Origin of the sequence: Methylacidiphilum sp. Yel (assembly GCF_004421185.1) — a bacterium.
Lineage (GTDB): Bacteria > Verrucomicrobiota > Verrucomicrobiia > Methylacidiphilales > Methylacidiphilaceae > Methylacidiphilum.
This window is the reverse complement of sequence record NZ_LXQB01000029.1, coordinates 1-57,671: the sequence shown is the minus strand read 5'-3', so window position 1 is coordinate 57,671 and position 57,671 is coordinate 1. Positions and strand designations below refer to the sequence as shown.

The 57,671-nt window shown below is 41.9% G+C and carries 47 protein-coding genes and 1 tRNA gene (1 of these 48 running past the window's edge); 13 read left to right on the top strand and 35 right to left on the bottom strand.

Annotated elements, in window-relative coordinates; genetic code table 11:
• The 14 genes from htpX to A7Q09_RS05360 all read right to left on the bottom strand — a co-directional run.
• Positions 1 to 882 carry the 5' portion of a protease HtpX gene (gene htpX, locus A7Q09_RS05425; protein WP_134390270.1) on the bottom strand. It extends 24 nt beyond the left edge of the window, so only the first 882 of its 906 coding nucleotides appear in the window; the start codon lies at positions 880 to 882; its stop codon lies beyond the left edge, outside the window.
• A gap of 85 nt (positions 883 to 967) precedes the next feature.
• Positions 968 to 2,269, bottom strand: a complete 1,302-nt coding sequence (purD, locus tag A7Q09_RS05420; protein ID WP_134390269.1) for a phosphoribosylamine--glycine ligase — start codon at positions 2,267 to 2,269, stop codon at positions 968 to 970.
• A 336-nt stretch (positions 2,270 to 2,605) separates the two neighbouring features.
• Positions 2,606 to 3,400, bottom strand: a complete 795-nt coding sequence (locus A7Q09_RS05415; RefSeq protein WP_166791931.1) for an MBL fold metallo-hydrolase — start codon at positions 3,398 to 3,400, stop codon at positions 2,606 to 2,608.
• Positions 3,401 to 3,425: 25 nt separating this feature from the next.
• A tRNA-Asp gene (locus A7Q09_RS05410) sits at positions 3,426 to 3,499 on the bottom strand.
• A gap of 219 nt (positions 3,500 to 3,718) precedes the next feature.
• Positions 3,719 to 4,582, bottom strand: coding sequence for an MBL fold metallo-hydrolase (locus A7Q09_RS05405; protein ID WP_244228549.1), 864 nt, complete (start codon positions 4,580 to 4,582; stop codon positions 3,719 to 3,721).
• Between the two features lie 69 nt (positions 4,583 to 4,651).
• A complete protein-coding gene (infA, locus tag A7Q09_RS05400) occupies positions 4,652 to 4,927 on the bottom strand; it encodes a translation initiation factor IF-1 (RefSeq protein WP_134390268.1) in 276 nt (91 codons plus the stop codon).
• A gap of 203 nt (positions 4,928 to 5,130) precedes the next feature.
• Positions 5,131 to 7,308: a carboxy terminal-processing peptidase gene (locus A7Q09_RS05395; RefSeq protein ID WP_134390267.1), complete on the bottom strand. Its 2,178-nt coding sequence runs from the start codon at positions 7,306 to 7,308 to the stop codon at positions 5,131 to 5,133.
• On the bottom strand, positions 7,305 to 8,570 hold the full coding sequence (gene serS, locus A7Q09_RS05390; RefSeq protein WP_134390266.1) for a serine--tRNA ligase: 1,266 nt from the start codon (positions 8,568 to 8,570) through the stop codon (positions 7,305 to 7,307). The genes A7Q09_RS05395 and serS overlap by 4 nt, the downstream gene beginning before the upstream one ends.
• An 820-nt stretch (positions 8,571 to 9,390) precedes the next feature.
• Positions 9,391 to 10,962 carry an Rne/Rng family ribonuclease gene (locus A7Q09_RS05385; protein WP_134390265.1) on the bottom strand — a complete coding sequence of 524 codons (1,572 nt, stop codon included), beginning with the start codon at positions 10,960 to 10,962 and terminating at the stop codon, positions 9,391 to 9,393.
• A gap of 123 nt (positions 10,963 to 11,085) precedes the next feature.
• Positions 11,086 to 12,267 (bottom strand): rod shape-determining protein RodA, encoded by a 1,182-nt coding sequence (gene rodA / locus A7Q09_RS05380; RefSeq protein ID WP_134390264.1) that lies wholly within the window; start codon positions 12,265 to 12,267, stop codon positions 11,086 to 11,088.
• Positions 12,268 to 12,269: 2 nt separating this feature from the next.
• Positions 12,270 to 14,297 carry a penicillin-binding protein 2 gene (mrdA, locus tag A7Q09_RS05375; RefSeq protein ID WP_134390263.1) on the bottom strand — a complete coding sequence of 676 codons (2,028 nt, stop codon included), beginning with the start codon at positions 14,295 to 14,297 and terminating at the stop codon, positions 12,270 to 12,272.
• A 34-nt stretch (positions 14,298 to 14,331) separates the two neighbouring features.
• The gene (locus A7Q09_RS05370) at positions 14,332 to 14,880 is read right to left on the bottom strand and encodes a hypothetical protein (protein ID WP_134390262.1); all 549 of its coding nucleotides are present in this window, start codon (positions 14,878 to 14,880) and stop codon (positions 14,332 to 14,334) included.
• 30 nt (positions 14,881 to 14,910) lie between these two features.
• Complete coding sequence (mreC, locus tag A7Q09_RS05365; protein WP_134390261.1) at positions 14,911 to 15,822, bottom strand: rod shape-determining protein MreC; 912 nt, start codon at positions 15,820 to 15,822, stop codon at positions 14,911 to 14,913.
• Between the two features lie 35 nt (positions 15,823 to 15,857).
• Positions 15,858 to 16,994: a rod shape-determining protein gene (locus A7Q09_RS05360; protein WP_279636288.1), complete on the bottom strand. Its 1,137-nt coding sequence runs from the start codon at positions 16,992 to 16,994 to the stop codon at positions 15,858 to 15,860.
• 157 nt (positions 16,995 to 17,151) lie between these two features.
• Between A7Q09_RS05360 and A7Q09_RS05355 the strand changes: the two genes are divergently transcribed.
• Entirely contained in the window at positions 17,152 to 17,892 is a 741-nt protein-coding gene (locus A7Q09_RS05355) for a type I 3-dehydroquinate dehydratase (protein WP_134390260.1), read from the top strand.
• A 42-nt stretch (positions 17,893 to 17,934) separates the two neighbouring features.
• On the opposite strand, the gene A7Q09_RS05350 is transcribed toward A7Q09_RS05355, so the two are convergent.
• From A7Q09_RS05350 to A7Q09_RS05335, 4 genes are all read right to left on the bottom strand, one after another.
• Positions 17,935 to 19,503, bottom strand: a complete 1,569-nt coding sequence (locus tag A7Q09_RS05350; RefSeq protein ID WP_134390259.1) for a hypothetical protein — start codon at positions 19,501 to 19,503, stop codon at positions 17,935 to 17,937.
• A 26-nt stretch (positions 19,504 to 19,529) separates the two neighbouring features.
• Complete coding sequence (locus A7Q09_RS05345; protein ID WP_134390258.1) at positions 19,530 to 20,345, bottom strand: chorismate mutase; 816 nt, start codon at positions 20,343 to 20,345, stop codon at positions 19,530 to 19,532.
• A 13-nt stretch (positions 20,346 to 20,358) separates the two neighbouring features.
• On the bottom strand, positions 20,359 to 21,330 hold the full coding sequence (trpS, locus tag A7Q09_RS05340; protein ID WP_134390257.1) for a tryptophan--tRNA ligase: 972 nt from the start codon (positions 21,328 to 21,330) through the stop codon (positions 20,359 to 20,361).
• Between the two features lie 83 nt (positions 21,331 to 21,413).
• Complete coding sequence (locus tag A7Q09_RS05335; RefSeq protein WP_134390256.1) at positions 21,414 to 21,881, bottom strand: NYN domain-containing protein; 468 nt, start codon at positions 21,879 to 21,881, stop codon at positions 21,414 to 21,416.
• A 364-nt stretch (positions 21,882 to 22,245) separates the two neighbouring features.
• Between A7Q09_RS05335 and A7Q09_RS05330 the strand changes: the two genes are divergently transcribed.
• The 4 genes from A7Q09_RS05330 (at position 22,246) to A7Q09_RS05320 (ending at position 26,169) form a co-directional block, all read left to right on the top strand.
• Positions 22,246 to 23,793, top strand: coding sequence for a DegQ family serine endoprotease (locus A7Q09_RS05330; protein ID WP_134390255.1), 1,548 nt, complete (start codon positions 22,246 to 22,248; stop codon positions 23,791 to 23,793).
• A 38-nt stretch (positions 23,794 to 23,831) separates the two neighbouring features.
• The gene (locus A7Q09_RS05325) at positions 23,832 to 24,587 is read left to right on the top strand and encodes a type III pantothenate kinase (RefSeq protein WP_134390254.1); all 756 of its coding nucleotides are present in this window, start codon (positions 23,832 to 23,834) and stop codon (positions 24,585 to 24,587) included.
• Between the two features lie 71 nt (positions 24,588 to 24,658).
• On the top strand, positions 24,659 to 24,991 hold the full coding sequence (locus A7Q09_RS10950; protein ID WP_244228548.1) for an FGGY family carbohydrate kinase: 333 nt from the start codon (positions 24,659 to 24,661) through the stop codon (positions 24,989 to 24,991).
• Positions 24,988 to 26,169: an FGGY-family carbohydrate kinase gene (locus A7Q09_RS05320; protein ID WP_347877499.1), complete on the top strand. Its 1,182-nt coding sequence runs from the start codon at positions 24,988 to 24,990 to the stop codon at positions 26,167 to 26,169. The genes A7Q09_RS10950 and A7Q09_RS05320 overlap by 4 nt, the downstream gene beginning before the upstream one ends.
• A gap of 81 nt (positions 26,170 to 26,250) precedes the next feature.
• Here A7Q09_RS05320 and A7Q09_RS05315 read toward each other — a convergent pair whose 3' ends face one another.
• Both A7Q09_RS05315 and ligA read right to left on the bottom strand, forming a co-directional pair.
• Positions 26,251 to 26,922 (bottom strand): LysM peptidoglycan-binding domain-containing protein, encoded by a 672-nt coding sequence (locus tag A7Q09_RS05315; protein ID WP_134390253.1) that lies wholly within the window; start codon positions 26,920 to 26,922, stop codon positions 26,251 to 26,253.
• 22 nt (positions 26,923 to 26,944) lie between these two features.
• Positions 26,945 to 29,017 (bottom strand): NAD-dependent DNA ligase LigA, encoded by a 2,073-nt coding sequence (gene ligA / locus A7Q09_RS05310; protein ID WP_134390252.1) that lies wholly within the window; start codon positions 29,015 to 29,017, stop codon positions 26,945 to 26,947.
• A 128-nt stretch (positions 29,018 to 29,145) separates the two neighbouring features.
• Between ligA and A7Q09_RS05305 the strand changes: the two genes are divergently transcribed.
• Complete coding sequence (locus tag A7Q09_RS05305) at positions 29,146 to 30,894, top strand: N-acetylmuramic acid 6-phosphate etherase (protein WP_244228546.1); 1,749 nt, start codon at positions 29,146 to 29,148, stop codon at positions 30,892 to 30,894.
• Positions 30,895 to 30,974: 80 nt separating this feature from the next.
• Here A7Q09_RS05305 and gatB read toward each other — a convergent pair whose 3' ends face one another.
• The 3 genes from gatB to gatC form a co-directional block, all read right to left on the bottom strand.
• The gene (gene gatB / locus A7Q09_RS05300; RefSeq protein WP_134390251.1) at positions 30,975 to 32,432 is read right to left on the bottom strand and encodes an Asp-tRNA(Asn)/Glu-tRNA(Gln) amidotransferase subunit GatB; all 1,458 of its coding nucleotides are present in this window, start codon (positions 32,430 to 32,432) and stop codon (positions 30,975 to 30,977) included.
• Positions 32,433 to 32,493: 61 nt separating this feature from the next.
• Complete coding sequence (gene gatA, locus A7Q09_RS05295) at positions 32,494 to 33,945, bottom strand: Asp-tRNA(Asn)/Glu-tRNA(Gln) amidotransferase subunit GatA (protein WP_134390250.1); 1,452 nt, start codon at positions 33,943 to 33,945, stop codon at positions 32,494 to 32,496.
• The gene (gene gatC, locus A7Q09_RS05290) at positions 33,942 to 34,229 is read right to left on the bottom strand and encodes an Asp-tRNA(Asn)/Glu-tRNA(Gln) amidotransferase subunit GatC (RefSeq protein ID WP_134390249.1); all 288 of its coding nucleotides are present in this window, start codon (positions 34,227 to 34,229) and stop codon (positions 33,942 to 33,944) included. The genes gatA and gatC overlap by 4 nt, the downstream gene beginning before the upstream one ends.
• 182 nt (positions 34,230 to 34,411) lie before the next feature.
• Between gatC and proS the strand changes: the two genes are divergently transcribed.
• On the top strand, positions 34,412 to 35,935 hold the full coding sequence (gene proS, locus A7Q09_RS05285; protein ID WP_134390248.1) for a proline--tRNA ligase: 1,524 nt from the start codon (positions 34,412 to 34,414) through the stop codon (positions 35,933 to 35,935).
• A 176-nt stretch (positions 35,936 to 36,111) separates the two neighbouring features.
• On the opposite strand, the gene A7Q09_RS05280 is transcribed toward proS, so the two are convergent.
• The 3 genes from A7Q09_RS05280 to A7Q09_RS05270 form a co-directional block, all read right to left on the bottom strand.
• Complete coding sequence (locus A7Q09_RS05280) at positions 36,112 to 36,327, bottom strand: DUF2892 domain-containing protein (RefSeq protein WP_039721025.1); 216 nt, start codon at positions 36,325 to 36,327, stop codon at positions 36,112 to 36,114.
• 97 nt (positions 36,328 to 36,424) lie between these two features.
• Positions 36,425 to 39,676: an efflux RND transporter permease subunit gene (locus A7Q09_RS05275; protein WP_134390247.1), complete on the bottom strand. Its 3,252-nt coding sequence runs from the start codon at positions 39,674 to 39,676 to the stop codon at positions 36,425 to 36,427.
• A 1-nt stretch (position 39,677) separates the two neighbouring features.
• Positions 39,678 to 41,285, bottom strand: a complete 1,608-nt coding sequence (locus A7Q09_RS05270; protein WP_134390246.1) for a TolC family protein — start codon at positions 41,283 to 41,285, stop codon at positions 39,678 to 39,680.
• A gap of 327 nt (positions 41,286 to 41,612) precedes the next feature.
• On the opposite strand from A7Q09_RS05270, the gene A7Q09_RS05265 reads away from it, so the two are divergent.
• Together A7Q09_RS05265 and A7Q09_RS05260 are read left to right on the top strand one after the other, a co-directional pair.
• Positions 41,613 to 42,683 (top strand): class 1 fructose-bisphosphatase, encoded by a 1,071-nt coding sequence (locus A7Q09_RS05265; protein WP_134390245.1) that lies wholly within the window; start codon positions 41,613 to 41,615, stop codon positions 42,681 to 42,683.
• Positions 42,684 to 42,707: 24 nt separating this feature from the next.
• Positions 42,708 to 43,583, top strand: a complete 876-nt coding sequence (locus tag A7Q09_RS05260; RefSeq protein WP_134390244.1) for a phosphoribulokinase — start codon at positions 42,708 to 42,710, stop codon at positions 43,581 to 43,583.
• 234 nt (positions 43,584 to 43,817) lie between these two features.
• On the opposite strand, the gene A7Q09_RS05255 is transcribed toward A7Q09_RS05260, so the two are convergent.
• Entirely contained in the window at positions 43,818 to 44,564 is a 747-nt protein-coding gene (locus A7Q09_RS05255) for a sulfite exporter TauE/SafE family protein (protein WP_134390243.1), read from the bottom strand.
• Positions 44,565 to 44,975: 411 nt separating this feature from the next.
• Between A7Q09_RS05255 and A7Q09_RS05250 the strand changes: the two genes are divergently transcribed.
• Positions 44,976 to 45,950 carry a CapA family protein gene (locus A7Q09_RS05250; RefSeq protein ID WP_134390242.1) on the top strand — a complete coding sequence of 325 codons (975 nt, stop codon included), beginning with the start codon at positions 44,976 to 44,978 and terminating at the stop codon, positions 45,948 to 45,950.
• Between the two features lie 77 nt (positions 45,951 to 46,027).
• On the opposite strand, the gene A7Q09_RS05245 is transcribed toward A7Q09_RS05250, so the two are convergent.
• A complete protein-coding gene (locus tag A7Q09_RS05245) occupies positions 46,028 to 46,240 on the bottom strand; it encodes a S9 family peptidase (protein ID WP_279636289.1) in 213 nt (70 codons plus the stop codon).
• Positions 46,241 to 46,372: 132 nt separating this feature from the next.
• Here A7Q09_RS05245 and A7Q09_RS05240 point away from each other — a divergent pair, with 132 nt between their 5' ends.
• Positions 46,373 to 47,089, top strand: a complete 717-nt coding sequence (locus A7Q09_RS05240; RefSeq protein WP_244228544.1) for an energy transducer TonB — start codon at positions 46,373 to 46,375, stop codon at positions 47,087 to 47,089.
• 33 nt (positions 47,090 to 47,122) lie between these two features.
• Here A7Q09_RS05240 and A7Q09_RS05235 read toward each other — a convergent pair whose 3' ends face one another.
• From A7Q09_RS05235 to A7Q09_RS05215, 5 genes are all read right to left on the bottom strand, one after another.
• Positions 47,123 to 48,367, bottom strand: coding sequence for a Zn-dependent hydrolase (locus A7Q09_RS05235; protein ID WP_134390241.1), 1,245 nt, complete (start codon positions 48,365 to 48,367; stop codon positions 47,123 to 47,125).
• Entirely contained in the window at positions 48,351 to 49,763 is a 1,413-nt protein-coding gene (hydA, locus tag A7Q09_RS05230; RefSeq protein ID WP_134390240.1) for a dihydropyrimidinase, read from the bottom strand. The genes A7Q09_RS05235 and hydA overlap by 17 nt, the downstream gene beginning before the upstream one ends.
• Positions 49,747 to 51,087 (bottom strand): NAD-dependent dihydropyrimidine dehydrogenase subunit PreA, encoded by a 1,341-nt coding sequence (gene preA, locus A7Q09_RS05225; RefSeq protein ID WP_134390239.1) that lies wholly within the window; start codon positions 51,085 to 51,087, stop codon positions 49,747 to 49,749. The genes hydA and preA overlap by 17 nt, the downstream gene beginning before the upstream one ends.
• Positions 51,088 to 51,110: 23 nt before the next feature.
• The gene (locus A7Q09_RS05220) at positions 51,111 to 52,400 is read right to left on the bottom strand and encodes an FAD-dependent oxidoreductase (protein ID WP_134390238.1); all 1,290 of its coding nucleotides are present in this window, start codon (positions 52,398 to 52,400) and stop codon (positions 51,111 to 51,113) included.
• Positions 52,401 to 52,523: 123 nt separating this feature from the next.
• Entirely contained in the window at positions 52,524 to 53,153 is a 630-nt protein-coding gene (locus tag A7Q09_RS05215; RefSeq protein WP_134390283.1) for an IS607 family transposase, read from the bottom strand.
• A 487-nt stretch (positions 53,154 to 53,640) separates the two neighbouring features.
• On the opposite strand from A7Q09_RS05215, the gene A7Q09_RS05210 reads away from it, so the two are divergent.
• Both A7Q09_RS05210 and A7Q09_RS05205 read left to right on the top strand, forming a co-directional pair.
• Positions 53,641 to 54,123 (top strand): DUF488 family protein, encoded by a 483-nt coding sequence (locus A7Q09_RS05210; RefSeq protein ID WP_244228543.1) that lies wholly within the window; start codon positions 53,641 to 53,643, stop codon positions 54,121 to 54,123.
• 307 nt (positions 54,124 to 54,430) lie between these two features.
• Complete coding sequence (locus A7Q09_RS05205) at positions 54,431 to 54,691, top strand: hypothetical protein (protein WP_134390237.1); 261 nt, start codon at positions 54,431 to 54,433, stop codon at positions 54,689 to 54,691.
• Positions 54,692 to 54,743: 52 nt separating this feature from the next.
• Here the strand turns inward: A7Q09_RS05205 and A7Q09_RS05200 are convergent, their stop codons facing one another.
• Positions 54,744 to 55,571, bottom strand: coding sequence for a tetratricopeptide repeat protein (locus A7Q09_RS05200; protein WP_208526688.1), 828 nt, complete (start codon positions 55,569 to 55,571; stop codon positions 54,744 to 54,746).
• 37 nt (positions 55,572 to 55,608) lie between these two features.
• Complete coding sequence (locus tag A7Q09_RS05195) at positions 55,609 to 57,381, bottom strand: GNA1162 family protein (protein ID WP_244228542.1); 1,773 nt, start codon at positions 57,379 to 57,381, stop codon at positions 55,609 to 55,611.
• Positions 57,382 to 57,671 lie beyond the last annotated feature (290 nt).

Below are 57,671 nucleotides of genomic sequence, written 5' to 3'. Positions count from 1 at the left end.
AGCTTTGATTCTTTCCTCCAACGGTGGATGGGTGGCCAGAAGAGCAAGGATTCCTCCAGGCCGACCATTGATTTTGAAAGCGTTTAAGGCGGGCGATCGTTCATCAATAAAAGCCGATTCTCCCTCCATAATCTGTTTTAGTTTTTTGAGAGCTGAAAGCATAGCCTCTTTACCTGCCAGATGCGCACCACCCGCATCGGCACGAAATTCCCTCATTCGAGAATACCAGGCAACAATAAAAGAAGCTAAAAGACCTAGTACAATTTCAGAGATAAACATTCCCATATAAAAACCGATGCCGATCGATTCTCTTTCATCATTCCGGCTGAAAAGACGGTCTATAAAGAAGCCTATAATCCTAGAAAGAAACACTACAAAAGTGTTCACCACCCCTTGTAATAAGGTCATCGTGACCATGTCTCCATTACTAATATGAGTAATCTCATGGCCAAGCACCCCAGCAATCTGCTTTTTATTCATTTGCGCTAGGATTCCCGTGCTGACGGCTACCAGTGCATTAGACCGAGAGGGCCCAGTCGCGAAGGCGTTGACTTCAGGACTTTCATAGATGCCAACCTCGGGCATAGGTATATTGGCCCTGTTGGCTAGTTCACTGACTGTTTCCAACAACCATCTTTCAGCTTCATTGGATGGCTGTTGAATAACCTGAATGTTGTAGGCCATTTTAGCCATCCATTTCGAGATGGCCAGTGAAATAAAACTGCCTGTAAAACCTACCACTAAGGAAAAAAGGAATAACGCCCTATAATCTATTCCATAGGCGTTTAACCAACGATCCAGATGGAAAATTGATATAAAGAATGTCAACAAAACAATGACGGCAATGTTGGTCAGAATGAGCAGAAATACACGTTTGAACATGCTATATATATAATGAGAGTATTAAAAAGATGCAAGTGGATCCCAAATGTCCGAGAAAAACTAATTAGAATTTTTTCATCCTTTGCTAAAGCTGCTTTAAAAGGAATGAAGGAATACGCAGTTGGCCAATATCCTTCCTGTAGAACATACCCTCAAAATGGATTGTATCGATTCGACGATACGCCATTTTTTTCGCTTCTTCCAGGGATTGAGCATAGCCTACCGAACACAACACCCTTCCACTTGAGGAGACAAGTCTGCCGTCTATTTTTTTTGTTCCCGAATGAAACAACAAGCTTTGCTTCCGTTCCTCCTCCATAAGATCCTTTTCGTTGAGGATAATTTCTTTGCCTATTTCATATTTTTCAGGATATCCTTTGGAGGCTATGACAACGCCAACAAAATGAAGATCTTCTTTGAACTGGATATTGAGTTTTTCAAGTTTTGTGTCTATGAGAGCCTGAGCGATTTCCATAAAAGAGGTTTGTAATGCTGGCATCAAAACCTGAGCCTCTGGATCTCCGAGTCGGATATTAAACTCCAAAACAGCTGGACCAAAGCGAGTAATCATTAAACCAGCATAGAGAATGCCTTTGTAAATAATCTGCTCTTTTTGAAACGCTTCCAGAAGAGGCAAAATGATTTTTTTCTCTACAGAACTTTGTAGGGAGGCATCAAAGATTGGGCTTGGGAAAAAGGCACCCATTCCTCCTGTATTCAAACCTTTATCAAAGTCAAAAGCCTTTTTATAGTCATGAATTGCTGCTAAAACCCGATAGTTTCGACCATCCAGAAGGACAAAAAGAGAAAGCTCTATCCCTTCGAGAAATTCTTCAATAAGAATCTTTTTGCAAGCGGCTCCGAAGATTTTTTGATCCATTAACTTGCGAATAGAGTTCTCAGCCTCAGTAGGATCATGAACAATCAAAACTCCTTTCCCTGAAGCAAGCCCATCGGCTTTTATAACTTGGGGAAAATGAAAACTTTTGCTAAAATGGATGGCATCGATAGGGTTTTCAAAGATTCTAGCTTCAGCAGTTGGGATTTTGTAATGGACCATAAGTTCTTTGGTCCATGCTTTACTTCCTTCTAGTCTAGCTGCCCTTTTCTTTGGGCCAATGATTTTCAGCCCGATCGATTCAAATTTATCGGCAATCCCATCGCAAAGAGGCATTTCTGGACCTACCACTGTGAGATCTGGTCGATTTTCCCTGGCCCAATGAAAAAGATTATCCATGTCATAGATCCCAATAGGGAGATTAGTACAGAATTCTTCAGTTCCAGCATTGCCGGGTGCAACAAAAATCTTTTTTACAGACGTATCTTTTTTTAATGACCAACAGAGCGCATGCTCTCTGCCTCCGCCACCAACTACAAGAACCTTCACAATACCCTCTCTCCTTTCTTTTTACATTACTGACTATTGTTTTAGGAATATTCAGTTGTTATCTTCAACTATAGCCCTTAAAAAATGATATCGGTTCCATATCATTAGGCCCTTCTGAACCTTATGGACCACAATACCCCATGGACATTGCTTCTAGCTGCTTGCTGCTTCTTCCACTGGCAGTATCTCTACAAGAAACAAGGCTTACGACCTCCTAGGGCTACGGTGATCAGTTCCTACTATCCTTTTTATTTTGTCTGTCTTTTTTAAGAAAGTAAAATTTCAACTTTTGCTTACATAATAGTTTAACAAAAATACGATTGGCATGTAGCAGAATTATGGCTCTTTGAGTACATAAATCCAAGGTTCTGAAGGAAGGTCTGATTGGCTGACCATTATTTCAGAACTATCGATAAAACGCACATTTTTTTTCCCCTCCAAGTAATTGGCTAGCGGACGGAGGTCAAGATCGCCACTGAGAGTTGTTTTAAAAGCAATGGGTATGATGATACGGGCTCCAAGATCCAAGGCTATTTTGTCTAATTCTTCGTTAGAGAGCGTTTCGTTACCAATTGGGAGAAAGAGAACATCAACTCTGCCAAATTCGGCTAACTGGTCTTGGTTGAGGGGGTGGGCTAAATCGCCTAGATGAGCAAAATTGACTCTGTCAAGCTTGAAGACGAAGGCTGTATTTTTGCCATGTAAGGATCCTTGAGATTTATCACGAAAGGTTTGTATGCCTTTGAAAATATGACCTCTTGCATTGTTGGGACCTACGGCCGTGATACTCCGAAAAATTTGTGGGGTGCCGAATAGTTTTTCTCCAGCCGATCTATCTTCAGATTCAGAACTAATTAAAACAACATCAGCTTGCAATCGATCGGGAAACTTATATTTAACAGTATCTTCTCCGTAAGGATCAATGGCGACTCGAACACCTGTCGAAGAAATCAAATAGACAAAAGCATGACCGTACCAACGAACAAGTACTTGCCCTTCATTTTGAGCGAAGCATTCTATAGAGAAATAAATTGGAGAAAGAAGGCAAAAGGATCCAATTAAAAATTCAATATAACAAGTTATGGATCTGGAAAAAAGGAGATAATAAGCGCTTTGTAGGCTTCCTTTCACTATGTGCCAAATGCCAAAAATTTCTCGGAGCCAACGGGGCTCGAACCCGCAACCCCTGCCGTGACAGGGCAGTGCTCTAACCAATTGAGCTATGGCTCCACTTTCAAAATTTAAATTATTCGTAGTTCTCTTAATAACCATTTGCCTTTTGGAAACGGCACCAATTGTCCAAAGGCGATTATGTGCGTGTTTAAGTTCAAATACTAGCTCCATGAGCGATAGCTTGCAAGCCAAAAAACCGGAGGAAGGCATAAAGCTTTACTTGCATTCCATTACTTGAGAGAAACGAGGATTTCGGTCCGCTTCCCTCTAGAAAAATTACAATATGATAGGAATTCCCTCATTAAGAAAACAAACTTGTGAGAGGATACCTTTTTTTTTCGCAGCCATGATCAGCCGATAGGCTGGTTCGTGGAGGGGTTCATAACTCATTCGATAAGTTCCAAAATGCATCGGGATCATTATCTTGCCTCTTAGTTCTTGAAAGGCTTGAAGAGCTTTTTCTGGATTAATATGCACGTCACGTCCTGAAGGTGGATCATAGGAACCAATAGGCATCAAAACAACTTCTGGGTGAAGTCGCTCACCAATTTCTGAAAATTTTTCAAAGTAAGCAGTATCTCCACAATGATAGACGGATCTTCCATCAAATTTGAGGCAATAGCCTCCATAGCCACGGTGGAAATCGGCCAAAACTCTTGCTCCCCAATGCTTTGCAGGGGTAAAAGTAATTTCGGTTCCATCTATTACTGTTTTTTCCCACCAATTCATTTCTAAAATTTTTTCAAATCCAATGCCTCTTACTAAGTTCTTTACTCCCTTGGGAACAATGATAGGCTGATTTTTAGCGATCATTTTCAAAGTCTTTTTATTTAAATGGTCAAAGTGCGCATGAGTAATAAGGACAAGGTCGATTGATGGAAGAGCATCCAAAGCAATTCCTGCCCTTTTGAGTCGCCTAATGATAAGCATCCAATTCGACCAATTTGGATCAATTAAAATGTTATGTTTATGGGTTTGCAAAAGAAAAGAGGCGTGTCCAACCCATGTCAAACAGATTTGTCCGGAATTTACTTTTGGGAATTGGGGTCTATGTTCGATTCCTTCTCGCTTTTTAAAAAAAGAAGACATGAGAACATTTAAAAAGAATCTTCTTTTTGTTTTACTAGGAATCGGTTCCATATTTTTCCCCATGACCCGCTTTACCAAAAACAGAAAAACGAGCCTTTAAATAATCAAAAAACCTTTTCTCTATACTTGTTTCTGACGAGGCTTTTTCTGTGAGGCAGGAGGGGGTGGGAGATGAATCCTATCAATGCGATATAAAATTCTTGCTTTTGTCAAATCATGAGGAGACATTTCTAACTTCACTCTATCCCCATAGGTGAGCCGGACAAAATTTTTCCTCATTTTTCCAGAAATGTGGGCTAAAACTTGATGTTTGTTGTCGAGTTCGACACGAAACATCGTCCCAGGGAGGATAGCGACAATCGTTCCTTCTAGCTCAATAGAATTTGTCGATGACATAGAGATAAGCTATCTACCATTTGCCTTTTTTTTTCCTGTAAGACTATTTTGTAAGAATAAATAAGATCTAGGCATCATGCCACTAAGCTTCTTAAGTATATCATTTTATTGGTTTTTTTGACATCGGCTAAACGTAGGCCTTGTCTTGAAACCAAATTACTAAAACAAGAAAATACTGTCAAGGAAATTACAAGGCAAAGCTATTAAGAGTTCTCATTTTTTAGCACAAGAATGTTCTTTGGTTCTTGTAAAGCAAAAATGTAATCTTTCAGAACATTAAGGGTTTCAAGCATCACAAAATCATTCTTGGGGGAGGTATTCAAACTATCATCGAATTTTTCATCCAAAATTTTTGTGTCCTCAAGAGAATTATCCGTGGCAGGATTTGTCTTCTCTATGGTATTTGTGATGATTTTTGGTTCTTTATGATTCTTTACTGACTCAATATCAAATTCGTATATTTTATCGTAGGAAGACTTCTGTTCAGCTCTTGCAGTTTCATAATTCTTTTTGAGCAAAGCAAATTCTTCTTTTTCTTTTCTCCTTTGAGCTTCGTTTAAGGAAACAAGCTTTTCAGACATTTTCTTCTTTAATACTTCAATTTCTGAATTCAAATGGATGAAATCAATACTAGAAGCAATTCGTTGTGCCGATCGGCGTTGAAGGACAGGTACAATGGTGGACAGACCGGTGTTTACTTTTTGAAAATTCATCGGATTGATCTGATCGGCTGGTAAGTAGTTTGGCAAAGAAGATTCACCGATTTCTAAATAATCTTCGAGGGAGGGGAAGACAATGTCTGAGGCCACACCATGCTGTTGAGTTGTCAATCCAGTGATTCGATAAAACTTTTGAACAGTCACTTTCAGTCTACCTGGATCCCCATGAAAATCCCATGGCATGAAATCAGACAACGAAATTAAAGTTTGAACGGTTCCTTTCCCATGAGATACTTGATCCCCAACGATGATCGCTCTCCCGTAGTCTTGTAAGGCAGCAGCAACAATCTCTGAAGCCGAAGCGCTAAACCGGCTAATAAGAACCACAAGTGGCCCTCCATAGCAATACCTATTTGAAGAAATAAGGAAAGGTTGGACTCGACCCCGGAAGTCTTTGACTTGCACAACAGGACCATCTTTGATAAACAGTGCCGTCATATTGACAGCTTCTTCCAGCATTCCTCCTCCATTTTTTCTAAGATCGAGCACAAGGCCAGAAATTTTCTCTTTCTCTAGTCTTTTTATTAAAAGGGCAACGTCATCGCTTGCATGTTCATAAAAACCGGGAAGCTGTATCACTCCCAGTCGCTCCATTTTACCATCCTTTTCGGTTTTTTCATACACAAATGCTTTGGCTCGCTGTTCATTCAGCTTCACTTCGTCTCGAACGAGGGTCACCGATTTTCTGACGGAATCATCTGGGCTATCTGCAGGGATCACGATCAGCGTAACCTTGGTCCCCTTTTCTCCTCTAATCATTTCAACAACTTTGTTAAGCTTCATGTCTACTACATCGACAGGCTCTCCTTTTTCCTGCTGCACGGCTACGATTCGATCGTTTGGTTTGAGTCTTTTATCCAGGTCTGCAGGACCTCCAGGAACGAGGCTAACGATTTTAGGATAACCCTCTTCGGATTTTAAAACGGCGCCAATTCCTGTTAAAGAAAGTTTGATGCTATTGATTTCAAAATTTTTTGCTTCGCTTGGGGATTGGTAATCTGAATGCGGGTCATAGGCATGGGTTAGGGCATTAAGATAGTAATCAAGAATTTCTTCGGAGTCGGCTTCACGCATTTCTTTGAGAAGCCTGGCGTATCTTTTTGATATGGTCTTTTTTGTTTGTTCGGGTTTTTCATTGGCCAGTTTGCCTTGTAGAAGCTCAAATTTTATTCTTTTTCTCCATAAATCCTTGGCTTCCTCTTCTGTTTTTGGCCAGGGCATTTTAGATCTATCTGTTTGATAATATTCATCTTTAGTAAAGTCATGAGGCATAGCCAAGAGCCCTTCGATTAAACTTTCTCTTTCAGTCAGTCTATGAATGTATTTAGAATAAATATCAAAGGCAGGGGTAAGATCCTCTTGGTAAAGGTAGTCGAAAAGTTTTTTCCCATATTTTTCATTGAATTCATCGATGTCAGATTGCAGAAAAACCATATGACTAAAATCGAGTGCATCCAAATAGTCTTTTAAAAAGACTTGTGATAATTTCTCATCAGCTGGCTTTTGCGAGAAATGCGCTTGTTGGAGAAGAGAAGCTACCGTTTTTGCCACCTTAGCACATTGGGACTCTGTAAGATCCCCATAGGCAGGAAGCTTATCGAATAGTCCCCAGAAAAGACAGGTTCCAAGAAAAAGAACTAAAAATTTAACTTTTGACTTCATAAATACTCTTCTCCAAAATAAGCCCTAATTTTTTCTGGAATCAACACCCGGCCGTCTTCTTTTTGATTGTTTTCTAAAATAGCCGCTACAAGCCTTGGAAGCGCTGTTCCAGATCCATTTAAAGTATGGCACAATATATTTTTGCCACTGGAGGATTTGTATCTTAAGTTCATTCTCCTAGCTTGAAAATTTTCCAAATTGCTCACCGAAGATATTTCAAGCCAGCTTTGAATACCAGCAGCCCAAACCTCTATATCATAGCATTTGGCTGCTCCAAAGCCCATGTCTTCAGAAGCCAGTAATACAACCCGATAACAAAGGTTCAAAGCTTGCAGCACCTTTTCAGCATGCTGGACCATTTCTTCTAAAGCACCATAGGAATCCTCCGGTTTGGTAATCTGCACCAGCTCGACTTTGTCGAATTGATGGAGCCGTAGTATCCCTCTTGTGTCTTTGCCTGCACTCCCCGCTTCTAACCGAAAACAAGGGGTATAGGCCACATAGCGTAAAGGCAGAGAGGATTCAGACAAAATTTCTTCTCTATGTAAGTTGGTTAAAGGGACTTCGCCAGTAGGAATTAGGTATAGGCCATCATTATTGATCGAATACATATCATTGGCAAATTTTGGCAGATGGCCTGTTCCCATCATACAGGCTTCTCTTACCAAATAAGGAGGCCACACTTCTTTATACCCGTGGTTTTGAGTATGCATTTCAAGCATGAAATCGATAAGAGCCCTTTGTAACTTGGCCCCTTTGCCTAAAAAAAGAGAAAAACCGCTCCCAGAGAGTTTTGCACTTCTTTCTAAGTCCAGTATTCCAAGTGCCTTGCCTAATTCCCAGTGCGTTTTCAAGGGGAAATTAGGTTGAGGTGGTTCTCCCCAAGTTCTTACGACTTGGTTGGCTTCAGTGCCACCGCATGGGACAGATTCATGGGGAAGGTTAGGTAGAGAAAGAAGCAGGGAATTGAGCTGGATTTCTAGATTGGCAAGCTCTTTTTCCTTCTCTTCAATTGTAGACCCAATTTCTTTTAGGGCTCCAAATTCCTCTTCGACTTTTTCTCCCTGCAGTTTTTTCAAGCCTATTGCTTTGCTTTGTTTGTTTCTTAAAGCGCGCCACTTTTCGATTTCAGTCTGTAAATTTCTTTTCTTAGAGTCGAGGGCATAAACCTCATCTAGGAGTGGCGCCAAGCCCTTGGCACGAGAGGAAAGCTTACGTTTAGTTTCTAATAGATTATGCCTAATGAGATTGATATCCAGCATGGGAATTTCTTACAAATCGTGCTAATGTCCCTATTTTATAAAATAAAACTAAAATATTATAATGGTTTCTTAGGATAAAATCGACTGTGAAAAAACAAATTTTTTAGTGCCTGAATAGTCCTTGCTTTTTAAAAATACTCTCAGAACTGTGGGGAAAAGCCAATTTTTTCCCTAACTCTGCAGATAGTAAATTACCAAATGCGGCCGCCGCCTGCCCCTTGCTTCAGCCATGGGGATAAGGCGGAATAGGATTTTTCCCGTTAGGGGTTACATTATACATCCATGTGTCTCATAACGGCTGAGTGGAGTACCAATCGAACAACAAGGACCAAAAGAATGTCTGAGAAGAATCGGAAAACAGGCGCCGCCGTTCGTCTGCGAGCTGCTGCTGCGGACAACTCTGGCGGACAAGCGCTAGCTTTCTATACGGCTCGAAATGGCAAGACAGATTGCAGGCGCCTTCTTGGAAGAGTCGCTCCGGGTGCTGGCTCTCAGACGCGAGAGTCGGGATAGGCAGCTGGTCAACCCCGAGCCACAAGCGGGGAAGCGCGCCCCGCTCAGCCGCGTGATCATCGACCGATTTGACTTCAAGCAGTCAGCTCTCGAGCGGTTTGCGATCGCCTGCCGACGCGGCTGTGCGACTGGCGATCACATCGGTCCACATGAGGCGCAGACTGTGGACAAGCAAGCCTTTCGCGCCGTCCAGAAGCACGCCGCCGGTCTGCGCCACATTTCCACTACAAGAACTCCATGTCCAAAAGCTGTAGGCTTCTCTCCCTTAAAAAGCCACCATTTGTTTAGGCCTATCTTTTTTGCTGCTTCAGGTAATATCTTCTCCAGTGATAGCGTTTAGAATTTTAAACTCTTCATAATTGATCCGGGGATCTGTTCTAAAATAGAGTTTTCCTTGCATTCTTCTTTCTAAGTCTACAAGCAGTTCTTCATCTTCAGATTTCAATCTATCCAGCACATCACTGTTTAAAATCACCCGTAGCTCTTTTACTTCAGGATGCAGCCTGATAACCCTATTAATGGCCCTTTGGATTTCAATGCTCATCGTTTCAGGTGATTTCACCATTCCTCTGCCATGACAATGCGGGCAGGGAATATAAAGGGAATGCCAAATGCTTTCTTGAACCCTTTGCCTTGTCATTTCCACAAGGCCAAAAGCGGAAATCGGCAGAAGGTTTATTTTTGCTCTATCCTTCCTAATACATTCTTTAAGCTGTTCAAAGACTAGATGCTGTTCTTTTCGAGATTTCATGTCGATGAAATCGATGACAACTAATCCTCCAATATTTCGGAGGCGAAGTTGCCTGGATATTTCTTTTGCAGCTTCGATGTTGGTCTTAAGAATAGTATTATCTTGATCTTTCCCCATTTTTGCTTTCCCTGTGTTCACATCTATGGCCACAAGAGCTTCGGTCTCATCAATGATGATATATCCCCCACTGGGCAGTTCTACCTTGCGCATAAAAGCAGTGTCGATTTGTCTTTCGATGTTTAATTTTTCAAAGAGCGGTATAGGTTCATTGTAATAGATGATTTTCCTTTGGGATCTCTTGGAAATAGCTGCGACAAGGTCTTTTATCCGCTTGACCTCCTGCTCATTGTCGACATAAATCTTTTCCACGTCATCTGTCAGGAAATCCCTAACCGTTCGTTCAATGAGATCTGGTTCCATATAAAGTAAGACGGGGGCAGGATATTCCTTCATTTTTCTTTCTATCTCATGCCATTTTTGGAGAAGAATAGCCAAATCCCTGATAAAATACCGTGTCTTTTGACCTTCTCCGACTGTTCTTATGATTAATCCCATGCCTTCTGGAATACGCAGTTCGTTTAAAATTTTTCTGAGTCGTACTCGCTCCTTGGGGTCTTCGATCTTCCTCGAAATGCCGAACTGTTCATTAAAAGGCATCAACACAAGGTATCTGCCTGCAAGGGTGATGTTCGTTGTGACTCGCGGTCCTTTTGTGCCGATGGGGCCTTTTGTGACTTGTACGACAACTTCAGAGCCTGGTGGATAAATATTGGGAATATCTTCAGCACGGATAGGACGGACTTTTGACTTTGTGCCTTTTCTTTCGAAAAGTTCTATGCCCACATCAAGAGCTGCAGGAATAGCATCCCAAAAATGCAAAAAGGCATTTTTCCCAATCCCAATATCAACAAAAAGGGCTTTAAGCCCTAGATCCACATTGTTTACTCTGCCTTTATAGATATTTGAAGCGATTTCCTTTTGGCTTCCTCTCTCAATGGCGAACTCTTCAAGAAGGCCATCTTCCAGTAAGGCCACACGCCTTTCAAGGGGCTCACAACTTATGGCAATTTCTTTGTTGGATCTTTTGCTTGAATGGCGTACTAGACGGCGAATGCGATCGAAAATCATGTTGAAACTCTCCATTTGTCTGACTCGATAGGCAAGATGAGTCAGGACAAGCTAAAGGTTGATAAAAAAAGGATTTGAGTGAACTAGGACTAAAGAATAGCAAAAAGAGAGAATAAAAAATAATTACTTTAAGTTGCGTCGAATCCATATACTTTCTACAAGACCAAGTCCTATTAAACAAATAATTAAAAAAGTTCCTCCATAACTGATAAAAGGCAAGGGGATTCCTGTAATGGGGACAACTTTTATTGTCATACCAATGTTAACAAAAATATGGGTAAAGAGCATAGCGGCTACCCCTCCGGCTACCAGCGATCCTACTAAATCTTTGGCATAAAAAGCGGCTCGCAAGCATAACAAAAGCATGATGCCTTCTCCTATTATAACAGCACTTCCTCCAACAAATCCCCATTCTTCCCCAATGACTGAAAATATAAAATCAGTATGAGCAATATTTTTAGGAAGGAAACCGAGCATGTTTTGTGTGCCTTTAAGGAACCCTTTGCCCGAAAAACTTCCCGATCCTATGGCAATCAAGGATTGATTGATTGTCCAACCAGAGCCTAGGGGATCTAGATTCGGATCAAAAAAAGTTCTGATCCGGTTCATTTGATACGGTTTTAACCCTGGAATATCCCATCCAAGATGCGAAACACCTATATAGGCGTATAAGAGAACGGCCAGGATCAATATTAAAGGAATGGCAAAATATCTTTTTTTTAGCCCACCTATAAATAGCTGGGCAAAAAGAATGGGAATGAAAACAGCTGCCGAACCAAGGGCAGGTTGTTTTAAAATGAGCACAAAAGGAATAACAACTACAAAACATAAAGTAAGAAAGGAAATTGTAGGCCTATGCTTGAATCTATCGAGCCAGAAGCTTCCAAAAAGGATAAAAGCCAGTTTGCACAATTCGGCAGGTTCTATGCCTATAGGCCCAAATCTAAGCCAGCTTTTGGCTCCATTGACTGTTTGGCCAATCAATAGCACAAGAACCAACAGAGGAATAGTTAACAAAAGAAGAATCCAACTCCATTTGACTAAAAAATGATAATCGGTAAACGCAACGATAAAAAAAATCACCAAACCTAACATAAGCCAGAGAAATTGAGAAAAGGGGGCATTGCGAAATTCAGCGCTAGAACTTGAATAGGTAGCACTATAGATGACGGCTATGCCGAAAAAAGACAGAGCCAGGACAATGAGAAACAAAAACCAATCGAATTTGAAAAACTTGTCAAAAAAGCCAAATTCTTTTTCTTTCTTCTTTGGAGAGTTTTCGTTACTGTAGGCAGCGTTTTCCATTGTCAATCATCATCATCGTTTTGTCCTGACTGATTGTCAGGCGGGGGTTTTGGCTGAGAAGAACCAGATTGCTCTTTGGTAAACTCGGTGAGCCCATTGAAATTGCCAATAGCTGGTTTCAAATAAGTTAACGTAGGATTATGTCCTTTTTCAATTTCAAATATGCCTTCAAGAATTTTTTTTGCAATAGGAGCGGCGGTAGCTCCCCCGCTGACCCCTCCTTCTACAAGAATACAGAAAGCATAACGTGGTGATTCATAAGGAGCAAAGCCTACAAACCAAGCTCGAGTGTCTTTGTAAAGTTTGCCGTTTAATTTTTTAGTCGCTTGGGCAGAACCGGTTTTTCCAGCTACTTTGATGGCTTCAATCTTCGCGTTGGCACCTGTGCCTTCTTCCACCACCCCAAGCATCGCCGATTTAATCGCTTCTAAATCTTGTGGATTGACGTCAAGCTGGGAGTGAACCCGTGAAGGCACTGCAATCTTAATTTCTCCTTTGTTATTAGAAACGCCTTGAACAATTCTTGGATAGAAAAGGGTTCCACCGTTGGCAATAGCGGCCACAAAAAGGGCCATCTGGAGTGGAGTCACTTGCAAGAAGCCTTGGCCAATAGAAACATTGGCGGTATGCGCGGTAGACCATCTTTCCATAGGATATTTCTGTTTCATCCACTCTGGACCAGGAACGATTCCTGGGGATTCCCCTGGCAAAGGAATGCCTGTAAGCTGTCCAAAGCCCGCTACATTAGCCATTTGTTCTATGTTTTGAATCCCTGTTCTTATACCCACTTGATAAAAAAAGGTATTACAGGAATAACGGATACCATCATAAAGAGTGATATTCCCCCGGCCGGTTTTCGTCCAGTCATGAAACAAATGCCCGCCGATATCTATTGCCGCGGGGGAATTGATAACCGTTTTAGGGGTAATAGCTCCAGATTTCAACGCAGCGAGGGCAATGAGAAGTTTGAAAGTAGAACCGGGAGGATAAGAAGAAATAGCTCTATTCACAAGAGGATTGGTAGGGTCGGTTGTTAGCTTTTGCCAGTTTTCTTGGGATATTTTTGGAATGAAGTCATTGGGATCAAAATTTGGGACAGAGCACATCGCTAGAATATCCCCAGTGTTGGGATCCACCACCACCGCAGCCCCTCTGCCGACAGAACGAAGTGCGGTCTCAACGATATACTGGATCCTCGTGTCTAGGCTTAAATACACGCAATCTCCTAATTGGGGGGGGATATAACTTTCTTCATTAACGATATAGCCGCGGTAATTAACTTTGAGGATCCTTCCTCCTGGTTTGCCCTGAAGCTGGCCATCCATATACCGTTCAATGCCCCATTTCCCCACCATATCCAGAGCGATCCCATCAGGGGATACCTTTTCTTTATCATCCGGAGCAGCGACATAGCCAATGACATGCGATGCTAAGGCCCCATAATTATAATACCTAATAGGTTTGACAGCGATATCTATGCCCGGAACTCCTAAGTTTTGTTCTTCAAATCGAGCGACTGTTGCATAATCTAAGTCTGTTCTTAATGAATATGGAACTGAAGGACTAGTAAAATAATGCCTTTGAAGTTCTTTGGGATCCAATTTTACGGCTAGACGCAGAGCTTTGAGAATGGGAGCTAAGTCTGTCATGACGATTTTGTAAATGTCTGGTTCTTTTCTAAGGACAACATTTCCTCCCATCATTCTTTGTACTTCAATCCTTGGCGTTTTCCCCTTGTGTCTTCTGGGAAAATCTCGGACAAGTTCGTCTAGATAAAGATCGATTTCAAACATCGCTCTATTTTCAGCCAGTCCTACGCCATTTTTATCCAAAATAGGTCCTCTGGCTCCTGCAAGACGTAGGGAGATAGTCGTTTGATTCCTTAGTTTAGAAGCATAGGCTTTGCCTTCGTAGATCTGTAAAATCCATAATCTGCTTAGAAGGATTCCCATAGCGACAATGACAACAAGAGCAAGCAAGGAAATCCGCAGTCGAACGGAATGGCGTATACCTGGAGGAGTACTTGTCATGGTAAGAGGCTAGTCAAAATTCTTTTCTAATTTTCTAAGTTAAATTACTATTTTTTTTAAAAAAAGAGGGAAAAAATTCTTCTTCTGGAAGGGGAATTTTAAGGAGAGCAAAGAGAAGGTCCATAAGTAAAAAGAGAGGAATCGATACCAAAGTGCTAAGAAAGGAAATCGAAACACATTTTGTCCAAGGTTCTAAAGACCAGTACCATTGATGGTTTTCCAATTCAAAAAGCAAGTAGCTTACCAGAGAATAAAAAAAGATCCCTACAGAGACATAGAGAGGAAACATCCAATAGTTTCCTATTTTTGCAAAAAGTGGCTTAAGGATACTCATAAATAGAAAAAGCAGAATAAGGCTAAGGGTAGTGGTCCCAAAAATACCAGGTATGAGGAGATCGGATAGCATTCCTGTATAGAGAGAAAAGCCAAAAGCATAAAAAAAGGGCATTCTAAGAGTAAAATAAATGACAAACAGAGCGCTTAGTTCAGCTTTAGCATAAAAGAAAGGGAGATCTGGCATAATCATTTGTCCGAAAATAGAAAGAAAACCGATGAAAAGAAAGAGAAGAAAGATTACAAGCATGCGAGTTTAAAATGACTGATTCAGTTTTTGCTATTCCCTTTTCCCAACGAGTATAACAAACATCTCGTTAAGTTGTGTGAGATCCACCCCGGTATCGAGGATGACCTCCCGGTAGAGTCCAAAATTATGAGAGGCATCGAGGGGTTCCAGCTGAATGACGCTTCCAATGTATAGGCCTGGAGGGAAAACACCGCCTAAGCCACTGGTTAAAACCCTTTCTCCAACTCCTACCTGACTATTCCTTGGGAGATAGATCATCCGAGAATATGGTTTATTTTCTCCGTTTGTCCCAGCCCCTACCACAAGCCCCTGATCTTTTGATACTTCTGTCATCGCCGAAATTTTACAATTCTCATTGGTCAGCAGGATGACTTCGGTGGTGTGCCTTGCCACAATACCAGTTTTCCCAACTACACCACGAGGAGTGACCACTGGCAAATCAGAATAAAGCTCGTTGTCGTCAGCCCAACCGACATCTATCAAAAGATCATTCCACCAATTGGTTGGATCCCGACTGATGACTCGACAGGCAAGAAGTCTATATCTAGAAGCATGGCGAAAGGAAAGCATTTCTTTCAATCTTTCGTTTTCCTGGCGTAAATGGGTCAGGTAGCTGTTTTCCATGGCTAGTTGCGCATTTTTGGCTTTCAGCTCTTTGAGTTCTAACTGGACTTGATCGAGTGTCTTGAGACTGGATGTATAGTCATCGATAGTCTTGACCGTTTTATCCCATATCCAAATCACAGGAGAAAATAGTTCCAATCCATATTTATGGATAGTTTGTTGCCATGGTTTGGGCAGAACCAATCCAATAAATACAAGAAAAAGAGCCCCTAAAAATATGAAGATCCCCGCCCGATGATAGGCTATTTTAGAAAAAGCATTTTGTTCTTTTTCCTCAAACAGGGAGGTGTCGTCTTTTTCTACGGTAGTTTTTCGCATTCGAAAAAAAGGAAGTTTCAAGGAGCCATTAGTAGTTAAATCATTGCCGATTTGGCAATTCTATGAAGATATTGATACTCTTCAAGTATTTTACCAGTCCCTTCTGCAACAGCGCTCAGCGGGTCTTCAGCGATATATACAGGCAGAGCGGTTTCTTCAGCTAAAAGCCTATCAATCCCTCGTAAAAGAGCCCCTCCTCCAGCAAGAACTATGCCGCGCTCCACCAGATCCGCAGATAGCTCAGGAGGACATCTTTCTAGAGTCACCCGTACCGATTCCACAATAACCGATATTGGATCCATCATAGCCTCTCTTACCTCTTGAGAAGTTATCGTTAATGTCTTTGGGAGACCTGCTACTAAATCCCTTCCTCTTACCTCCATTATTGTTTCTTTCTCTAAAGGATAAGCTGAACCGATTTTAATTTTGATTTCTTCAGCAGTTCTTTCTCCAATCATAAGATTGTAAGCTCTTCGCAAATAGTTGACAATGGCCTCATCCATTTCATCTCCGGCTACCCGAACACTTCGGCTATAAACAATTCCAGAAAGGGAGATGATCGCAACTTCTGTGGTTCCCCCTCCAATATCGATGATCATGTTGCCTGAAGCTTCATGTACGGGGAGTCCAACCCCAATGGCGGCAGCCATTGGCTCTTCAACCAAAAACACTTCCCGAGCCCCGGCATGCTTGGCAGACTCTTGAACAGCCCTTCTTTCTACTTCTGTAATACCGCTTGGAACAGCCACTACGACTCTTGGTCTGCGAAGATGAAAATGCGATTGTACTTTATGAATGAAGGCCTTGAGCATCGACTCAGTCAGATGGAAATCAGTAATGACTCCATCTTTTAGTGGCCGTACCGCCGTTATGTTCCCAGGCGTTCTGCCAAGCATTCTTTTGGCTTCTTCTCCAACCGCGAGGACATTTTTTGTCCCTTGATAGACCGCCACGACCGTTGGTTCCCTCATGACGATCCCTTTGCCACGGATATACACAAGGGTATTAGCGGTGCCTAAATCGATGCCAATGTCGTTACTGAAAAGAGAAGAAAAGGATCGAATAATTGAAAAAGTCTTTTGTTGGAAGCGTTTCCCTCCTTCCAATAAAAGAGGAGGATTTTTAGAAACCACTTCGGGAGATGGATGAATAGAATTCTGATTTAGATTCATTCAAAAAAAAGTTAGGTTAGTAAGATTTGCTATTAATAAGTGCGGGAATCCCTCTTAAAAAAAAGATATTTTGCTTACATACTATGTTCTTCATAACACCCTTAAAAAGAAAATTTACATTAATTTTCTCTGCATTTATTCTTACATTATTTTTTAGATGAATCAACCTTTCTTTCCAATTCAAAAACCTCTGATTGTTGTCGGAACCATATCTACCCACTATGGCGTGAAAGCTGCCTATTCGAATCATCTTCCCATTGATCTTATTGAGTACCGACTGGACTCCATTCTTCTAGAATTGGATTTCGCAGAAGGAATCATTGCATTGCAAAGATCCCTCCAAGAGCGTTCCCTACCTGTTTTGCTTACGATTAGATCTAAAAAAGAAGGGGGAATGCTTGAACTCTCTGATTGTGAAAGGAGCGAACTGTTTGAAAAATTTTTTCCTTATGTCGATTGTGTCGATTTGGAGTGGCAAGAATACTCAAAGCTCTCTACCATTTATTCGCTTTATAAAAATGGAGGGAAAAAAATTATCCTCTCCATTCATTCTTTGTCTGAGTTTATAGATTTGAACAAGCTCATTGCTTCTCTTCCAGACATAAAATTACTCGATCCTGATTTTGTAAAGGTTGCTGTAAGAATAGAGAACCTCAGGCAACTCAAGCAGTTGACTGAACTTTTCTTTTCTTTTCCTAAAATTCCGTGGTCTTTAATGGGTATTGGAGAATTTTCCCATCTTTCAAGAATTGTTTTATCAGCCTTAGGATCCCGACTTGTCTACGGCTATATTGATAAGCCTGCTGCCCTTGGGCAACCTTCCGTTTTAGATTTAAAAGAGAATTTTCAAAGATTAGGAATCATTGCTAAAAATCAATCCCTTCCTCAAGCCCTTTAGGCTGGTCTGCTTCGAGCAAGCAGAGCCCCTAGAAAATATCCTTCATTTTAAAAGGGAATCAATAGGAATGAAGCTTTCAGGAAGGACAACAATTTCTGTAAGAGAAAAAGCATTGACTGGAAAAGAAAAGAGAGACCACCATACTTTTCCTTCCTTTTGGATGGCTATCCATAGAAAATAGCGGCCTGGAGGAATTTTTGGATTTTGATCTAATCTTCTCCATTCAAAGTGGCCATCCTTACTGAGCGGAATTTTTTCTCTGATGCTATTGTTTGGTATTTTTTCTAGATCCTTCAAGAAACGCTCTTTTATTTTTCTTTCCGTCTCTTCGGCCTCTAAAAGTTCCCTCTCATTGTTAGCATATTCTTGTTCTAGGGGAGCAATCTCCAACTCGCTGTCCTTAATTCTGGATTGGAGACGGAGTATCTGTTCCCGCAATGCTTGAATCTTTGGTCCCACTTCAGATTGAATTTCTTTGGTCAATCTTTTTAGTTCTTCTCGTTTAGCCTCGTTTTCTTTTTCAAAATTATGCCATTTTTTAAGTTCCTCTTCGGCCCATAGGCGTTCTTTGGCAGGGTCTATTTCAGGGGGAGGATTATATAAGGCAAGGTTATAGGCATTCACCCAAGCTTCCGGAGAGCGTGCCTCCGCAGAGGAAATAGTAAAATTGATTCCCAATTGCTGAGCTCTTTGTTTGAAACGGTCCTCTAATTCGGCCAGTTTTTTATCATATTCTTGGTCGAGCAGTACCCCTTCGTTCTTCCAAAGATGATCGGCTTTTTCTTGGTACTCTTTAGCGACAATTTGAATTTCTGTTTCGGCTACATGCTCCTGCTGCTTTAATAGCCTAAGTCTTTCATTCAGTGCAGTGATGTCCGTTCTTGCTTTTTTTAGATTTTCCTTTTTGTTCTGGATGTCTTCCTGGCATGGGCCAATAGAGGTGAGGTAATTGTCTCGTAATGCTTTGATGTCTGCAGAAAAGTCATAAACAAGATAGATTTCATTGGGTAAGGTGATGTCTTTGACTGCTACCCATCCTTCGATCCGGGTTTCTCTCAAGGAATAATACGCCCCTATGCCAGCAGCCAAAATCCCAATATAGAGAAAGATCCGCAAAAGATAGCCAATCCACTTTCTTCGCGATGAAAAAGTGGATGGGGTGGTTATTTCCTTATTAGATTTGTCTGGGCTTAGAGGTTTTGAAGCGGCATATTTAGGAGGAGGATGAACTTTTCTTGTTTCCCGATCTAAGAGAAAATCAGGGGGGCTTTGTCTTTTATTGTCTGTTTCTTTGGGAAATTTAGGGAACGTCGAAGAAAAGCTAGAATGGTTAGTATGGGAAGGAAAAGAGATTTTTCCTCTTACAGAAGCCATTGAGGAAGCTGTAGTGGAAGCTTCAGTAGGAGGATGATTGCTAGGAGCAAAGCCTAGTTTTCTGGGAGGAGGATGTTTTTTATTTTGGATAGAGAGATGGGGAGGGAAAAGATTTCTCGGACCTACTTTTCTTGGAGAAAGGCCTTTAGATTGACTGCTAGCATCATTGAGTTTCCCCTTAGCTGGAGAACTGAAATAGTACCTATCCGCATTTTTAGGTAACTCTTCAAAATCCATAATATTTTGATGCTTCTTTTGAACAATTACACAGGATAGCTGCCTATCAAAATTATCCAGCCTTTATTGTCTGTAAATTTTTTCCATAAATATTCGATGCTTTCCTTGTCTGGTTCTTTTGCCGTTTTTTCACAAAGATAAAAAGAATTCTTCGGATTTTTAGCATCCACACTGCAGTAAAGAACTTTCCCTTTTTGACTCTCTACCCACAGAAAAGTTTCATGGGCTAACATGCCTCCAAGAAGAAAGACCGTATTTAGCGAATCGGCATTTTCTTTTGGAATCGCATGTTTTTGGAAAAAGAAATATAGGTTATCCACCGACTGAGAAGAGACAATAGGGGAAAGGTCGATTTCTCCCCCTAGCGAAAAAGAGGGAAAGAAGGAAACAAGAAAGGACCGATCTTCTTGGAGCTTTTTTAGTAGGAGATGGATCGAAATGACGATTATGTCTACCTCTGGTTCTTTCCCGTCCCTTGCTTGTGAATGGTGCATCGAAATGGGGACAAAAACACTACTCGAACCAAATCTAAATAGGGAAGCAAGGAGACAAGAAAGAAAATGGCTTTCTGGACAGCCAATTTTTAATCCTCCTTGCTGACTGCGTGAAGAAGAAAAGATTTCTCGGTAGATTCCTTCCAGATTATTATCCCGTAATGGCCCTCGGTTGATGGCTTTCAGATTTTTTAGATACCTATCTTCTCTATAGGTATCAAGAATAGGATATCCGCAGGACTTTTTTTTTTCTCCAATCTCCTGGGCAAGTTTCATCCGTAGATTCAGAAACTTCAGAATCCTATTGTCGATCTTTTCTAATTGAGTTCGGAAAATGTCTATGCCCATTGTATTCAATTAATTAATCGAGCAGTCCGACCGCACGTCTTGCTTTTGTTAATGTTTCTTGAGCAATCATCCTTGCTTTATAGGCCCCATCAGCAAGCACTTCCTCAACATAAGCTGGTTTTTCTTCTAGCTCTTTGTACCTTTCTCGAATCGGTTGAAAATAGGCAAGGAGTTTTTCAAGGAGCAACTTTTTATAATAGGCATATCCATACCCACCTTTTTCCATGCTTGCAATAAACTCCTGGTATTCTGATTCAGTGGCCACAAGCTTATAAAGAGCTACAAGGATGGATCCTTTGGTTGGCTTGGGAGATTCGATGGGGGTGGAATCTGTTTTGATGCTCATGACCCTTCGTTTAAATTCTTCAAGATCTCCAAAAATTTCAAGCGTGTTATTGTAAGACTTGGACATTTTCTGGCCGTCTATCCCAGGGATAGTAGCAACTTCTTCCTGTATGTCTGGCTCAGGGATGCGGAAGACCTCGCCAAAGGTATTGTTGAATTTTTTGGCTATGTCCCGGGCGATTTCGAGGTGCTGTTTTTGATCTTGTCCCACCGGAATGATTTCGGATTGATACAGTAGGATATCCGCTGTCATCAGCACCGGATAAGAAAAAAGAGCCACGGTGGGGGAAAGACCCTTGGCGACTTTATCTTTGAAACTGTGCGATCTTTCCAATAATCCAAAAGGGGTGATGGAAGAAAGGATCCAGGCAAGCTCGTGGACTTCTGGTATGGCGCTTTGCTTAAAAATTATAGACTTTGCCGGATCAATCCCACATGCTAAAAAGGCCATGGCTATTTTTCTAACATATTGGGAGAGGTGTTGGGGATCTTTGATCGACGTTAACGCATGATAGTCAGCTATAAAATAAAGAGTTTCGGCTTTGTCTTGCCATTCTATTGCCCTCTTAATCATTCCAAAATAATTTCCAATATGCAGAAAACCCGAGGGTTGAATTCCAGAAAGTACCCGTCTCATCATTGTTTCTTTGTTCTATTTAATTAGAAAAAAATTTAACTAGAAAATGAGATAAACCCTTTCCAAAAAATAAAAGCCATTTGCTTTTAGAGCCGACTATTATGATGGACCTTTTCTAAGAGCATTTTGAAATCTTCTTGACGATAAGCTAATTCCTGTTGAAGCCATTCTGGACTCATACAGAAAGCTCCCATAGATTCGACTTGCCGTTTTTCTTCAAGATCACTAGTCACGACCGTTACTTGCCTACGAGCCACCGATTCATTCACGTATTTTTCAATAAGCCCATCTGCACTCATGCCTTTGGGAGAAAAAACAACGATAAAATCATCTGAAAGGGGAGGAATAGCTACCGGTTCGGGACTTTTTCCATCAAAAACAAGGACAACTTGATAAATCTCTAAATAATGCAGTATAGAAAGCCTTTCGATCAGGAGCTCTCTAGCTTTTCTTAAGCTTTGCCTTTGAGCAACCTTAAGATCATTCCATGCATGAATCACATTGTACCCATCGATTACCAATAGGGGAAGAGAATTCCGTGAAGTGTTAGCCATTCAAATTTTCCCAGAAAGTTGAGGATTTAATAACCTCATTTTCTCCTTTTTTCGCTTATAATACCGTTTCCTTCTTTTCCTTTTTTCTATCTTATTCCATTGCTTGCTCATAGTGGTAGACAAAAAAAGTTTTTTCTTTTCTTTTTAGTCAATTGTAGACTATTCTATGCTTTCAAGTTTTCTTTGACAAGAAATCTTTAAAATTTGATTTATTAATTATTTTTATAAATATATATTCATAGTAAAAGTATTAGCAATAAAAAGAGAATCACGTCTTCTTTTGCCTCTTTTTTTTGTTAATGCAAAATTGAAAAAAGAACGATATCTAGTAAAAGTGTATTTTCAATAATCATCCTACCGCATTATGAATCAGTCCAAGAAATTTCATCCTTTTTTTATTTTCCTTTTTGGCTTTATGTTTGTTTTCTTTCTGAACGATTCGGCTAAATCCTTGAATTGGTTTTCTCAGAATAAGGAAACAAAACCAATCCCTTTTCAATTCCAGACGGATAACACACCCATTCAAAGGCAAAATACGGGTTTAATTTCAAGCTTTGCTCCCATTGTGAAAAAAGTGGCGCCGAGTGTAGTGGAGATTTTCACCACGCAAAAAGTCAAAGCTCCTGAGGGATGGATATTCCCTTTTTTTAATGACCCTTTTTTTAGAAGGTTTTTTGGTCCTCCTGATGGCGGAGAAGATCAAAATAATCCAAGAATTTTCCCTATGCCAAAGCCTAGGAAACAAACGGGCCTTGGTTCTGGGGTTATTGTTTCCCCTGAGGGCTATATCCTTACTAATAACCATGTGGTGGATGTGGCTGAAGAAATAAAGGTTTTAGTCGGGGAACAGAAAAAAGAATTTGCTGGCAAGATCATTGGGAAGGATCCTTTGACTGATATTGCTCTGGTGAAAATAGAAGCTTCTGGTTTGCCCTCCATTGTGTTTACCGACAGTGATTTAGTGGAAGTGGGGGATATTGTCCTGGCAATTGGCAATCCTTTTGCGCTGACTCAAACGGTTACTATGGGCATTGTGAGCGGTAAAGGCAGGAAAGATATTGGGATTGAAGAATATGAAGATTTTATTCAAACTGATGCTGCCATCAACCCAGGGAATTCTGGCGGAGCTTTGGTAGATATTCAGGGAAGGCTTGTGGGGATCAATACGGCCATTGTTAGTCCAGGTCGCGTTGGGAACTTGGGGATTGGTTTTGCTGTACCCTCGAACATGGCCCGATACGTAATGGATCAGATTGTAAAGAATGGTCGAGTGATTCGAGGATTTCTTGGGGTGACGATATCGGAAGTAACTCCTGATCTTGCACAAGCTTTTAAATTACCAGAAGCAACGGGAGCATTGGTAGAGCAGGTCAGTCCGGGGACTCCTGCGGATCAAGCTGGAATGAAGGCTGGGGACGTGATTCTAGAATATAATGGCCAAAAAGTCACCGACCCAAGATCCTTGAGATTGGCTGTATCCCAAACCCCTCCAGGATCTAAGGCTACCTTGAAAATTTGGCGTGATGGCAAAGAGAAGATTATACAAGCCGTACTCAAAGAAAGAACTCCAGAAGATGTTTCTGCAAATGTTCCCAAACAACAAGAAGAAAATTCAACGTTTTTACCAGGGGTAGAGATCGCTGATTTAAATAGAATGGTTAGACAGCAATTTGAAATTCCGCCTGATGTTCAGGGAGTCGTTATTGTATCGGTAGATCCAGAATCCCCGGCTGCCAAACCTGGGAGAAATTCGCTGCAGCCTGGAGATGTAATCTTAGAAGTACAGCATCGGCCGGTGCGGACAGTGCAAGAAGCATTGCAGGCCGTCAAAGGAACTTCTGGAAATGTGCTCCTGCGAGTTTGGTCAAAGGGAATTACTCATTTTGTAGTAGTCCCTAGGTCAAATAAATAGGCTAAAAGAGGCTATTTTTTATTGAAAAGCTCCTGTTTATGATCCTTGCAGATGTCGGCAATAGTGTCACCAAAATTGCATGGTGCCAAAACACTGAAATTAGCCTGCTGAGAAAAGTTCCCACTGCTCAACTGAGTTATAGTCTCCTTAGAGAAATTATTCAAAATTTCCCAAAGCAAGATTGCATTTTGTGTAGCGTAGTCCCCAAATGCAATGTGTATTTTGAAAATGTCTTTTTGGATAGAATCTATACCATCGATCCATCTCTGCCTTTAGGCATTGCAATCGATTATCCAAATCCCAAAGAAATTGGAGCGGACAGACTGGCTAATGCCATTGCCCTCGCTTCATTCTACGGCTATCCAGCAGTAGCCATCGATTTTGGAACGGCAACGACTTTCGATATTGTCAATCACAATGGGGCTTATTGTGGAGGGGTGATAGCTCCTGGCTTAAATTTGATGCGATCCTATCTTCATGAAAAGACAGCTCTATTGCCGGTTGTAGAATTGAAAGAGCCCTTAAGAGCTATTGCCCAATCGACAGAGGAGGCGATGCGGGTGGGTGCTGTCTTAGGCTATAGAGGCATGGTGCTGTATCTTATTGAAAAAATCAAAGAGGAGCTGGGATGCCCACTAAAAATTCCTGTGATCGCTACCGGTGGACAAGCGCATCTTATTTGTGGTCGGTTGAACATGGTTGATCAGATTGATAATTTCCTGACTCTTAAAGGAATTCGGATAATTGGAGAAAATTTGATAAAAAGACGCATGATCTCCGTAGATTTGGCATAAATATTCCTGCTTAAGGGTAATAAGGATGCTGCTATTTTTTCTCCCTGCTTTTTAAATACCACTGGCACCTCATGAGAAAACTCATCGGAGTGATTGATCAAGGGACCTCAGGGACTAAATTTTTTCTTTTTGATCAGCAAGGCCATGTTGTCCATTCTTCTTTTAAAGAACATCGCTGGTATTGTCCAAAGGAAGGATGGGTCGAACAGGATGCCCTTGAGATCTATCATAATACGCTGAGCTTGGTGGAAGAAGCATTTGCAGCAAAATCGCTTTGCCAGTCTGATCTTGTGGCCCTGGGCATTACCAATCAAAGAGAAACAACGGTTCTTTGGGAAAAAAAACTGGGATTCCCCTTGCCAATGCCATTAGTTGGCAAGACAGCCGGACAGCAGATCTTGTGAATGAATTTTCTAAAACCCCCGCGGGCCTCTACCGCTACCATAGGAAAACGGGCCTTCCACTGGCAACTTATTTTAGTGGAATGAAACTTTTATGGCTTCTTGAGCATGTCCCAGAAGCAAGAAAAAAAGCTTCCTCTGGCGATCTTCTCTTTGGTACCATCGATTCATTTTTACTTTGGAAATTCTCCGGTGGTCCTCATGGCGGTAAGCACCTGACCGATGTTACTAATGCCTCCCGAACCTTGCTTTTTAATATCCATACAATGCAATGGGATCAAGAAATCCTTGAAGAATTAACTATTCCTTCTGTATTGATGCCTGAAGTCGTTCCCAACGATGCTATCTTAGCTGAGGGGAAAATAGGTTGTTTGAAGGGAATTACCCTGGCGGGGCTTATTGGAGATCAGCAAGCAGCCCTGATCGGACAAAATTGTCTTCGGCTTGGAGAGGGAAAGTGCACGTATGGTACAGGAGCATTTTTGCTAGTGAATACAGCTTATCGCCCTATTTTCTCTGATGCTGGGTTAATCACAACCATCGGCTACAAGTTACGCAATGGAATCATAAGCTATGCGTTGGAGGGCAGCAGCGCCTCTGCTGGTTCAGCTGTGCATTGGTTGAAGCAGTTGTTGAAGTTGAAAGATGACCAAGAACTAGAAACTTTGGCTTTGGAAGCCTCTGATAATGGGGGCATTTACTTTGTTCCTGCTTTTTGTGGACTGTTTGCTCCATATTGGGATCCGTTTGCTAGAGCCGCATTCTTCGGTTTGACTTTAAAGACTCAAGCCTGTCATTTAGCCCGTGCAGTCTTAGAGGCAACTGCTTTTCAAGTTAGAGACCTTTTTGAGGGAATACAAAAGGCATGCGGCATGAAGATGCAAGAACTGAAAGTAGATGGGGGTATGGTAAAAAATGAACGGTTTATGCAGTTCCAAGCGGATATATTGAATAGAAAAATTTTGGCTCCTGAAAATAGTGAAACAACGGCAATGGGAGCGGCATTTATCACCGGCTTAGCAGGAGGCCTGTTTAATGATTTTGAGGAACTAGGTCAATGGTGGAAAAAAAAGAAAGAATGGCTACCGACACTATCTTCTTTGGAAAGACAAAAGGAGCTTCGTTATTGGAAAAAAGCCCTTCGTAAAGCCGCTAAATGGATTCAAAAGACTATAGGCTGATCTCTGCCATATATTTTTAAAGTAATAGGTGAAAATATCTTGTCTTCTCTAAGAGATATTTTTTTTGGCTACAGACTGGATTTATTCGATAGTGGTCCCCTCTTTGGGAATGGGGGAAGGGGGAGTGGCGGATTGGAGCGGTTTTGTTTCTTTTTTGGGAATGAACAATTTTTTTCCAACTTCAAGCGGAGAGTGAGAAGAGAGATTATTGGATTTGCGGATATCCTCCACTGTTACATTCACCCCGCTTTTCCGGTAGGCATCGGCAATGCTTTCAAGCGTGTCATTTTTTTTCACCACGTAGTAGTATCCTTTTTCGACCAATTGGGTTGTTGCCTCTTTATGGGCCTTTTCTGATACTGAGGCATTGCCTTTTTTAGGATTTGAAGGGGATAAACGCTCTTTTGATGTGGCAATTTTTATTTTTTCAATATCCCTTTCCAAAGAGTTGACTTGCTCTTTTAATTTCCGTATTTCCTCTTTAATAGCTTGAATATTGAAGGAATTTGCTTCAACATTTTGCTCTAATTGATCTAGGATGTCGACTGCTCTTAGGAGCTTTTTCTTTTCTTCTTCCCCTTCCAGTTTTTTTGCAATCGTTGGAGTTTCTGCATTCTGATCGTCTTGAGAGAAAAGAGGAGCCGAAGAAGAGAAAAAAAGAAAGGAAAAAAATATAAAGAAAAGAAGAGGGGCAATCCTCCCTCTTCGGTCGAATTTTTTGGTCCAATCAAAATAAAAATCAAAGAATATCATTGTCATCCATTCAGTTGGCTATTCAATTTTCTTTTAGGAGATTGAATAGTTCCTGTTCACTTATAATAGGAATGCCTAATTTTTTTGCCTCGTGCAATTTGGACCCAGGATTTGCTCCTACAACCAGATAATTGGTTTTTCTTGAAACCGTATTGTTGACCCTCCCACCTTTTGAGTTTATTTTTTCTATAATTGATTCTCTAGGTTCAGAAAGCGTTCCAGTGATGACAAATGTTTTCCCATTGAGAGGACCAGGTGAAGATCCGGAGTCTAAGGAATGGAAATTGAAGCCTATTTTTCGGAATTTTTCCAAACGCTCTCTATTTTTGGGTTTACGGAAATAGGAGATTATCGATTTAGCCATGATCTCTCCGATAAAAGGAACGGTCAGCAGTTCTTCTTCAGAAGCATTAGCAAGCCGGTCCATGGACCCAAAATACCGCGCAAGTTCTTCAGAAGCTTTTTGGCCAATGTGAGTTATTCCTAGTCCGAATATCAATCTGGAAAGATCCCTTTTCTTGCTTGCTTCTAGTGACCGCAGTAAGTTTTGTGCCGATTTCTTTCCCATTCTCTCCAAACTGACTAAAGTCTTTTCATCGAGATCGTAGAGATCAGCAATGTCTTTGACTAAGCCTTTATCGACCAGTTGATCGACAAGAGATTCTCCAAGTCCCTGAATATCGAGGGCATTGCGCTGGGCAAAATGGAGAATTCTTTCCTTTAGCTGAGCCGGACAATTTTCGTTACCACAACGCAAAAAGATGCCTTCCCAGAAAAGTTTTTCGCCACAACTAGGACAATATTCCGGAGGGACAATCTCCTTTTCTTTGCCAGTCCTTTGAGTCGTGTCTACGCCAACGACTTCTGGTATGACTTCTCCGGCCTTTTCCACAAAAACATAGTCTCCAATCTTTACATCGAGTCTTTTTATCTGGTCGAAATTGTGAAGTGTGGCACGGCTGACTGTTGTTCCTGAAAGAAAAACGGGGTCCATTTCAGCCACTGGGGTAATAATGCCACTTCTGCCCACTTGAAAAATAACCTGATTCAATCGGGTTCTTGCCCTTTCTGCTCCATACTTATAAGCGAAGGCCCATCGAGGGGCTTTTGCTGTGTATCCAAGAATAGGATAGTACTCCCATTCGTTTACTTTAATGGCGGCTCCATCGGTTGGATAAGGAAGATCGCTGCGGATTTCCTGTAGTGTACATGTGGCTTCGTAGACTTCGTTTTGGTCTTTACAGTGCCAAAAGCGAACAGGAATAGGAATGCCAATTTCTTTTAGGAACTGAAGCCATTCGACTTGTGTTTTGCATTCAAAACCCTTTAGTTGACCTGCTCCATAGAAGACCACAGCAAGTGGTCTCTGGGCCACAATCCTTGGATCAAGTTGTTTGAGAGATCCAGCGGTAGCATTTCTAGGATTGGCAAAAAGGGGCTTGCCTTCTTTCTCTCTTTCTGCATTGAGTCTTTCAAAATCCTTTGGAGACATGTAAGCTTCTCCTCGAATTTCTAAAAGTTCTGGAGGATTCTCCATGTCAAGCCTTAAGGGAAGGCTACGGATGGTCTTTAGGTTTTGGGTAATATCATCCCCCACTGTCCCATTCCCGCGGGTCGCTCCAAGGCTAAATAATCCATTTTTATAGATAACGCTAATGGATATACCATCGATTTTAGGTTCTACAGTAAAGCTGATTTTTTTCCCAGGAAGACCTCGGCGTATCCTTTCTAAAAATCCAAAAAGCTCTTCTTTTGAGTAGGTGTTTTCAAGGCTGAGCATAGGAACTTGATGGGAGACTTGGGAGAAGCCACTTAAGGGGCTTTCTCCTATTCTTTGTGTGGGGGAATCAGGGGTTATTAGTTCTGGATGAAGTTTTTCTATGGTTTCTAGTTCGTGATAGAGATTGTCGTACTCTTGATCAGAAATCAGGGGACGTGCTTCCACATAGTAGGCATGATCGTATTTTTGGATGAGCTTGACCAGTTCATCATGCCTTCGCTTGATTTCACTTAACGACAGAGAAGGGTCTAAAGTAGAAGGCTTGTTTTTGTTCACTTCAATCGAAAAATTAAACGGTAAAGTCTGTCCGATCAACTTTTCTCTCTCTTTTTTTATTGAAGATATTTTTTAGAGAGCGGGAATGCTTGTCGAGCCTTTCTTTGGGCTTTTCTATTCTATAAAAGATTGTCAGAAGAGAAGACATTCAATATAAAATAGAAAGAATGGGCAGATTGTTAGGCATAGAGGCTGGAGGCACGCATACTCGATGGATAGTTCTGGAGGAGAAAGGAGGGGTTGTAGCCAAGGGAAACGAGGGAGTGGGCAATGTACATCTATTAACGACAAAAGAGTTAGTTTCTCTATTCCAATCAATAAAAGAAAAAGTCCGAGTCGAGATTAAACAAATTGGCGCTGGATTTGCTGGTTGCCATTCGGAAAAAGAAGTAAAAATCCTCGAAGAAATTATTAGGTCTGTTTGGCCTGAGGCCACAAAAGTCATTATCGCTGAAGATACCCGTACAGCCTATGCGAGAGCTTTTGAACCGAATCAAGAAGGAATATTGGTGATCGCTGGAACGGGCTCCAATGTTATTGGCTATAAGGCTGGTATATGGGAAAAGGCTGGAGGATGGGGACAGCTTGGGGATCCGGGAAGTGGTTATAGAATAGGAAGGGAAGGACTAGAAAGAATATATTTAGACTTTGATCTTACTAAGAACGTTTCCGCTCTGGCGCAGGCTTTTCTTAGGCATAGTTGTCGCAATGATATGGATGATTTCCTTTCCTATGTTTTGCCTTCTTTTGGAAAAAAGGATTTTATTGCCTCTTTTGCTCCCATTGTGTTGAGCATGGCAGAAAAAGGAGAGAAAAGCTCCTTTGAAATAGTAAATAGAGAAGCTTCCATGCTTGGCTTAAGGGTGCAGATAGTTGCCAGAAGATTGGGCTTAACCAATCCACGGATTGCTCTGGTAGGAGGGCTTTTTGAAAATTCTTCTTTTTATACCACGCTTTTCCAAAACCAGCTAAAAAAATTGCTTTCTTTTTCGGAGTGTTTCGTATGCACGACTCCTGGACCTTTAGGAGCCATACGCCTCCTGGGTTATGGTTCTTTTGTTTACCAAAGGAGCATGGAAAATGTGCTTCCAGATAAAACCCAGCGAGAAGCCTTAGATCGGTCTATGACCGAAGAAAGAAATCCTCGGTCTGCTTCTTTGGAGAAAAAAACGGTTCAGGAACTTGTTGATCTGTTTATATCTGAAGAGAGCTTTGTCCAGCAGGCTTTGGAAAAATGCCGCCGTGAGATTGCAGAGGCTGTAGCCGTCACCAGCTCGATACTGGAAAAAGGAGGCCGGCTCTTTTATGTGGGTGCAGGAACAAGCGGAAGACTGGGCGCATTGGATGCTAGCGAAATGCCACCGACATTCAACGTCTCCCCTGAGATGGTCCAAGCAATAATGGCTGGTGGGGCCGATGCCCTTTGGCGCAGTATGGAAGGCATAGAAGATAGCACTGCGGAGGGGTTTAAGAGCATTTTTAACCGTGGGGTTACCAGTAAGGATATGGTTTGTGGAATAACGGCAAGTGGAAGAACTCCTTTTGTCATTTCTGCACTAGAAGCTGCCAAAACAATTGGGGCTAAGACCTTACTGGTAAGCTGCAACCCCTCTCGGCCGCCTTGTCCTTATGCTGACTTGGCGATCGATCTACCAACGGGACCAGAGATTATTGCAGGATCCACCAGACTGAAGGCGGGGACAGCCACGAAAATTCTCTTGAATATGTTGAGCACGATTTCCATGATCCGTACAGGCAAGGTCAAAGATAATTTGATGATCAATCTGCAACCTAAAAGCATGAAATTGCGGTATCGTTCGCTACGGATACTGATGTATCTTTATGGATTGGACGAACCGGCGGCTATTGCCTTATTAGAAAAAAAAAGGATGGTTACTTGCCGCCGTCATCTCTGAATTAGAATCAGAAAAGGGACGGTTAGGCCAAAGGCCTCCTTCTTAATCTTTTTTGAAAAACCAAATCTTGATCAAAGCAATCAGCCTAATTCATGTAATTTCTTTTCCAAAAGTTCATGGACAATTTTCGGATTGGCTTGTCCTTTTGTCTTTTTCATGACGTAGCCTTTGATGGCATTAATGGCTGCGGTTTTCCCTGAGCGGTAATCAGCAACACTTTTAGGATTTGCTTCGATGGCCTCTTTGCAGATCGCATCAAGGGTATCCAGACTGGTAATTTGAGCTAAACCTTTCTCCTGAACGATAAGGGTTGGGCTTTTCTTTTCTGTAACCATTAGTTTAACAATTTCTTTGGCTTGCTTCATGTGAAGCTTGCCTTGATCGACGAGGTTGGATAGCTCCGAAAAATATTCCGGTGGAATGGGAATGGCTGTTTCAGATTCTGAAGCTACAGCAAGATAATCGTTAATTAAAAAATTAGCCACTGATACTTTATTTGCTGATTGAGCCGCTGCTTTTTCGAAAAAATCAGCTAGCTGAGGATCCGAAGCCAACACACTGGCTTGATACTCTGTGAGGCCATAGTGTTGAGAAAGCCTTTGTTTTTTTTCTTCCGGTAATTCAGGGATTCGTTTCTGGGCTTCCTCGATGAGTTCTCCTTCAGTCAGTATGGTCAAAAGGTCAGGATCTGGAAAATATCTATAATCATGGGCGTATTCTTTGGTTCGCATAGGGAATGTTTGCCCTTTAAGATCATCCCAACGCAAAGTTTCTTGTGATATTTCGCCTCCGAGTTCTAAAATATGGATTTGTCTTTGGATTTCATACTTTAAAGCCTTTCGAACCGCGCTGATGCTATTGAGATTTTTTATCTCGCATTTTGTTCCCCATTTTTCCTCACCGATTGGCTTGACGCTGACATTCACATCACAGCGAAGCTGGCCTTTTTCCATATCACAGTCGCTCACGTTGCCGTATCGCAATATTTGGCGAAGGGCTGTCAGATAGGCAAAGGCTTCTTCAGGGCTTCTTATATCCGCTTCTGATACGATTTCCATCAATGGGGTTCCTGCCCGGTTAAAATCAATTCCGCTGTAGTCCCCAAAATGGAAAGATTTTCCAACGTCTTCTTCAAGATGAATCCTCACAAGCCTGATCTTTTTCCGGGACTGAGCTTGTGGATCTTTTTGTGCGTCTTTAGGAAAAGCCAAGGGGTATAACTGGACAGCTCCTCCTTTGCATAAAGGCTGATCATATTGCGATATCTGATAATTTTTAGGCATGTCAGGATAAAAGTAATTTTTTCTGTCGAATTTCCCCCTTGGAGCTATTTCTGATCCAAGCATGAGCCCTGTTTGAATCGTAAGAATGATGGCCTGCTTATTGGGAGAAGGGAGGGCACCGGGCAGTCCCAAGCAGATAGGACAAACTCGGCTGTTGGGTAAGGCTCCATATTCTATGGGGCAGCCACAAAAAAGTTTTGTCTGCGTTTTTAACTGGACATGGACTTCAAGTCCTATGATTGCTTCGTATTCCATAAGGTAATAGTTTTTTCGATTCGTTTGAAAGTAAAATGCCTTCTAGAGAGTATTCATTCAATTACGTTTTTTCTAAGGGCGGTATGGGTGGCTTCCATCCGGTAGATTTTTGATACAGATGCCCAAGGGCAAGAATAACTTCCTCTTTCCAAGCTGGGCCAATGATTTGCAATCCAATAGGTAGCCCTTCTGTGGATTGACCGCAGGGAATAGAAAGTCCACATATCCCGGCCAGATTCACAGCAATAGTAAATATATCAGCCAGATACATTTGCAAAGGATCGTTGGATTTTTCTCCAATTCGAAAAGCGCAAAAGGGCGAGGTAGGCGTTAAAAGGGCCTGACATTTTTTGAAAACAGAAGAAAAGTCTTGCTTGATCTTTTCTTTGACTTTCAGGGCACGCAGATAATAAGCATCGTAATAGCCAGAGCTTAGTACGTAGGTTCCAAGCAAAATTCTTCTTTTGACTTCCGAGCCAAACCCTTCATCTCGTGTTTTCCCATAGTAATCTAGAAGGTCTTCATAATGTTTTGATCGTCTCCCGTAGCGGATGCCATCGAATCTAGCAAGATTAGCGGAGGCTTCGGCAGTAGCCAGAATATAATAAGTGGCTACTGCATAGGGAGTGTGTGGCAGGGAAACTTCTTCGATTTTTGCCCCAAGAGATTCAAAATGAGCAATGGCTTTATTGATTGCCTCTCGAACCTCCCCATCTATGCCTTCAATAAAGTATTCTTTAGGGACTCCAAGAACCATATTTTTAAGAGAGAGTGTCTCTAGGAGCTCAGAAAAACGAGGTACTGGCATTTTTTCCGAAGTGTTATCATTAGGATCAAAGCCTGAGATTACTTCTAGTAAAAGCGCTGCGTCTTCGACCGTTTTGGTTAAGGGACCTATCTGGTCTAGACTAGAAGCAAAGGCGGTCAGGCCATAGCGTGAGACTCGGCCATAGGTGGGTTTTAGTCCCACGCAGCCGCAAAAAGAGGCGGGTTGGCGTATCGATCCACCCGTATCAGATCCTAGGGCACAAAAGGCTTCGTGAGAAGCAACGGCTGCCGCAGAACCGCCACTACTACCTCCAGGGACCCTTTGCAAATCCCAAGGATTTTTGGTTAGCCCCGTAGCAGAATTTTCAGTGGAAGAGCCCATGGCAAATTCGTCCATGTTCGTTCTCCCCACTAGGATAGCACCCGCTTTTATTAGTTTCTCAATGACGGTTGCATTATAAGGGGAGAGGTAGCCTTCCAAAATTTTAGAAGCACACCGGCATGGTTCAGCTCTTACGTTGATATTATCTTTAATGGCAATAGGAATGCCACCTAATGGGAGATCGACGTTGACGGTTTTTGCTCTTTCAATGGCTCTTTCATGGTTAATATAATTGTAGGCATTGATCTTAGGTTCCACCTCAGCTATTCTTGAGAACAGCGCTTCGGTGAGTTCAGTGGGACTAAGTTCTTTTCGAACAAGAAGCCTGCGGAGTTCTGAGATGGTGTATTCGAATAAGTTCACTCGATTATCTTTGGTACAATAAAAAGGTTATTGGCATGATGAGGAGCATTGCGTAAAACATCCTCTGTGGCTAGGCCATCTTGAGGCAGATCTTCTCGAAGATTATTTTTAAAACCTTCTTCTTCTCCTTTCAATACCACATCGTCAATTTTTACCTCTTTGAGCTTTTCAATGTAGCCAAGAATGGAGGCAAATTGCTCGCCAAACATTTTCTTTTCTTCCTCATTAAGAGATATTCTTGCTAGGTCGGCAACATACTGAATATCTATCGATGGCTTTTCCATTTTCTATGAAGTAAAGAATAAAGAGCGCTGATGCAAGTAGGAAAAATTTACTATCCAATTCTTGATCCTTCTATTGCTTTCGCATAAGTTTCCTTCATGTTTTGGCTCTATCTTTCCCTTTACTAAAGGATGCTGGGCTGGATAATAGAAAGCTATTGATAAACAACTAACATAGAGCAACGATGAATTTAAGAAAAGAGTTTGCCATTTCTCCTACTCGAAACGAGGATTTTCCTGAGTGGTATCAACAGGTTGTTTTGGCGGCTGAGCTTGCAGAAAATTCTGAAGTGCGCGGGTGCATGATTATAAAACCATGGGGTTATGCCCTATGGGAAAGAATTCAAAAAGAGTTAGATCAGCGGATCAAAGCGACGGGTCATAAAAATGTGTATTTTCCCCTTTTTATTCCACTGGAATACATTCAAAGAGAAGCTGAACATGTGGAAGGCTTTGCAAAAGAATGTGCTGTAGTGACTCATCACCGGTTGGAGAAAGGCCCAGATGGCAAACTTCATCCTGCTTCCCCCCTGACAGAGCCATTGGTCATTAGGCCGACTTCAGAGACTATTATAGGGGCTGCCTTTTCAAGATGGATCCAATCCTACCGGGATCTTCCTTTACTCATCAACCAATGGGCTAATGTGGTTCGGTGGGAAATGCGGCCGAGGATTTTTTTAAGAACCACTGAATTTCTTTGGCAAGAAGGACATACGGCGCATGCGACTAGAGAAGAAGCAAAAGAAGAAGCCCTTTTTATTCTGAAGCTCTATGAAGAGTTTATGCGAGCTTATTTAGCTTTACCTGTGATTACAGGAGAGAAACCAGAAAGTGAAAGATTTCCTGGGGCTGACAATACCTTTACTCTGGAAGCTTTAGTACAAGACAGAAAGGCGGTACAAGTCGGCACTTCCCATTTTCTTGGGCAAAACTTTTCGAAAGCCAACAACATTCGGTTTCTTGATAGTCAGGGGAAAATGGAGTTTGCGTGGACATCGAGCTGGGGAGTAAGCACCAGGCTTATTGGGACATTGATTATGGCGCATGGAGACGATAATGGGTTGGTGCTCCCACCAACTGTTTCTCCCATTCAAGTGGTTATTCTGCCGCTGTTTAAAAAGGAAGAGGAAAAGACAAAGGTGTTGGATATTGTCAGCTTCCTTGCAGAGGAAATAAAAAAATTGAGTTTTGCTGCTGAACCCATAAGAGTCGAAATAGACAAAAGAGAGATTGGCGGAGGGGTAAAATCCTGGGAGTGGATTAAGAAAGGAGTGCCCCTACGGATAGAAATAGGTTCCCAGGAAGTCTCCTCTGGGTTAATTACCGTAAAGAGAAGGGATAAAGGGGTAAAAGAAAAGGAGCAGCTACCCGCTCATGTGTTTCTGGAAAAGCTGCCTCAACTGCTTTCTGAAATTCAAGAGGCAATTTATGCTAGAGCTGAGAATTTTCTAAAGCAAAATACTAGGCTAATAGACACCAAAGAAGAATTTTATGAATTTTTTGCTTCCAAAGATTCCAAGGGGAACGAGCTATCCGGAGGATTTGCTTATGCGCATTGGGATGGATCAAGGGAAACAGAAGAAAAGCTCAAGGAAGATCTTAAAATCACCATTAGATGCATTCCTTGGGATCCCCAGAACACTCCAGGAATCTGCCCTTTTTCTGGGCGTCCAAGCAAGGGACGAGTCCTTTTTGCAAAAGCCTATTAGGAGTTTTGCTTTCTAAAAAACAAGCATCATTGCTTGTAGATGCCCCCTTTTTCTTAATAAGATGAAAAAGACCCAACTCCTCCCCTTTTCTTATTTATTCAACTTCTCTCCTACCGATTAGAATTAAATACATGACACTTTCCCTTCGAAAAGGGAAAATGCCATGGCTTTTCTCTTTAAGAATGGGCTTCTTTATGAGAAGTGGTAGCCTTCTTTTCTTCTAGCTTCTTCAAGACCATTTCTGCGGGGCAAAATCCGCTAAAAGCTGATTGAAACAAATTCAAGCCAACAAAAGCAGTAAGCAGAAGCCACCACTTGCTCACTAAAGAAAGCAATAAACTGATAATCACAAGACTTCCAGCTAAGGCTCTAACTTTTCTTTCGACACTCATTGTAGCCTCCTTTAATAAAAACAATAGCGAGAATCAAAAGAAAATGCAACTGGATATTACATGAACTGACAGATTTACAGATTTGATTGTGCTTTGGCTAGGCTTTAGCTTCGGCCGGTCTGGACAAAGGCTGTTCTTTTTCTCCACCATTGTGCTTTTTCATAATGAGGTAATAGAATACCGGGACAGCTGTTCTAGAGAGAAGGGTGGAAGCAATTTCTCCAGCCATCAAGGATAAGGCCATTCCTTGGAATATGGGATCAAACAGAATGACCGAGCTGCCAACGATCACGGAGGAGGCGGTTAAAAGCATGGGTCTAAAACGCACTGCTCCAGCTTCGATGACCGCCTCTTCTAGCTTATCACCATGAGCCAGCCGCAGATCTATAAAGTCAACAAGGATAATGGCGTTTCTAACGACGATTCCAGCCCCCGCAATCATACCAATCATCGAGGTAGCAGTAAAAAACATGCCGGTAAGCCAATGAGCAGGCAGGATGCCAACAAGCGAGAGGGGAATGGGCAGCATAACAGCCCAAGGTGTTTTAAAAGACTGAAACCAACCCACAACAAGAATGAAAATGAGGACTAAAACAATAGCGAAAGCAGTGCCAAGGTCTCTAAATACTTCATAGGTCACCTGCCATTCCCCGTCCCATTTTACTCCCCAAGCAAGGGGATTGATAGGTTGATGGGTAAAAAGAATTTCCAAAGGTTTGCCATCCGGTCCTGTAATTTTTTCTAGCTTCCTTTGAAAGTCGATGATTGCATAAACCGGGCTGCCTACTTCGTTGGTGACATCAGCAAGGACATAAGAAACAGGCATCAGGTTTTTGTGGTAGATGGAAAGATTTTGATAGCCCATCACTTTGGTGACTAAATGGTCGATTGGGATCAATCGCATGAACCTGGAAAGCAGGGAAATGGAAAGGAAAGGATGGTCTGTGGATCGGTCTTCTTTCGGCAGCCGGACAATGATATCGACTGGCTCGGGTTCGTCCTGTAAGTGAGCTAATCCGGGACTGGAGCCATGCAAGGCGGTCGTGATGGACTGAGCAATTAATTCTGAAGAAATACCGTTGAGCGAAGATTTCACAATGTCTATATCTAGCTTTTCTAAAGGACGATCGGCTTCTTCATAAGTGGCAATATCAGTAATGCCGGTTGTATCTCTAAAGAGCTGTTCTAGCTTGAGTGCTAAAGCTCTTCGTTCTTTAAAGTCTGGACCGTATACTTCTAATACCAGAGTCGACAGAACAGGAGGACCAGGAGGCACTTCAGCAACCTGAGCGTGCGCCTTCTCTTTCCAGGCAATGGCGTTAATTTCTTTGCGGATGCTTTCTGCTATCTCATGACTTTGCCTTTTTCTTTTATGTTTATCGACAAGGTTGACCTGGAGGTCGCCTTGATAAGGATTTTCTCGCAGAAAATAATGTCGGACAAGACCGTTGAAATTATACGGGGAATGGGTTCCAGCCTGGATCTCCACATTTTTGACTTCTTTAATATTCATGGCAACTTTCGCCATCTGTTCGAGTACTTCCTTTGTCTTCTCTACAGGAGTTCCTTCGGGCATGTTGAGAATAATCTGAAATTCGTTTTTATTGTCGAAAGGAAGCATTTTAGCCCGAACGACTTTTAAAGGAATAAGAGCGATAGAGCCAAGAAGGAGAGCAAGAAGTAAAAGAAGGAAAAGAAAGCGAATAAAGCCGTTGTAGATAAGGGGGCTCATGATAGTACGGTAGATTCGCGTCAACAGATCTTCTCCTTTATCTTTAGCTTCTTTTATGTTTTTGAGCAAAAGGTGTGCTGCCCATGGCGTCACAGAGAGAGAGACCAGCATAGAGAAGATCATTGCGGCACTTGCTCCTATTGGGATTGGTCGCATATAAGGCCCCATTAGTCCTCCAACAAAGGCCATAGGCAAAATGGCTGCGATCACTGCCATGGTGGCTAAAATAAGAGGGCTGACAATTTCTTCCATAGCACCCACAACAATATCGAGTAGTTCTTTGCCTCTGTTAGTAGCTAAGTGGATATGACGAACGATATTTTCGATACCGACAATAGGATCATCGACGAGGATTCCGATAGTAAAAATAAGGGCAAAGAGGGTGACCCGGTTGATTGTAAAACCGAATAAATGGAAAGTTAATAAGGTTAAAGCCAGCGTTGTTGGAATAGCAATGATGACGACCAGTGCAGCTCTAAACCCAAGGGCAAACCAAATGAGGATACTAACTCCAACAATGGCTATGCCCATGTGCTTGAGAAGTTCGTTGGATTTATCGGCTGCCGTTTCTCCGTAATTCCTTGTTATGACATAATGGACATCCTCAGGAAGAATTTTGCCTTGTAGTTCTTTGATCGTGCTTAGGATTTTATTAGCCAAAAAGGTAGCATTGGATCCCTTTCTTTTTGCTAGAGAAAGGGTGACGGCGGGAACTTCTCCAGAAAGCTTCTCTTTTTCATCCCAAGCAGGACCAGGGAGGAGACTGACCTCTTTTTCTTCTTGATCAGGCCCATCCACGATGTTCGCGACATCTTTTAAATAAACGACTTGTCCTTGGCTAACGCCCACGACAAGATTTTCTAAATCTTCTTTAGAGAGAATAAAGGAATTTGGTTCCACATCGATGAGCTTCGGTTCGGTTTCGATGTGCCCTGAAGGCATTCGGACATTGGTTTGAAGGACGAGATTGAAAATTTCCTGAGGAGAAAGCAGTCTTTTAGCAATTTTAGCAGGATCAAAAAAGATTTGGAATTGTCTTTTCCTTCCTCCAATTATTGTTGTTTCGGAGACATCGGCTAGATGATTGATGCTGTCTCTGAGATTGGCTACGATTTTTCTTAATTCAATAGGAGAACGCTTGAGGCTATAGAAGGTTAAGGCAAGGATAGGCACGTCGTCTATAGACCTTGTTTTAATCAATGGAGTGGAAGCCCCCGGAGGCAGGTAGTCAAGGTTAGAATAAATTTTGGTATAGAGCTTGATTAAACTCTTTTCCATATCTTCGCCTACCTTGAACCTAACGATGAAGAGAGCACCATTAGGAGCCGCTGTAGAATAGACGTATTCGACTCCAGAAATTTGCCAAAATATCCTTTCTCCATTGGTAACAATTCTTTTTTCCACTTCCTGAGGGCTGGCTCCAGGCATTGAGACGAAAACGTCGAAAATAGGCACGATGATTTGCGGTTCTTCTTCCCTAGGCAGTTGATAGAGCGCAAAACTTCCTAAAAGAATAGATGCTAATATTAATAGGGGAGTTATTTTCGAATGGGCAAAAAATTTAATGAATCGGCCCGCCCAATTCCCTGAGTGGTGAACGATTTCAGTTTCTGCCATTTTATTCTTCTCCTCCCAATTCGTTCGCTAAGTTTTGGACTTGGTAATCATCCAGTTGGCCAGAAAGAAAAAAGAGCTTGGCTTTTGAGGACTCGTAGCGGGCAACGCTTTCAAGATAACTGATTTCTACTTGTAAACCATAGGTGCGGGCTTGGATAAGATCGGCAATTGTTTTCCTTCCCTCCCGGTATAAGTCTCTTGTCATAACAATAGCCTGCATGGCGTCATTCATCGAATGATAAAGGATTTCAGAATCCCTATAAGCTGTTTCTAAATCGGTTATGGCTTGAGCTAATTTGGTTTGAATGTTGTCTTTTAACAGGCTTTCTTCATGGATCAGCTGCTCTTCTTCAGCTTTGGCTCTTTTTATTTTTGGATCTCTAGAGGGATCGAAGAGGGCCATGGTCCCTAACACCCCTACCGTGTAGCTTCGGCCACCGGTTGTAAAATTATCACTATCAAGCATGCCCGAAGCAAAGCCGTTGACGTTGGGCATAATAGAATCTTTCTCACGTTTTACTTCCGTGCGTTGAACCTGAATTTGATGCCGTAAGGCAGCAAGATCACCTCTATAGAGGATGGCTTCCTGTACCCAACTACTCAAGGACTTTGAAATTTTTTTGGGTCGAGGCAGATTTTTAGGAATCGCTATTTCTGCTTCAGCTGGGGTGCCCGCCAAGGTGTTCAGGGTAACGAGCGCCACTTTTTTTCTGGCCAAATAGCCATTTTTGGACTGCTCAATGGAGGCTGCAAGGGATCTTCCCATGAAAAAGTCTGCTCCAAGCACTAGTCCCTGTTCCATCAGTTGCAACGCTTCATTGAGATCTGTTTTAGAGGCTTCCAGCTGCGACATTGCTTTGAATAGTTCGGCATCGGCAAATAAAAGACCAATCCAGGCATCGATGGACAGTAGAGAGGCTTCCATCCGGGTGTATCTTTCTTCTTCTTCTCTGGCTTTTATAGCATCCTTCGCTGCCTTCACTGAATCAATAGTTTGCATGGCATCGAATATCGGAAAAATCGCCAGCAAGCCTGCATTTTGGTTAGAAACAGTGCCTGGATGATTCAAATTGTGGATGTTGAAATCTTGAGCTGTGAAATTTCTTTCGGTTAAATGCATCATAAAACCAAGGATTGGATTATCAGAAGTAAGCGAATCAGCCCACCCATAGAGCCGTGGATAATAGCCTGATTCGGCAAGAGCCTTTTGGGCAATAGCTTCAGAGAGTTTGGCATGCTTTTTCTTCAGTTCTGGATAATGGGCAAGGATCTTCTTCCATACGGCAATGAACACCGCTTTGCCCCCTTTGCCATGAAAGGTATGGGAAGAGAGGATTGGGGGGCTTTTCTTATAAGCCATCTCCATCTGCTCTTCTAGAGGAGCAACAGAACTGTTAGGTGCAGGAGGTTGGATGGTTGACTCTTGACTAGAAGAGTGAGTCGACTGCGCAATTGGTGAGTTAGATGGGATAGGAGATAAAACGGGGAGAGCGGGAGTGCTTTTTTCGGTCTCTTTCAAATTATGAGCCGATTCTCCTTGGCCAATCCCCCGGTCCGTTAACCATAAGAAGAAAAGAAAAGCAAAAATTAAAACAAATTTTTTGGCCATGTTCTGGTCCTAGCCCAATGATTTTTTATTGCATTATCTCTATATAAAGAGCTCTTTGAAGCGAATTTTACAGCTAAAAAATATCGGTTTTTATCTTTTTGCCTTTCTGATCCAAGAAAGATTTTATTCTTTTGGGTACGATCATAAAAGATACCAATATGTAATGACAAGAGATAATAAGAAGAATTTGTTGCTCTTCAATTTTTTTCTAGCCAGATCGTTTTAAAGAGAGAAAATTAATAAAAAAGGAGTCTTCTTTTTTATTGAAAGAAGGGGTATTTCTTTGTAAGCATAAGTGCAAATTATTTAAATAGAAGCAAATTGGCTATGAGTTATCACAGAGTCACGTTGAGTAAATTTTTGTTAGAACAGCGGAAAGAAGGTGCCATTGATCCAGAACTAGCTTCGTTGATCAATGATATTGAAAGTGCTTGCAAATATGTGGCTGCGGCTGTCTCTAGAGGCAGGCTCAACACCATGGAAGTCAATGTATCGGTCAATGTCCAGGGTGAAGAGCAGAAACCTTTGGATGTCATTGCCAACGACATTTTCTTAAAAATATGTCAGGAGGGAGATCAGCTACAAGGTATGGTTTCTGAAGAAATGGAACAGCCCTACATTATTCCTCCTGAACATAAAAAAGGAAAATATCTTCTTATTTTCGACCCACTAGATGGTTCTTCCAATTTGGATTTGAATTTAACCGTTGGGTCTATTTTCTCTATTTTAAAAGGGCCAGCTGATAAGGAGCCGTTGAAAGAGCATCATTTCCTAAGACCTGGCAGAGAGCAGGTGGCAGCTGGGTTTACCCTCTATGGCCCAACGGTCATGCTTATTTTGACGGTTGGCAACGGAGTCCATGGATTTACCCTTGATCGAGAGGTGGGCATTTTCACTTTAACCCATCCGAATATGCGTATTGTTCAATCGACAAAGGAATTTGCTATCAATGCTTCGAATGAAAGATTTTGGGAGCCTCCCGTTAAAAGATATGTCGAGGAGTGTATTAAAGGAAAGACTGGCCCAAGAGGAAAGGATTTTAACATGCGTTGGATTGCTTCTATGGTGGCCGAAGTCTATAGAATCCTTATCCGCGGCGGTCTTTTTATGTATCCAAGGGATACAAAAGACCTTTCTAAGCCAGGCAGACTCCGTCTTCTCTATGAGGCTAATCCAATGGGTTTCATTGTCGAACAAGCCGGTGGAATGATCTCTACAGGGAGAGAGTGTATTCTAGACATTGTACCTCAAAGCCTACATCAAAGGATCCCTGTCATTCTTGGATCAAAAGAAGAGGTCGAGCGGCTCAACCAGTATCACTATGATTATGATAGCGGCAAACTAACCGAATTTGATTCTCCACTTTTTTCTACCAGATCCCTTTTTCGAACTGATTAACCAGAATGGATAGTAATTAGCTCTATGTCTTCTAAACATCCTATCATCTCCATTACAGGCTCTTCTGGAGCTGGTACTTCTACCGTAAAAGTTGCTTTTCAGCATATTTTCCGGAGGGAAAAGATTAATGCTTTTATCATTGAAGGCGATGCTTTTCACAGGTATGACCGGCAGGAAATGCGCGCCAAAATGGAAGAAATGGAAAAGAAGGGAAATCCCCATTTCAGCCATTTTGGACCGGAGGCCAATCTTTTTGAAGAGCTAGAAGCTCTTTTTAGAGAGTATGGCCAAACAGGTAGAGGCAAATACCGAAAATACTTACATAATGAAGAAGAAGCGGCCCCATATGGCCAAAAACCAGGTACTTTTACTCCATGGGAAGAGATTCCAGAGGGAACTGACTTGCTGTTCTATGAAGGACTGCATGGCGCACTGGTTACCGATAAAGTCAACATCGTCCAATACACGGATCTTCCCATTGGGATTGTGCCCATTATCAATCTAGAGTGGATACAGAAAATGCATCGGGATAAGAAAGAAAGAGGCTATGCGCATGAAGATATCGTACATACGATATTGCGGAGAATGCCTGATTATGTGAACTATATCTGTCCACAGTTTTCCCATACGGCTGTGAATTTTCAAAGGGTGCCGATTGTGGATACTTCGAATCCTTTTATAGCTCGTGACATTCCTTCTCCGGATGAGAGCATGCTTGTCATTCGTTTTCGAAACCCCAAAGGAATTGATTTTCCCTACCTATTATCCATGCTGAAGGATTCCTTTATGTCGAGGCCTAATACCATCGTATGCCCAGGATCGAAAATGCCTCTGGCTATTGAGTTGATATTTACCCCGATGATCTGGCAGCTGATGCATAGGAAAAAGCTTAGTTCATAAACTTTATTCCCTAGAGCTTGTGGCAGGGCCTAAGCGTGGTACTTTTAAGGAAGCGGCTTGAGACTTGCTTATTAAGCTGTGCCCTTACTCTTGGCAAGCTGAGCAATCAGGCAAGCTAAACTGGTGGCCTTCGGTGAGAATTAAGCTCAGAGGCTACTATATGTTACAGGAACAAAAACTGGCTCTTAGCCCAGAAGACATTCCCCATTGGTTTAGGAAGAAAAGAAAGCAGAGTTAGCGAAGCGATCTATAAAAGAGCATAGCACCAATGAAAATGAGCCAAATAAGGAGAAAGATGCGTGCTGGTTTTTTAGGGAAAATCATGCAGGCATAAGCCCCGCCGATAGCACCAAAAATGCCTCCCATAACCATTTTGAAGATGATACTCGAGTCGCTTAGTCCTTGAAATAGATGGATACCACCTCCGATCAAGGAAAGAATAAGTCCAAAGGCGATGTCTGTCCCCACAACATCACTGGGGCTTAAGGTCGTCAAGCTTAAGAGCAGGAGTGTTCCAAGCGCACCGGCTCCAGAAGAAAAAGTGCCTACTTCAAAACCAATTAAAAAAGCACAGAAAGGCAGTAATAGCGTATACTTGTTTGTCGTTGGTCTGTAATCCTTTATCGTATGCCACAAGTTAACGAGGGAAGAGATTACAATGATAACTCCAATGAGCAGAAGCATAATCGATTTAAGATGATCCTGCTGATAAATTTTCCGTAAAATCAAAGATCCAAGCACAACGCCGGGAATTCCACCAAGGGAAAGATAAAATAATGTTTTCTTATCGATATGCCCCTTAAAAAAGTAAATCATGGAGCTTGGGATCTTAATCAACGCAGAAAATCCAAGAGAAATTCCAATAGCTATGGTAGGCTCTATCCCCAGAAGGATAAGCAGAGGCACGGTTATCGTTCCCCCTCCGACCCCAGTCAATCCAATTAAAAAGGCAACAAAAAAACCTATAAGATAAAATTTCATTCTCTATTATCTCTATAGTGAATGTGATATAATATTCTTTTTCTCTTCTGGCAATTCTTTAATGGAGGTTCTTTAAATAGCTTATTCTACAGCAAAGGTTTTTTAGTTAGATCAAAGGAGGAGCATTCCGTTCAAAACAATAAAACGAAAAAACATCAATCAATCTATAAAAATCTGGCTATAAGTTCTGTTCCCGCTGAAGCTTCCTGCAACCGCATCTCTAAGAGCAGCTCCCTCATTGTCTTTTTGTTGTCTATTCTTTCTTTATCAGTTCCATGGAATATGTCAGAATATCTTAGCTAGGAGACAATAGGGGATAAAATAGTACAGAATATAGTGAGAGGAGGTGCTTTCTGGTACTGAAAAGCCGCTTCTTCTTCTGAAACCCTACTGCTGACAGAGCAAAAGGGCATGAGGATAATTTTGGTGGGTGATGTCATGCTTGGAAGGCTCGTTGATGAGCTATTAGAAGTAGTGGATTCTTCTTACCCATGGGGTGATCTTCTTTCTCTTTTCCGATGCGCGGATTGGAAAGGCTGCAATCTAGAATGTGTGTTTACTGACCAAACGGAGTTTTATGAGCTGCCGCCAAAAGTTTTTCGTTTTAAATCAGCAGTTAAAAACATTGAAGTGCTCAAAGATGCCGGCATTCGGGTAGTCTCTCTTGCTAATAACCATGTGCTTGACTTTGGCAAAAAGGCTTTGTGCGAAATGCTGGATTATCTTGATGCTGCTGGTATTCTGCATAGTGGGGCGGGAGTAAACCTAGAAGAAAGTCGGCTCCCAGCAATTGATCAGATTCAACGTTTAAAAATAGGCTTTCTTGCTTTTACTGATAATGAACCTTCCTGGGAAGCTTCAGAAGAAGCGGGCATTCATTATGTTCCTGTACAACTCGATGATCCAAGAGCTCAGACGCTTTTCGAGCTTGTCAAAGAAACAAAAACAAAAGTAGATTTCCTCATCGTTTCGGCACATTGGGGCCCTAATTGGGGCTTTGAAGTGCCAACGGAGCATATCGATTTTGCGCATAAATTAATAGAAGAAGGGGCCGATGTTGTCTTTGGTCATTCCCCGCATGTTTTTCGTGCCATAGAGATTTTTCATCATTCCTTAATTCTCTATTCCTGTGGCGATTTTATTGATGATTACATGGTAGATCCATATTTTAGAAACGATTGGAGCTTTGTTTTTCTTTTAATATTGGAAGGGAAAAAACTAGTTTCTCTTCGGCTTTTCCCTGTGGTTATAGCCAATTTCAAAGCCCAAAAAGCTAGGGGTAGAGAGGCAGAAGAAATTATCGAAAGAATGATATCTTTATGCAGGCCTTTTGGAACTAAAATCTACTGGGAAAAGGGAAAACCCTATTGTTGGGTCAAGCTCTAAAAGAAAATAAGGCAAAGCAAGGATGCTTTTGGGGGTTGTTCATACCACCCCTTCTGTACCATAGAAAAAAATAGGTGTCATTTTCCTAGATACTTATTGAGAAAAACTTCCACAGCTTCAAAGAATTGCAGTCTATTAGCTGGATTGAGAAAATCATGTCCTTGATCTTGAAAAATAAGATATTCAACAGTTTGTCCTTTCTTTCTTAAAGCCTCAACGATTTGGTCGCTTTCCATTTTTTTAACACGAACATCGTTTTCTCCTTGGCCTATAAGTAATGGGGCTTTGATGCGGTCTATTCAATTTTTAAGCAAAGTTAAAGGAATGTCTTTTTTTTCAAGACACATTACAAGAAGCTGTCAGTAGTGGATCATGTGATCGGTAAGACTACGAAGCGCTCTAGAAAGTTTTTCCTTTTTTGATTGCTTTCCTTGGAAAAGTACTTTATTGAGCTTCTTTGTAATTCTAAAAATTATTTTTCTTTTAAAGAATTGGAAGTGACTTCTATCCAAAAGTTTCTTTTTTTTTCTTTTTTTTATTTGTTGCTCCTCTTTTCTTCTGTGGCCCAATCCCAAAATCTAGCCAGTTTAGAAGCTTCAAATGCAGGCCAAAATTCCGACAGCTATCAATTTACAAGACACCGAAAAAGAGAGCATCGAAAAGTTTATATTTTGGTGGAGATTGCTCCTGATGGATTTGTCAAATCCGCTTCTATATATAAGTCTTCAGGGTATCCCGAGCTGGATGAAACAGCCCTCCTGTCTGCAAGAAAATGGAAATTCTCAAAAGAAGCGAATCATTCAAACCGGATCCGCCGGAAAATCATTTGCGTTAGATTCAATCCTCCTCTGCGGTCAGGATCCCATAAAGTCGATTCTCATCTCCAGAAGGAAGCAGTTGTTTGCTATATTCTTGCTGAAGTTTCGGCAACTGGGCATGTGAAATCCACGGCTCTCTATAAGTCCTCTGGTGATGCCGAGCTTGATCGATTGGCTCTCAACGCCGTTAAAAGATGGAAATTACATCCAGCAAAAAAGGGGAAACACTCCGTCGAATCAAAAGTTATTATTCCTGTTCAGTTTCACCTAAAGCATTATCAGAAAAAAGCGGCTGCTAACCCAACTGATATTTCCAGTTAGAGAAGGTGGTTAAGAATGTTTCCTTCTTATTTTCTACGCTTTCTCTGGGAGTTTCTGAAGCAGCCAATGGATCGTTTTTTTCACCCACTTTTCGAAAGCGACAACGGCCATTTCTAAATGTTCTATTGCTGAGTCTTCTTTAGGACTATGAGATATTCCCTCTTTACTCTGCACGAACATCATCGCAGTAGGAATCCCTGCTTTGGCAATTTCAGAAGCATCATGAAGGGGACCTGATCCTAGCAAATGTACTTTTGAACAAACCTCGCGAATCGATTCTTTGCAAAGCTCCACAAGTTGAGGATGAAACCTCACGGGTTCTATCCTAAGAAGCGGTTCTGCTTCAAGCTTTAGATTTTCTTCATTAGCAATCTTTTGGGCTTCTTTAACCGTCTCTTCCCACATTTTCTCTAAGTTCGTTTTATCTAGGTTGCGTTCCTCTATGGTCAGTCGGCAAACGCCTGGAATGGCCGTTGGAATCCCAGGTTCGAGTTCACAACAGCCAGCCGTTGCAACCCCTTGATAACGATTCGCAACGGAACGTAAAAAAGTGACCAGGCGAGCCGCCCCTACGAAAGCATCTTTTCTAAGCCTCATTGGGGTTGCGCCACTATGATTTGTCTGACCCCTAAAGACCAGTCTGTGTCGTTCTACCCCAGCGGTCCCAAGGACAGCTCCAAGTGGTACAGACAACTTTTCTAAGATGGGCCCCTGTTCGATATGCACTTCCAGATACGCTACGGCTTTGTTTTTAAGCTTAGCCGCTTCCCCCACTTTGTTGGCCGATAACCCGTAAGCCTCTAAGACCTCAGCAAGAGAAAGACCAGAGGCATCTTTTAATGAAAAGAGCTCTTCTTTTTTTAAACTGCCTGAGACCGCACTGGAACCAAAGAGGCTTCTGCCAAATCGACTCCCTTCTTCGTCTGCCCAATCTACTAAACAAAGTGTCACCGGAGGCTTGACCGAAGTATAGGTTCTTAGGACTTCTAGCCCGGCCAGCAAATCAAACACTCCATCGAGCCATCCTCCAGAGGGAACAGAATCCAAATGTCCACCAATCCAAAGTTCTTCTGGCCTTTGTCCCTGAATTTTTACCCATAGATTTCCGGCGGCGTCCATTTCAGTTGTAAAAGGAAACTGTTGGACTTTGTTGAGAAACCATTTTCTAGCCTTTTGCCAACCGGGACTAAAAGCCACCCTTTGAGCCCCCAATCCATTGTCGGTCAGTGCTTTTAATTCCAACAGTTCAGCAATGGTTCTTTTAGGATTTAGCATCATGGTTTAAAGAATGCTTATAGGAAGATCGGAAAAGATATTTGCCATTTCCTTGTTCGACAGAAAATTGGCCGTTTGCATAAATAATATTGCCTCTGAGCATGACCATTTCTGCTCCACCTTTAATTGTAAAGCCTTCATAGAGGTTATAATCTAGCTGAATGTGATGGGAACCCACAGACAGGATTCGTCTTTTGTTTGGATCCCATAAGACAATGTCAGCATCGTATCCTTCAGCTAGCCTTCCTTTTTTTCCCTCTAAACCAAAAAGGAAGGCAGGCATCTCAGCCGTAAGGCTTACAAATTTTTCCATTGGGAGGTTTCTTTGATTACAGCCATAATGAAATAATAAGGCCATTCTTTCTTCTATGCCCGGAACGCCATTGGGGATTTTTGAAAAATCGGATAGGCCTCGTGTCTTCTGGGATAAGAAATGAAACGAACAGTGATCAGTCGAAACCACATCGATTAGGCCCAGAAGAAGTCCCTCCCATAGAGCTATTTGATCCTCTTGTTTTCTTAATGGAGGAGAGCATATCCATTTAGCTCCTTCGAAATGTTCTAAGCCGGGTGTGTGACCCTTTCTTTCTAAATCTGCCTCGGTAAAGAAGAGGTATTGAGGGCAAGTTTCAGCCCATAGATTGGTCCCTCTTTCTTTGGCCCTTCGGATTTCCTCGAGTCCCTTTGTCGAGCTTACATGAACAATGTATAAGGGTGCATGAAGCATAGAAGCAACTGAAGCGGCAAAGTGGATGGATTGGGATTCTAATTCAGGAGGTCTGGTCCGAGCATGAAATATAGGAGAGATTAACTCTTTGGCAAGGGCCTTCTTAACAAGATAATCAATGATGTTTCCATTTTCAGCATGCACCATGGTCAAAAGACCATGCTCCTTCGCTTTTTCAACCGTTTTAAAAAAAAGCTCTTCATCGATTTGCACGGTATCTTTGTAGGCAAGAAAGCATTTGATGCTGCTTACTCCTTTTTCAAGAAGCATTGGTAATTCTTCTAAATGGCTTTCTTCACGAATCACCAAATGAAACCCATAATCAATAAGGGATTTCGACCGGACTTTCTGTTGCCAATTGGCTAGAGTGGCAAGGAGACTTTGGCCAGGATCTGGAAAACAAAAATTAATGTGGGAGGTTGTTCCTCCAGCAATTGCCCCAAGATGACCAGAGAAGAAATCATCTGCAGTTTGGCTTCCCCCAAATACTGTTTCAAGATGGGTGTGAACGTCTATTCCTCCAGGAATCAGATACTTTCCGCTCGCATCAATGGTTTTTCGTCCAGAAAGATTTTTCCCTAACGCAACGATTTTCCCCGCTTCTACCCCTATGTCCATTTCCGTTTTCCCAGCTGCATTAACCAAAATGCCGTTTTTAATCACTACATCCATAAAGAACTTCTCCGGTCGCCCTCTTTCCTATTGCCTCCCATGATTTCATTTGGATGCCTGGGCGCAGTTCTAGTTTTTGTGCTTCCATTGTTATCATTTCTATACAGGAATCGACAGGGCAAACATGTTGGCAGAGTGAACAGCCCACACAGTCCTCTGGTCTAACCTTTGGGAACATCCACTCATGCTTCCCAGAGGAAGGAATCACAGGGTAAAGTGCTTTGCCATCGGTTAGATCAATGCAGTGATGGGCTGCATCCCGGCAAACTATATAGCAAAGAAAACAATGAATGCATTTTTGTGGATCGATTTGAGCGATCTGTTTAAATGTCGGCTCCAGTTGGTGAAAGGGAACTATATGAGAAAGGGATTTGCCCCTAAAATCAGCAATGGAACTAAAACCTTTTGCTTCCATCCAATGTTTAAGCCCAGAAAGCAGATCCTCAATAATCCTAAATCCATTCAGCATCACGGCTGAACAAAGTTGAACAGAAGAAGCTCCAAGCAATAGAAATTCAACGCTGTCTCTCCAGGTGGATATACCGCCCATAGCAGAAATTGGAACTTGTTTCTCTTGGACCATTTCCATGGAGGCTACCTTAGCGGTTAGGCTCAAAGCAATAGGTTTGATGGCTTCTCCTGAATAGCCCCCATAGCTGCTTTTTCCTCCAATACTTGGCAGGACTTCAAAGGTATCAAGGTCTACGCCGCTGATGGACTGTATTGTATTGATGAGGCTTAAGGCTGTAGCCCCACCTTCAATAGCGGCTTTGGCTGTCTGCGTAATATCTGTAACATTGGGAGTAAGCTTAACAATCAGGGGCAAGCGCGTCACTCTTTTTACCCAAGAGGTCACTTCCCTACAAAGGATTGGATCTTGTCCAATTTTACTGCCTGTGCCTCTTTCTGGCATTCCATGAGGGCAGCCGAAATTCAGTTCGATCCCATCGGCTCCGCTCGCTTCGACTTTTTTCACTAGTTCTTCCCACTTTTCTCGATCGTATTCCTCCATTATCGATACGATCACTGCTCGATCGGGCCATCTTTTTTTAATTTCCTGAATTTCTTTGAGATTCAGCTCGAGGGGACGGTCAGAAATAAGTTCAAGATTATTCAAACCTAAAATGCGGTCCCATTTTTTATAGGAACTATAGCGATTCGATACATTTTCTACGGCTGTGCCGATGGTTTTCCAGACGGCTCCTCCAAAACCCGCTTCAAAAGCAGCGTTTAGTTGAGCTGCCGAGTTGGTTGGGGGACCAGATGCAAGCCAAAACGGATTTATGGAACGGATTCCAGCAAATTCTATAGATAATTCAATCATAAGTAACCCAATCGATCGGTTCTTTAGGAAAAAGAGGCGGCAAGAGAGAAAGCAGCTTTTTTCCCATCTTCAACAGCATGGACGGTCGAAAACATTCCTTTTTTCCGTATGCAATCCCCTCCAGCATATACCTTAGGAAGGGAAGTTTCATATTTTTCATTGACTTTGATAAAACCATTGTCAAGTTCAATAGCCATTGTCGTGATCCATAAGGGCTTTTGTTGACCGCTTGCTCGAATGACCAATTCAGCGGGTAAAAAAAACTCTATTCCAGTTTGTTCCTTTTTTCCTACTGAATCCAAGATGCTGTGGGGATTGAGACGCTGGCATTTTAGTCCAACCAATTTGTTTTCTTTTACAACTGCCTCTTTCACCATGGTCAAAAATTGAATAGGAACAGCTTCTTTGAGCACTTTTTCTATTTCTTTTGGATAAGCTCGAGACTCTTCAAGCCTTTTTCGATAAAGAATGCTGACCTTTTCCCTAGCTATCTTCTTTGCTACTAGCGCGCAATCAATAGCAGTATTGCCAAGGCCAATGATCACAATATTGTTGGCATTAGGTAAAGACCAAGGCTCCAATTTTGCTCTAGAGAGAAACTCTAGACTGTCCAGAAAGTATGCTTCTCCAGGGATCTGGAGCTGTGGACTCTTGCCTAATCCAATGGCCAAGAAGACGGCATCGTAAGCAGTTCTAAGCTCTTCTAAGGAAAAGTCTTTTCCAAGCTCCTTTTCTGTATGGATTGGCACTCCAAGTTTTTTTACTTCTTCGACCTCTTTGAGCGAAACCTCGATTGGCTCGCGAAAAGAAGGAATAACGTAGGTGGAAAGTCCTCCGGGGAGTCGATTTTTTTCAAAGATGACTGCTTCTATCCCCAATTGAGCTAAAGTAGCTGCACAGCTTAGCCCCGCAGGCCCAGATCCTACGATAGCAACCTTTTTCTTTTTCTGAATCTGAATATGCCATTGTGAAGGAAGCTTCTGCTTAGCCCAGAAATGGTCAATGGCAAAACGTTGAAGCCTGCCAATAGAAACAGAGGGTTTTTTTAATTTGGTTAATACACAAGCACCTTCACAGAGCTCTTCTACTGGACAGACTCTGCCACAGGTTCCACCAAGAAAATTGGCTTTTAAAATAACTTCGGCAGCACCCCTAAAATCTCCCGTTTCAATGCGCTTGACAAACTTAGGAATTTCAATGCCGGTTGGACAGGCAGTTACGCAAGGAGGATTCCAGCAATAAAGGCAGCGGCTGGCTTCTCCTATAGCTTCGCTTAGGGATAGAGGAGGGAGGGATTCTTTTAAAAATTCCATTTTTTTCTCTTTTTCTAGCTCTCTTCGTTTTTCTTAATGGAGGAGCTTCTTCAATGAAGCAAGTCCTATGCCGTTCCGTCAGACTTACTCATTTCTACTAACACAGGTTCGAAGCTGCAACGATCATAGCTGAGATTCCTCCAGGGTTTTTTTGACGACAGCAAGCAGTTTCTGGGTCTTGCCTGAGCGGCTACCCTGCAGCCAAGCGCTGAACATGGGGATGCTCCCCAGCACCTCCTTGGCCAAATCTTCCTCGAAGGCCGTCTCCTCACCCTGGTTGAGGATCAGAACCTCGACCCCCTTGGTCTGGCAAATGGCGAACTCCAGTTCCGCGCCAAAGCCCGTCAGCTGGTCTTTGTGGGTGATGTCCAAGCGTCCGACCTGCCCGTCGATGATCGCATCCAGCAGCCGCTTTAAGCCTTTCTTGTGGTAGTTCAACCCAGAACCCAGGTGGGTAATGTCTGCGAACGTCCAACCTTGCCGGGCGCAGTAGCGTTCGAGTAGCTGCTTTTGCCGCTCCAGCTCATCTTTCTGCTCGATGCTGAACACACAGGCGTAGGCTATAGTGCGAGATGCCGCCTCCGGCGCATAGAATTGATCTGGACGAAGCAGAGCAGGGTCGTAGCGACGCTGCCTGCCAGCAGTGCGTTCATCGAAAAGAAGCTTGCCCTCGCGCTCCCAGCGCCGCAGCGTTTGCGGCGCGACCCCCAGGAACTCGTTGGCCTCTTGAATGCTGACTAGCTTGCGAGACATGCTCAAAATATTATCTTTGCGAAAGAAAGTGCTACTTAAATTGAAACTGTTCAAGCCCTTTCTATTGACTATTTTTAGTGTAAAGTCCTTCCTGTTGTTTTTGGAAGAATGAAATCCTGCAATTAGAATAAAGAATAAAAAGGGTTGTGGTGGATTTTTAAAAGGCTGTTTTTTCAAACACCAGAGGCTCATGGCCTTACGGGAAGTTGGCTATAGGGGTAGAGAGCAAAGTCTTTAAACTATTTTCCTAGTAAGCTCCATTCTGTCCATTCTACAGATTGGCATGCGCGATGCTAGGCATGCCACAAAAGCTATTGGTTTTTCCAAAAGAAAACTTGTGCCATTCCCCTTGTCATATCCCTTAGCAACTCAATCCCTATGGTTTGTCTTTCTCTAGGTTTCTACCAAAGATTCTCTAGCAATAGAACTAGCAAGCCAAAAAAAACTGCCTGTTCTTCAATCACTTTCCTTCTATTAAGGAATATTTATGGCTATTTTTATAAAGATGATTATTAAAAGTATTGGGCATGGAACAAAATCTTTAAAGGAATTGATCTCCATGCTCAAAGAAGCGAATGTAGAGGCTTTGATTGATGTCCAATCAATTCCACGGTCTAGTCATAATCCCCAATTTAATAAAGAAACAATTGCGGAGGCACTTACTAAAGAAGGCATTCTATATATTCATCTCCCGGAGGCTGGGGGACTGAGGCATCCGAAAAAAGATTCTCCTAATAAAGGTTGGAAAAACGAGAGTTTCAGAGGATTTGCTGATTACATGGCAACTGCAAATTTTTTAGCCTCTCTTGATCAGATTATTGAAATAGGAAAAGAAAAAAGCGCAGCTCTAATGTGTGCAGAAACCCTCCCATGGCGCTGCCACCGTTTTCTCATTGCAGATGCTCTCATGCTTCGTGGAATAGAAGTTGTTCATATCTTATCAAAAGGAAAGGAAAAAAAAATCTACTGACTCCCTGGTGTCAGATAAAAAATGGAATAGTGACTTATCCTGCTTCTAATGAAACGGAAGCTTTCCAATGAGCGATTAAACACTCATTCCCTCCTAAGAATGGCACTCAATCGGGACGATAGCCCTAGTCGATAGCCACTACCCAAAAACAGGACCTTTACTCCCTATCTGATGCTAAGCGCCTCTTGCTTGCAGCCTTCCAGTCAGAGATTATTCGTTAATACAGTCTACAAATTTTAGAAAAATGGTACGATTAAAAAAATTGGATCTATTATTTATGATGTTAATCACTATATTTTATAGATAAGTGAACTACAAAGTGTTCTTTTTAATTTTTTTTCTACTGATCCTTATTCCTAGCGCTGCTTTAGCGCTACTTGTAAAGACACCAAAAGGGTATCGACTGACGATCTTGCCGGCTCATGGTGGGCAAGAACTAGTTGAAGGCCAACAGATGCCTGTTGGTAAAGTCACTATTGGAGAAATCAAAGAAGTCGTTTATGGAACAGAAAAAAAAGAGAAAAATATTCAGAAGACTAAACATCGTTCTAGGAAAACAAAAAAATAATTGTAGCTAGTCTTCTCACTCATTCTTGTTCAAAGATTAAAAAGGTTTTTTGTTATTTTGGCTTTTGATGCGCTATTTCTTTGATTTTCTGTTCAGCTTTCATTTTTTCTACCACGTTCTTAGTTTTTTCATAAATTTTTGCTAAGTTCCACCAGGCTTCCATATAATCGGGTCTAAGCTCAATAGCTTTGCGCAAAGATTCAATGGCTTTCTGATAATCTTTCCTTTCCCCATAGGCCGTTCCAAGATTACACCAGGATTCAGCAAGATCTGGTTTAAGGCGGATTGCTTTTTTTAAAGCTTTGATTGCCTGGGAATACTGGCCTAGTTCAATATAGCAAGCACCTAAATTGGACCATGCCTTCGCAAAATTTGGTTGGCCTGCTAAGGCATGCTTGAAAGCTTCGGTTGCCTCTGCATACGCTCCTACATAAGCATAGCAAGTTCCAAGATTACACCATGCCTTTGCAAAGTCTTTTTTAAAATCGATCGCTTTTTTATACGCTTCGATCGCCTGAGAATAATGACCGAGATTTTCATAGGCAATGCCAAGGAAAAAATAGGCTGCCGCTTCGGAAGGAAAAGTCGCAATCCATCTTTTTGAAAACACAACGAGACCTTTCCAGTCTTTGCTCTGCTCTAATTGCATTGCTTTTGTAAAGAACTGAAGCTGATCTTTTTGGAAAGCCTTGTCTTTAATGATGAAGGGTCTATCGGATTGTCTCAATTTGCTTTGGGAAAAGGAAATGGATGTAGTGTTATCGCTGGCCTGCTGAGAATAGCTTTTTTGTCGTGCCTTTTGGTTTTTGGCATAGCTTTCTTCTAGAATAGGAAAGAAGAATAAAAGCCATAAATAATAACTTTTCAGAAAAATTTTCATGAATTTATTGGATTTTTCAGATTTCATTTTTCCGAAATTAGTTGGTTCCCATTGGCTTCTGTGACATTGAGGAGGGGATACGAGCGGCGATTTCTCTACATACTTCTTCATCTTCTGCTCTTCGAAAGGTAACATCCCTGATTAATAGGGCTGTGGTAAGAGAAGAAATAGCAATGTCTAGAGGATCAAATGCTGGAGCAAAAGAGGATTCCGTACGGCTTCCGGATACCTCCACTAAGGTTTTGGAAGATTTCGTAGAGACAAATTTGACTGAAATCCCAACCCTACAGGCAGCATACATTAAAGAATAAATCGACATCATTGAGGAAACCTTACCATAAATGACACAATCTACTCCAAGCCAGTCTCCAATCGTGGTGGGATCGGTTACTAGCATATCAGAAAGCTTTTTCCATCCATGAGCCTTTAAAATAGAATCTGTCAGTTCAATACTTTGAATGTCTAAGTCTCTCTGAGCAAGATAACAGGCTACTGCCCTGCGTAATCGATTCCCGATTGTCCAGCGGAACTGTTCCCTTTTTTCTTTGGATCTAAAAGAGAGGGGGATACCATTAAGAATGAATTTGCCTTTTGTTGCCTCTTCAATGAAAGGAAGCAGCGCAAATGTTTTAGGTTGTTCTATTGCAAGAAAGGGTGAGGCGATACGTTGGAAACGAGAAGGATCCATTTCAAGGACATAATCCATGGTTTTTTTCTTGCTATGAGCAACAAATTGTTTTTCCTCCATGAAAAATCGTTGGGGCTCTAGCTTTTTTCCATTAGCTGCCCAGGCTCTAGGTGGCTTAATAAAATCTCCTTCAGAAGGGTGTTTTAAAAGATAGGCCTCGGTAGAAGCATCAGTTTCTTTTGAGGGTAAAGCTTTAGGGGCAAACTGAGTAGTATCTCCAAAGACAGGATAGGCCTTTCTTGGAGAGAGGGGAATTCTTAAGACGAGCTCCCGACAAGCTTCATCTTCAGCCCTTTTTAGGTTGATGTCCCTTAGGTTTGTCAAGGTCAAAACAGAAGAAATGCCTATGTCAACGGGATCAAATCTAGGGTTAATATCTAAGAGGTTTCTATTGACACTGCCGCTAAAAAGTACTTTCCCTGTTTTTGAAGAAATGATCTTTATGGAAAGTAAAACCCTGATGCCGCTGCCCATGATCATATAAAATCTCTGATATGGAAAGACTTCTCCATAGACTAGCGCATCGGCCCCTAGCCATTTACCAAGGACTTCAGGCTTGATGGATTGAAGAGAGATTTCAGTCCTAATATTTTTTGCCTGAAGCACTTGGTCTATTTTAGATAAGGGAACGACCTCAAATTCCCTTGACGCAAGAAAGCCAAAAAATACTCTTCTTACCCTTTGGGCAATAGTCCATCTCCAGCTTTCTACATTGTCCTTATCCCTATTATCTATTTTAATCCCATTAATGGAAAATTTTCCGCTTCCTTTTTCAAGGAAAGGTAAGACGGCTATTCTCTGAGGGGCATTCTGCTCATAGTCTGGAGAAATTTGGATTTTGCAGGCACCAGGATCAGCTTCAATAAGATAGTCATACCAGTGTTTTTTGCCATGCGACGTTAAGCCTTCTTCTTGTAAAAAAAGCGGCTGATCCTCAGCCTCGGTTATCGCTAATGTGGTGGGTTGATTGGAGGATAGAGCTGATTTTGGTTGGATGCTTGTTGAAAGAAAAAGACTACTATTGTAGCCAAATAAGGAAGATTCATGCCCTGCGCTACAAAAAGCAGAAAAAACTAATAGAAGGTGTGCAAGAGTAAGTCGACCAAACAATTGCAAAATCAATTTTTCTTCCTTTTTTTTAACTTAAATTAGAGAAAAATAGTAAAAAAAAATAGAAAAGAGCTAGCTCCTTCCTTCTGATGGATTGGTTTTTACTGGCATACCACTGCCTCTTTGGGTTTTATTCTGCTGAGTCAGAGCTAATCCTTAAAGTTTAAAATCTTTTGTCGCTACCTTCTCTTCAGCAATCATCTTTTCTTTACCATCCATCGCCGTAATGCCCCTGCCTTCAGGCATGGGGATATAAGGCGATAAATTATAGCTATGTGTAGTATAATTATGTATGAACAGAA

What these genes read in the sequence shown, in the direction of transcription:
- A7Q09_RS05405 (WP_244228549.1), bottom strand. Translation starts at nt 4,582, where the DNA reads ATGGAACCGATTCCTAGTAAAACAAAAAGAAGATTCTTTTTAAATGTT.
- infA (WP_134390268.1), bottom strand. Translation starts at nt 4,927, where the DNA reads ATGTCATCGACAAATTCTATTGAGCTAGAAGGAACGATTGTCGCTATC.
- A7Q09_RS05395 (WP_134390267.1), bottom strand. Translation starts at nt 7,308, where the DNA reads ATGAAGTCAAAAGTTAAATTTTTAGTTCTTTTTCTTGGAACCTGTCTT.
- serS (WP_134390266.1), bottom strand. Translation starts at nt 8,570, where the DNA reads ATGCTGGATATCAATCTCATTAGGCATAATCTATTAGAAACTAAACGT.
- A7Q09_RS05385 (WP_134390265.1), bottom strand. Translation starts at nt 10,962, where the DNA reads ATGATTTTCGATCGCATTCGCCGTCTAGTACGCCATTCAAGCAAAAGA.
- rodA (WP_134390264.1), bottom strand. Translation starts at nt 12,267, where the DNA reads ATGGAAAACGCTGCCTACAGTAACGAAAACTCTCCAAAGAAGAAAGAA.
- mrdA (WP_134390263.1), bottom strand. Translation starts at nt 14,297, where the DNA reads ATGACAAGTACTCCTCCAGGTATACGCCATTCCGTTCGACTGCGGATT.
- A7Q09_RS05370 (WP_134390262.1), bottom strand. Translation starts at nt 14,880, where the DNA reads ATGCTTGTAATCTTTCTTCTCTTTCTTTTCATCGGTTTTCTTTCTATT.
- mreC (WP_134390261.1), bottom strand. Translation starts at nt 15,822, where the DNA reads ATGCGAAAAACTACCGTAGAAAAAGACGACACCTCCCTGTTTGAGGAA.
- A7Q09_RS05360 (WP_279636288.1), bottom strand. Translation starts at nt 16,994, where the DNA reads ATGAATCTAAATCAGAATTCTATTCATCCATCTCCCGAAGTGGTTTCT.
- A7Q09_RS05355 (WP_134390260.1), top strand. Translation starts at nt 17,152, where the DNA reads ATGAATCAACCTTTCTTTCCAATTCAAAAACCTCTGATTGTTGTCGGA.
- A7Q09_RS05350 (WP_134390259.1), bottom strand. Translation starts at nt 19,503, where the DNA reads ATGGATTTTGAAGAGTTACCTAAAAATGCGGATAGGTACTATTTCAGT.
- A7Q09_RS05345 (WP_134390258.1), bottom strand. Translation starts at nt 20,345, where the DNA reads ATGGGCATAGACATTTTCCGAACTCAATTAGAAAAGATCGACAATAGG.
- trpS (WP_134390257.1), bottom strand. Translation starts at nt 21,330, where the DNA reads ATGATGAGACGGGTACTTTCTGGAATTCAACCCTCGGGTTTTCTGCAT.
- A7Q09_RS05335 (WP_134390256.1), bottom strand. Translation starts at nt 21,881, where the DNA reads ATGGCTAACACTTCACGGAATTCTCTTCCCCTATTGGTAATCGATGGG.
- A7Q09_RS05330 (WP_134390255.1), top strand. Translation starts at nt 22,246, where the DNA reads ATGAATCAGTCCAAGAAATTTCATCCTTTTTTTATTTTCCTTTTTGGC.
- A7Q09_RS05325 (WP_134390254.1), top strand. Translation starts at nt 23,832, where the DNA reads ATGATCCTTGCAGATGTCGGCAATAGTGTCACCAAAATTGCATGGTGC.
- A7Q09_RS10950 (WP_244228548.1), top strand. Translation starts at nt 24,659, where the DNA reads ATGAGAAAACTCATCGGAGTGATTGATCAAGGGACCTCAGGGACTAAA.
- A7Q09_RS05315 (WP_134390253.1), bottom strand. Translation starts at nt 26,922, where the DNA reads ATGATATTCTTTGATTTTTATTTTGATTGGACCAAAAAATTCGACCGA.
- A7Q09_RS05305 (WP_244228546.1), top strand. Translation starts at nt 29,146, where the DNA reads ATGGGCAGATTGTTAGGCATAGAGGCTGGAGGCACGCATACTCGATGG.
- gatB (WP_134390251.1), bottom strand. Translation starts at nt 32,432, where the DNA reads ATGGAATACGAAGCAATCATAGGACTTGAAGTCCATGTCCAGTTAAAA.
- gatC (WP_134390249.1), bottom strand. Translation starts at nt 34,229, where the DNA reads ATGGAAAAGCCATCGATAGATATTCAGTATGTTGCCGACCTAGCAAGA.
- proS (WP_134390248.1), top strand. Translation starts at nt 34,412, where the DNA reads ATGAATTTAAGAAAAGAGTTTGCCATTTCTCCTACTCGAAACGAGGAT.
- A7Q09_RS05280 (WP_039721025.1), bottom strand. Translation starts at nt 36,327, where the DNA reads ATGAGTGTCGAAAGAAAAGTTAGAGCCTTAGCTGGAAGTCTTGTGATT.
- A7Q09_RS05275 (WP_134390247.1), bottom strand. Translation starts at nt 39,676, where the DNA reads ATGGCAGAAACTGAAATCGTTCACCACTCAGGGAATTGGGCGGGCCGA.
- A7Q09_RS05270 (WP_134390246.1), bottom strand. Translation starts at nt 41,285, where the DNA reads ATGGCCAAAAAATTTGTTTTAATTTTTGCTTTTCTTTTCTTCTTATGG.
- A7Q09_RS05265 (WP_134390245.1), top strand. Translation starts at nt 41,613, where the DNA reads ATGAGTTATCACAGAGTCACGTTGAGTAAATTTTTGTTAGAACAGCGG.
- A7Q09_RS05260 (WP_134390244.1), top strand. Translation starts at nt 42,708, where the DNA reads ATGTCTTCTAAACATCCTATCATCTCCATTACAGGCTCTTCTGGAGCT.
- A7Q09_RS05255 (WP_134390243.1), bottom strand. Translation starts at nt 44,564, where the DNA reads ATGAAATTTTATCTTATAGGTTTTTTTGTTGCCTTTTTAATTGGATTG.
- A7Q09_RS05250 (WP_134390242.1), top strand. Translation starts at nt 44,976, where the DNA reads ATGAGGATAATTTTGGTGGGTGATGTCATGCTTGGAAGGCTCGTTGAT.
- A7Q09_RS05235 (WP_134390241.1), bottom strand. Translation starts at nt 48,367, where the DNA reads ATGATGCTAAATCCTAAAAGAACCATTGCTGAACTGTTGGAATTAAAA.
- hydA (WP_134390240.1), bottom strand. Translation starts at nt 49,763, where the DNA reads ATGGATGTAGTGATTAAAAACGGCATTTTGGTTAATGCAGCTGGGAAA.
- preA (WP_134390239.1), bottom strand. Translation starts at nt 51,087, where the DNA reads ATGATTGAATTATCTATAGAATTTGCTGGAATCCGTTCCATAAATCCG.
- A7Q09_RS05220 (WP_134390238.1), bottom strand. Translation starts at nt 52,400, where the DNA reads ATGGAATTTTTAAAAGAATCCCTCCCTCCTCTATCCCTAAGCGAAGCT.
- A7Q09_RS05215 (WP_134390283.1), bottom strand. Translation starts at nt 53,153, where the DNA reads ATGTCTCGCAAGCTAGTCAGCATTCAAGAGGCCAACGAGTTCCTGGGG.
- A7Q09_RS05210 (WP_244228543.1), top strand. Translation starts at nt 53,641, where the DNA reads ATGGCTATTTTTATAAAGATGATTATTAAAAGTATTGGGCATGGAACA.
- A7Q09_RS05200 (WP_208526688.1), bottom strand. Translation starts at nt 55,571, where the DNA reads ATGAAAATTTTTCTGAAAAGTTATTATTTATGGCTTTTATTCTTCTTT.